Below are 55653 nucleotides of genomic sequence, written 5' to 3'. Positions count from 1 at the left end.
GGTGCTGGTGAAGTCGCCGATCAGGAAGATCACCCGGTGGCCCAGGTCTTGCAGCTGCCGCATCTTGTTGAGCACCACCGTGTGGCCGATGTGGATGTCGGGCGCCGTCGGGTCCAGCCCCAGCTTGATGCGCAGGGGGGTTCCGGTGGCTTCCGAGCGCTGCAGCTTGCGCACCCACTCGTCCTGGGGCAGGAGCTCGTCAGCGCCCCGGAGGGATATTTCGAGCGCGCGTCCTACACTATTTGAGAGGGTATTGGATGTAACAGATTCGGCGTTCATGGGCTTTTTTAGCTGACTTTGGGGGTGCCGAAGCTATACTCAGCCCGACTTTTCAAGCGCCGAATTCTAAGCGGCGCTTCTTCCGCACCGTCTGCTGCCGCCCTGAACGTACTGGGCCTTGCTGCACGGTTTTGCAGAACCTGAGCTGGAATTCAAAGTTTGATCAACGGCATTCTTGCCGCCGAGGAGCTCCTTGCTTCTCGCGTGGCCTATACCTTCCGGACGTACCCCAAGCAGATCACCGCGGTCATCGCGGCAGCCCTGCTGAGCGCCGGTACTCTTGCGGTGGCATCGCTAGGTCCGGACGCGTCCGACCTCCCGGTGAAGCAGATCCTCGAAGCCACGGCACCCGTGTCTTTCGCCGACCAGGGCGCGTCGCTGGAAAACTTCAGCTTCACGCTGTTCCGCACGGACGTCACCCGTTCGAGCGACACGGCCGAGGCCCTGCTGAAGCGCCTGGGCATCGCCGACCCCGCCGCCACCGCCTTCGTGCGCGGCAGCGCCGACGCGCGCAACGCTCTGTTCTCGCGCGCCGGCCGCACCGTCACGGCCGAGGCCACGCAGGAAAACCAGCTCAAGAAGCTCAGCGCCCGCTGGATTCCCGACGGCGACGGCGGCTTCAAGCGCTTCGTCATCGAGCGCACGCCCACCGGCTTCGCCGGCGTGACCGAGCGCGACGCGCTCACCCCCGGCACGCGCCTGGCCAGCGGCACCATCCGCACCTCGCTGTTCGCCGCCACCGACGATTCGCGCATTCCCGATGCGGTGGCGAGCCAGCTGGCCGACATCTTCGCGGGCGACGTCGACGTGCGCGCCCTGCGCAAGGGCGACCGCTTTGCCGTGGTCTACGAGACCTTCGAAGCCGACGGGCAGGCGCTGCGCAGCGGCCGCGTGCTCTCGGCCGAGTTCGAGAACAACGGCAGGATCCACCAGGCCGTCTGGTTCCAGCCTCCGGGCGCGAACCAGAAGGGCAGCTACTACCGCCCGAACGGCGACAGCCTGCGCAAGGCCTACCTGGCGACGCCGGTCGAGTTCTCGCGCGTGTCCAGCGGTTTCGCGATGCGCATGCACCCGATCCTGAACAGCTGGCGCCAGCACAACGGCATCGACTACGCGGCGCCCACGGGCACCTCGGTGCGTTCGGTCGGCGACGGCACGGTCGACTTTGCGGGCACGCAGAACGGCTACGGCAACATCATCATCATCAACCACCGCAACAACCAGCAGACGGCGTATGCGCACCTGAGCCGCATCGACGTCAAGACCGGCCAGAGCATCAGCCAGGGCCAGGCCATCGGCGCGGTGGGTTCCACGGGCTGGGCCACCGGCCCGCACCTGCACTTCGAATTCCGCGTGGGCGGCGTCTACCAGGACCCGGCTTCCATCGCGCAGGAAGGCGGCGCGCCGATCACCGCGGCGTTGCGTCCGGCCTTCGAGCGCATCGCCGTGGGTGCGCGCACCGAGCTGGCGGCGGCCTTCTCCGTCATTCAGGCCAGCGCCGACTGAGCTTTTTCAACACCGATCCACGGATGGCCGCCGAACTTTTCATCGGCCTGATGTCGGGCACCTCGCTCGACGGCGTGGACGGCGTGCTCGCCGACTTCTCCCTCGGCCGCATCGCGGTACAGGCCTACGCCACGGCCGGGTTTCCCGTCGCACTGCGCGCGGAACTGATGGCGCTGAACACGCCGGGCGACAACGAACTGCACCGCGCGGCCCTGGCCGGCAACGGGCTGGCCAGGGCCTATGCCGGCGTGGTCCAGCAGCTGCTGGCGGACAGCGGCATCGCCGCCGGGGCGATCACCGCCATCGGCGCGCACGGCCAGACCGTGCGCCACCGGCCGCTCGAGTTCGACGAGGTGGGCTACACGGTTCAGCTGAACAACCCCTCCCTGCTGGCTGAACTGACGGGCATCGACGTGGTCGGCGACTTCCGCACCCGCGACCTCGCCGCCGGCGGCCAGGGCGCGCCGCTGGTGCCGGCATTTCACCGCGCCCTGTTCGCCCGGCCGGACGAGAGCGTCGCGGTGCTGAACATCGGCGGCATCTCCAACCTGAGCCTGCTGCCGGCCGCCAACGCACCCGAGGGCGCCCTCGTGCGCGGCTTCGACTGCGGCCCGGGCAATGCGCTGATGGATCACTGGTGCCAGACCTACCAGGGCCAGCCTTTCGACCGCGGCGGCCAGTGGGCGGCCAGCGGACAGGTGCTGTCCGAGCTGCTCGCGCTGCTGCTGGCCGACGCGTACTTCGCCAAGGCACCGCCCAAGAGCACCGGGCGCGACCTGTTCAACCCGACCTGGCTGGCCGCACAGCTCGGCACCACGGCGGTGGCCCCTGCCGATGTGCAGGCGACGCTGGCCGAATTGACTGCTCACGCTTGTGCAGCGGACCTGTTGCGCTACGGAAAAGAGAGCAGGCTGCTGATCGTCTGCGGCGGCGGAGCACTGAACGACCACCTGCTTGGCCGCCTGCGCGCGCTGCTGCCCGGCGTGGACGTGGTGGCGTCGACCGACCACGGCCTGCCGCCCCAGCAGGTCGAGGCCGCAGCCTTTGCCTGGCTGGCGCGCGCCGCAATACGGCGTGAGCCGGGCAACCTCGCCAGCGTGACGGGCGCGCGCGGCGCGCGGGTGCTGGGCGCGATCTACCCCGCCTGAATCCGCGTCAGCCCTGGCCGGACACCTCCGGCTGTGCCGGGTGCGCCGCCCGCGATTCCGACGGCAGGTGCCAGAAGATCAACGCCGAGGCCACCGTGATCAGCCCCATGCTCGCGAAGGTTGCCTGGAAGGCGTCCAGCGTGTGCGCCGCAGAGTCGGAGCCGAAGATGCCGTTGTAGCCCGCCAGGGTCGCACCCGCGGCGGCCACGCCCAGGCTCATGGCCAGCATCTGCACCATCGACAGCAGGCTGTTGCCGCTGCTGGCCATGCTGCCGTCCAGGTCCTTCAGCGTGATGGTGTTCATGGCGGTGAACTGCAGCGAATTGACCGCGCCGAACGCCAGCAGCTGCAGCACGTGCAGCGCCATCGGCTGGCCCGGCGCCGTCAGGCCGAAGCTGGCCATGGTGCAGCCCACGAGGATGGTGTTGACCACCAGCACGCGGCGGTAGCCGTGGCGCGTGATCAGCGGCGTGGCGAAGCGCTTCATGGCCATGCCGGCCAGCGCGATCGGCAGCATCATCAGCCCGGCGCGCACCGGCGAGTAGCCCATCGACACCTGCAGCAGCAGCGGCACCAGGAACGGCATGCAGCTGCTGCCCAGGCGCGAGAACAGGTTGCCGATGAGCCCGATGCTGAGCGTCTGCACATGGAACAGCGACGGTGCGAACAACGGCTCGGGCGTGCGCGAGGCGCGCAGCCAATAGCCCGCGATGCTGGCGAAGCCGAAGATCAGCACCACCATCACGCCGCCCTGGCGCAGGCCCAGCTCGGAGACGCCGTCCAGCGCCAGCGAGATCGCCACCATGCCGAAGGCCAGCATGGCGTAGCCCACGCTGTCGAAGCGCTTCTGCACTGCGCCGCGCAGGTCGGGCATGTACTTGAGCGTGGCAAGGCAGCCGAGCAGCCCCACGGGCACGTTGATCAGGAAGATCCAGTGCCAGGAGGCGTACTGCACCAGCCAGCCGCCCAGCGTGGGGCCCAGCAAGGGGCCTATGAGGCCCGGAATGGCCACGAAACTCATGGCCTGGAGGAACTCCCCGCGCGGCACCGTGCGCAGCAGCGCCAGGCGCCCCACGGGCAGCAGCAGCGCGCCGCCCAGGCCCTGCACCACGCGCGCGGCCACCAGCTGTCCCAGGCCGTGCGACAACGCGCACAGCACCGAGCCGGCGGCGAACAGCACGATGGCGCAAAAGAAGATGCGCCGCGTGCCGAAGCGGTCGGCGATCCAGCCCGAGGCCGGGATCAGCATCGCCATGGTGAGCGCGTAGGCCACCACCACCGACTGCATGCGCAGCGGGCTCTCGCCCAGGCTCGCGGCCATGGCCGGCAGCGCCGTGTTGATGATGGTGGCGTCCAGCGTCTGCATGAAGAAGCCGACGGCGACGAGCCACAGCAGGCTCTTGCGCACGGGATCTACAGGCGCGGGGGCGGTTTCAGCCTCGGAGGTCATGGGCAAGCGCAGAAAAAGAAGCGGGAACGAAAAAGCCGCCCGGAGGCGGCTTTCTGGGGAGGCTGGGTCAGCAGCATCCGGGCATCAGGCCGAGAAGCTCGATCCGCAGCCGCAGGTGCTAGTGGCGTTCGGGTTCTTGATGACGAACTGGGCGCCTTGCAGGTCTTCCTTGTAGTCGATCTCGGCGCCGACGAGGTACTGGTAGCTCATGGCGTCGATCAGCAGAGACACGCCGTTCTTGGTCATGGTGGTGTCGTCTTCGTTCGTGATTTCATCGAACGTGAAACCATACTGGAAGCCGGAGCAGCCGCCGCCCTGCACGAACACGCGCAGCTTGAGGTCGGGATTGCCTTCTTCGGCGATCAGGTCGGCCACCTTGGCTGCCGCACTGTCGGTGAAGACGATGGGCTCTGGCATCTGGGTCTGGATGTTTTCGGCTACGGCGCTCATGGGGTGATAACTCCTTGGGGCCGAACAAGCGGCCAATGGAACCAATGCTACTGCAATGCCGCAATTTCGGCAGGCGGGGTGTGGCGTGCACCCCAATGCAAGTGGGGTCGGATGCGTCGCGGGCAAAGAAAAAGCCGCCCGAGGACGGCCCTCGCATTGAAAAAGCCGCCCGAGGGCGGCTTTGTGTTCGCAGTGAACAGATCAGCGCTTGCTGAACTGCTTGCGACGACGGGCGGAGTGCAGACCGACCTTCTTACGTTCGACTTCACGCGCATCGCGCGTCACGAAGCCGGCTTGGCTCAGCACGGGCTTGAGCGTTGCGTCGTAGTCGATCAGCGCACGGGTGATGCCGTGGCGCGTGGCGCCGGCTTGACCCGATTCGCCGCCGCCGTTCACGTTGACCATCACGTCGAAAGCTTCGAGGTTGTTGGTCAGCGCGAGGGGCTGCTTGGCGATCATGATCGAGGTTTCACGGCCGAAGAACTCTTGGATGTCCTTGCCGTTGACCGTGATCTTGCCGGTGCCTTTTTTCAGAAACACACGGGCGACGCTGGATTTGCGACGGCCGGTGCCATTGTTCCATTCACCAATCATTCTCAAGGCTCCTTACAGTTCCAGCACTTTGGGCTGTTGGGCGGTATGCGGGTGCTCTGCGCCACCGTAGACCTTGAGTTTCTTGATCATCGCGTAGCCAAGCGGACCCTTGGGCAGCATGCCCTTGACGGCCTTTTCCAGGGCACGGCCCGGGAACTTGGATTGCATGTCGCGGAAGTTGGTGGCACTGATGCCGCCCGGGTAGCCCGAGTGACGGTAGTACACCTTGTCGATCGACTTGGCGCCGGTGACGCGCAGTTGCGCGGCGTTGATGATGACGATGAAGTCACCGGTATCGACGTGAGGCGTGTAAATGGCCTTGTGTTTGCCGCGCAAACGGAGAGCAACTTCGCTGGCTACTCGTCCGAGGACCTTGTCGGTCGCGTCAATCACAAACCACTCGTGCGTCACGTCAGCGGGCTTGGCGCTGAACGTTTTGGTCATGAGTTTTTCTCTTGAAAAGAGGGTTTGGCGAGCCCTTTTCCACGGTCGGCGTTCCTCTGATGGGAATCTCTTAGGTGGGTGAACCCCGCACCGCAAAACGGCTCGGGAGACTTCGCCGCGGGGCTACAAAAACGCTGCGAAGCCCTCGATTATATAAAGAACGGCCTTGCGCTGGCAAATTTGCATATGCTTCCCCCAACACCGTTACCATTCCCACCCTATGTTCAGTTACCGCCACGCCTTCCATGCCGGCAACCACGCCGACGTGCTCAAGCACACGGTGTTGATTGCCACGCTCGATCACCTGCTTGAAAAAGAGGCAGCCCTGACGGTCGTCGACACCCACGCCGGCGCCGGCCTGTACCGCCTCGACGGCGACTATGCAGGCACCAGCGGCGAGGCTGCCGAAGGCATCCTGCGCCTTCTCTCAGGCAAGAAAGAGCCCACAACGCACGCGCCCGCTGCGAAGTCCGCTACCAAAAAGGTAGCGCCTGAGGCGCAAGCCCCGCTGGCCGACGCCATCGCCCGCTACCTGAGCGTGATCAGCGACTTCAACCCCAACGGCGGCGCACGCGTCTACCCCGGCTCGCCGTTCATCGTGCAGCACCTGCTGCGCGACCACGACAAGCTCAAGCTGTTCGAGCTGCACCCGACCGATTCGCGCACGCTGGACGCCAACATCGCCCAGCTCGAGGCCGGCCGGCAGATCGCCGTGATGAACGAGGACGGATTCGGCAGCGCCACCAAGTTCCTGCCGCCGCCCTCGCGCCGCGCGCTGGTACTGATGGACCCGAGCTACGAGATGAAGACCGACTACGGCCGCGTGCTCGACTTCGCCGCCGAGGCGCTCAAGCGCTTCGCCACGGGCACCTACGCGGTCTGGTACCCGATCATTCCGCGCCCCGAGGCGCACGACCTGCCGCGCCGCCTGAAGACGATGGCGACCAAGGCCGGCAAGTCGTGGCTGCACGCCACGCTGACGGTCAAGTCGAGCAAGATCACCAAGGACGCCGCTTCCGGCGAAACGCAGCGCCCGGGCCTGCCGGCCAGCGGCATGTTCCTGATCAATCCACCCTACACGCTCAAGCCGCTGCTCGCGGCGGCGCTGCCCCAGCTGGCGGAGCGCCTGGGACAGGACCGCAACGCCACCTTCTCGCTCGAGTCGGGCGGCTGAGCCCGAACCCCGCAGACTTCGTTTACCGAGTTATCTGCGCTGACGCGCCGGAACGAGCGCCTTGCGCCGCGCCGGCACCTGCACCCTGGCACGCTGCTGCGGCTCGGCCGCCGACGCCACCGGCGCCTGCGCATCCCCCGCCTCCACCGGCAAGCCACCGCAACGCATGCCGTCGTGGTCCACCACGGTCAGCGCCACCTGCTTGATGCCCAGGCCGGTCAGGCCGATGCGGTCGGCCGCGGCGCGGCTCAGGTCGATCACACGGCCCATCGCATAGGGGCCGCGGTCGTTGATGCGCACCAGCACCTCGCTGCCGTTGACGAGGCTGCGCACGCACACGCGCGTATTGAAAGGCAGGGTCTTGTGCGCCGCCGTCATGGCGGTCATGTCGAAGCGCTCGCCGCTGGCGGTCTTGCGCTGATGGAACTGGATGCCGTACCACGAGGCGCCACCGCGCTCGAAGATGTCGCGCGGTCCGGCGTCGCCGGGCACGCCGTCGTCCGGCGTCAATTCGTCAGCGCCAGAGACTGCGAGGTCGTAGCGCACCGACGGCACGTTGGAGCGTGGCGCGGCACCGGGCGGCACCGCCAGCGCGCGCGGCAGCGGTTGCAGCTTGCCGCCCTCGGCGTCCGTGGCCGGCGGCATGGCGCAGCCGGCGAGCGCACAGCTCGCCGCCACGAAGACGAGGCGAAGCGCCCCGCGCAACGAGGCGGCCGCGCCTGCCGCGCCCCCTCTCAATCGAGGCGCTCCAGCACAGCCAGCGTCGCCGCCGACTGGTTCATCGTGTAGAAATGCAGCGCCGGCGCACCGCCGTCGCGCAGGCGCGTGCACAGGTCGGTCACCACGTCGAGGCCGAAGGCCTTGATCGACGCGGTGTCGTCGCCGTAGGCCTGCAGCCGCAGGCGCACCCAGCGCGGGATCTCGGCGCCGCAGGCGTCCGAGAAGCGCATGAGCTGCGTCGAACTCGTGATCGGCATGATGCCCGGCACGATCGGCGTGTCGATGCCCAGCTTGCGGGCGTCGTCGACGAAGCGAAAGTACGCCTCGGGCGTGAAGAAGTACTGCGTGATCGCCGAATCGGCGCCGGCCTTCACCTTGGCGGCAAAGGCCTGCAGGTCGGCCTCGGGCGAGCGGGCCTGCGGATGGATCTCGGGGTAGCAGGCCACCTCGATGTGGAAATCGCGGCCGGTTTCCTCGCGGATGAAGGCCACGAGGTCGCTCGCGTACTGGAATTCGCCGCCAATGCCATAGCCGCTGGGCAGGTCGCCGCGCAGCGCCACCAGGCGCTTCACGCCCATGGCCTTGAGCTCGCCGAGCTGCTCGCGCACCGTGGCGCGCGTGGCGCCGATGCACGAGAAGTGGCTCGCGGCGTCCACGCCTTCGGACAGGATCTCCTGCACCGCACCGAAGGTGCCGTGGTGCGTGGAGCCGCCCGCGCCGTAGGTGACCGAGCAGAACTGCGGCTTGCGCACATACAGCTGCTGGCGCGCGGCGCGCAGCTTGACCGCGCCTTCGGGCGTCTTGGTCGGGAAGAATTCGAAACTCAGCGGAAGGCGCACCTGCGTCTCCTTAGGAACCGTCGCTCGCCTTGGCAGCGCGCACGGCATGAATGAAAAACTCGCGGTTGCCGTCGCCCCCGGCGATCGGGCTGTCGAACCAGCGCAGCACACGCAGATCGAGCGCCTCGCAGGCGTCGTGCAGGCGTTTCTCGACCACCGGATACATCGATTCGTCGCGCACGATGCCGCCCTTGCCGACCTGGCCGGGCTGCAGTTCGAACTGCGGCTTGACCAGCATCAGCAACTGGCCGTCGTCGGCCAGGAACTCGACCACGGCAGGCAGCACCAGCGTGAGCGAGATGAACGACAGGTCGCCGACGATCAGGTCGAAACGCGGATCGGCGGGCTGCTCGGACGCCTCGGGCTCTGCGTCCTCGTCACCGTCTTCATGCAGGTCGTCCGCCGACAGCGCACGCGCATTGACACCCTCGATGGCCACCACGCGCGCGTCCTCGCGCAACTTCGCATGCAGCTGCCCGTGGCCGACGTCGACGCCGACCACCTTCGCAGCGCCGCGCTGCAGCAGGCAATCGGTGAAGCCGCCGGTCGACTGGCCCACGTCGAGGCACAGCTTGCCGGCCGGGTCGACGCCGCTCACCGCGAGCGCGCCTTCGAGCTTGAGCCCGCCGCGCGACACGTACCGGGCCTCGGCCGCATCGGCGAGCTCGAGCTCGGCCGATTCGGGCACTTCGTCCTTGTTCTTGACGACCGGGCGCCACGCGTCGCTCGTGCCCGCGTCGCGCCAGCGCATGCCGCCGGCAATGAGCCGCACGGCCTGCGAACGCGACGCGGCCATGCCGCGCTCCACCAACAGTTGATCAGCGCGCATGAGCGAAGCGCCGGGCCGCCCCAAGCAAGCTCGCACCGCAGCGCGAAGCACGGAGGTTTTTCATTGCGCTATCAATAACGGTACGTGTCGGGCTTGTACGGGCCGTTCTTGCTCACGCCGATGTAGGCGGCCTGCGAGTCGGTCAGCTCGGTCAGCATGGCGCCGACCTTCTTCAGGTGCAGGCGCGCCACCTTTTCGTCGAGGTGCTTGGGCAGCACGTAGACCTTGCCGGCTTCATAGGCGTCGGGCTTGGTGAACAGCTCGATCTGGGCGATGGTCTGGTTGGCGAACGACGACGACATCACGAAGCTCGGGTGGCCCGTGCCGCAGCCCAGGTTCACCAGGCGGCCCTTGGCCAGCAGGATGATCTTCTTGCCGTCCGGGAAGGTGATGTGGTCGACCTGCGGCTTGATTTCTTCCCACTCGTACTTCTCGATCGACGCGACGTCGATCTCGTTGTCGAAGTGGCCGATGTTGCAGACGATGGCCTGGTCCTTCATGGCGGCCATGGTGTCATGCGTGATGACGTCCTTGTTGCCGGTGGTGGTCACGAAGATGTCGGCCTTGTCGGCGGCGTACTCCATGGTCACGACCTTGTAGCCTTCCATGGCGGCCTGCAGGGCGTTGATCGGGTCGATCTCGGTCACCCACACCTGGGCGCTCAGTGCGCGCAGTGCCTGGGCCGAGCCCTTGCCCACGTCGCCGTAGCCGGCCACGCAGGCCACCTTGCCGGCGATCATCACGTCGGTCGCGCGCTTGATGCCATCCACCAGCGATTCGCGGCAGCCGTACAGGTTGTCGAACTTGCTCTTGGTGACCGAGTCGTTCACGTTGATGGCGCGGAACTGCAGCGTGCCCTTGGCGGACATCTCGTTCAGGCGGTGCACGCCGGTGGTCGTTTCCTCGGTCACGCCGATGATCTCGGCGGCCTTGCGGGTGTACCAGGTGCCGTCCACGGCCAGCTTGGCCTTGATGGCGGCGTAGAGGATGCGTTCTTCTTCGCTGGTCGGGTTGGCGAGCACGCCCAGGTCCTTCTCGGCGCGCTGGCCCAGGTGCATCAGCAGCGTGGCGTCGCCGCCGTCGTCCAGGATCATGTTCGGGCCTTCGCCCTTCGACCCCTTGGGGCCGAAGTCGAAGATGGCGTGGGTGTAGTCCCAGTAGTCCTTAAGCGACTCGCCCTTGATGGCGAACACCGGCGTGCCGGCGGCGGCGATGGCGGCGGCGGCGTGGTCCTGCGTCGAGAAGATGTTGCACGAGGCCCAGCGCACTTCGGCGCCCAGGGCTTGCAGCGTCTCGATCAGCACGGCCGTCTGGATGGTCATGTGGATCGAACCCGTGATGCGCGCGCCCTTGAGCGGCTGCGCCTTGGAGAACTCTTCACGGATGGCCATCAGGCCGGGCATTTCGGTTTCCGCGATGCGGATTTCCTTGCGGCCCCAGGCGGCGAGGGACAGGTCGGCAATCGCCTGGTCGGCGGTGGACACGGGGGTGGGCTTGAGAACAGCGCTCATGAGAACTCCAAAACTGGTTTGAAAGATGCCACTGCGTTCGGGGGTCTGACGGAAAAAGGACTCACCGCGAGAACAGCGGATGAGCGTGGTTGCGATGTGGTCCGAGCCTCACGCCTGACGGCGCTGCAACGCTCCTCGGAACGGCGGATTGTAGACGCGGCGCCCGGGCCCGCCAATCGCTCGGGTATCCCACATCACGGAAAGCGCGTTCTGCCGCACAGGCGTACATTGGTTCGCACCCAACCACGGAAGCCCCCGCCCATGTCGCTCACGCACTCCAGAATCCCCTCGGCCCTGCTTGCCGCAGCCGCACTCGTCGCCACGGCCAGCGTCCCGGTCCTCGCCGCCGCGCAGAACGCCGACCCGGTGCGCATCCGCGGCACCATCGTGCGCGTAGACGCCAAGACCCTCGTGGTCCAGGACCGCGGCGGCGAGGTCGTCAGCCTCGCACGCCCGGCCGACATGCCGGTGTCGGAGGTCTACCGCATCAAGCTGTCCGACATCAAGCGCGGCAGTTTCATCGGCACCGCCGCCATGCCGCAGCCCGACGGCACGCAGAAGGCGATCGAAGTGGTGGTGTTCCCCGAGGCCGCGCGCGGCACGGGTGAAGGCCACAGGCCTTGGGACCTGCTGCCCGACAGCACCATGACCAACGCCACCGTCGCCGACCTGGCCGCGGCGCCGAAGTCGGTGCGCGGCGGGCAGCAGATGCGCCTGACCTACAAGGGCGGCGAGAAGACCGTCATCGTGCCGCCCGACGCTCCGGTGGTCACCTTCCGCCCCGGCACCGACGCACTGCTCGTGCCCGGCGCCAAGGTCATGGTGAATGCGCAGGAGAAGAACGGCACGCCCACGGCCCTGCGCGTCACGGCCGGGCGAGACGGCTTCGCGCCGCCGATGTAACCGGCATGCGGGGCGGTCGCCCCGCATCCGAGGGAAACCCCGCAGGATTTTTGTCCGGGCGACAGGCGCGGGCGGCCCCGTGCGGCGTATCGTGGCGTGGGACTCCGGCCGCGAGGCAGGTTCCAGCCACCCATCCGTTCACCCGACACAGGAGATTGCGCACCATGGCCACTGCCAAGAAAGCCGCCGCCAAGAAGACCCCCTCCAGCAGCGAGAGCACCGCCGGCGCGAAGCAGGCGATGCCCAACGCCGCGGACATGCTCAATCCGCTGAAGGGCATGGCCGACCGGCTGCAGAACCTCAACCTGACCGGCGGCGCCGGCAAGCTGCTTGACAGCGGCCGCAAGGACCTGCAGGCGGTCATGGAAGCCAACGAAAAGTCCTACCAGGGCCTGCAGACCGTGGTGCAGCGGCAGACCGAGATGATCAAGCACGCCATCACCGAATGGCAGAGCGCCGCCAAGGGCATGCCGGGCAAGGACCCGAAGGAAAACCTCGCCAAGCTCGACGAACTCGGCCGCCAGTCGTTCCAGCGCGCCATCGACGACATCAAGGAGCTCGCCAACCTCGCGGCCAAGTCGCAGGCCGATGCGTTCGACGTGGTGCGCCAGCGCATCCAGTCCAACGTGGACGAAGTGACCAAGCTGCTGCAGCGCAAGTAAGCCGGAACCCGCCGCCATGCCCCCAGCAGCAGCCCCGCCACCGGTCGAGCGGCGCACGCGCGTCAACGGCATCGAACTCGCCTGGGACAGCTTCGGCGACCCGGCCGCCACGCCGCTGTTGCTGGTCATGGGTCTCGGCGCCCAGATGGTCGCCTGGGACGACGCGTTTTGCGCGCGGCTCGCCGAAACCGGCCGCCATCGCGTGATCCGCTTCGACAACCGCGACATCGGCCACTCGAGCTACCTGACCGAGCTCGGCGTGCCCGACATCCAGCTGCTGATGCACCAGGCCATGGCCGGCCGGCCGCTGCAGGTGCCCTACACCCTGCGCGACATGGCCGGCGACTGCGTCGGGCTGCTCGACGCGCTGGGCATCGCGCGCGCCCACGTCGTGGGCGCCTCCATGGGCGGCGCCATCGGGCAGGAGCTGTGCATTCACCATGCGCACCGGATGCTGTCGTTCACCAGCATCATGTCGAGCACCGGCAACCCGGCCCTGCCGCCGCCCACGCCCGAGGCGATGGCGGTGCTGTTCGCGCCTTCGCCGACCACCTTCGAGGCCTACCTGCCGCACTACGCCAAGGTGTGGCGCGTGCTGCGCGGTACAGCGGACTTTCCGCTCGACGAGGCGCGCGACACCGAGCGGGCCCAGCTCGTGTTCCTGCGCGGACTCAACCCGCCCGGCGTGGCGCGCCAGTTCGCAGCCATCCTGGCCTCGGGCAACCGCAAGCCCGCGCTGCACGACGTGCAGGTGCCCACGCTGGTGATCCACGGCGAGGCCGATCCATTGGTGCCGGTGGCCTGCGGCGTCGACGTGGCCGATGCGATTCCCGGCGCCAAGCTGCTGCGCATCGCGGGCATGGGCCATGCGCTGCCGATTCCGATGTGGCCGCAGATCGTCGACGCCATTGCCGCGCACACGGCGCGGCACCTGGACGCCTGAGGCACCCGTCACTCGGTCAGGGCGCGCCTCACGTCTTCCTGCAGGCTTCGCAGGTGCTCGCGCATGGCGGTGCGGGCGCGCTCGGCGTCCCGTGCGCGCAACGCGCGAACGATCTCGCCGTGCTCGTCGTGGTTCTCCGGCTGCCTGTGCAACGGGCTGTGCAGGCGGAACAGCCGTGCATTGACACGCAACTCTTCCACCAGCCGCGGAAACACCACGTTGCCGCTGGCAGTGGCGATCAGCAGGTGGAAACGGTCGTCGAAGTGCCAGTGCTCGGTCTCGGTGTGCTCGCCGGCGTCGAGTGCCTGGATGTCGGTTTCGAGCGTGTCGATTTCGGCGTCGGTGATTTTTCCGACGGCCAGCGCGATGCCCTCGCATTCGATCACCTCGCGCGCACGCATGCAGTCGAAGTACTCCTTGGTTCCGAGCGCGCGCACGGCGTAGGAACGCGCGTCGCGCCGCACCAGCAGGCCCTCGCCCGCCAGCCGCACCAGCGCCTCGCGCATCGGCGTGCGCGAGATGCGCAGGTCTTCCGCCAGCCGCGCCTCCTGCAGCGGACTGCCGGCCGATATCTGGCGGTCGAGGATCAGCGTGCGCAGCCGCTCGTAGGCCTGCTCGGCCAGGCTGGCGGAGCGCACCTCCAGGGGAGCGATCGTGATGGTGGCGGGCTGCGTGGGGCTGGGAAGGCTGGGCATGCGAAAAAGGGCGAAGGCCGCAAGGAAGGCTGCGAGAAAAAGCCAAGGGGCCACAGGGGCGGCAGAGCTTATCAGGGCCGCCTCGCGGCGCTGCCCGGCAGGCTCAGAGCCATTTGTCCAGCGGATTGCCGTCGTTCGGCGCGCGCGGCCGAAGGCAAGGCAGGAACTGGCCCGAGCCGGGCTCGGCCAGGAATGCGCCGTCCTGCCACACCACGCGGCCGCGAGACACGGTCACGCCCGGCCACGCGCGCAGCGCCATGCCTTCGTAGGGCGTGTAGTCGACGGCATGGTGCAGCATGCTGTTGGTGAGCAGCTTTTCCTGGCCCGGGGCGAACACGTCCCAGACCACGAAGTCGGCGTCGCTGCCTACGGCGATGGTGCCCTTGCGCGGGTACAGCCCGTACAGCCGCGCCGGGTTGGTGGACGTGAGCTCGACGAAGCGGTGGATGTCGATGCGCCCCTTGAGCACGCCCTCGCTCATCAGCAGCGGCAAGCGCGTTTCCACGCCGGGAATGCCGTTCGGAATGCGGTCGAAGGACGCGTCGTCGCCGGCCACGCGCTTGCCGTCGGTGCCGCCCATGTTGAACGGCGCATGGTCGGACGAGAAGATGGTGAACAGCCCGCTCGACAGCCCGTTCCAGATGAACTGCTGGTTGGCCTTGTCGCGCGGCGGCGGGCTGCAGATGCAGCGCGCGCCGTGCATCGGATCGTCGGGGTCGATGCCCAGGTCCTCGGCGCTCAGGAACAGGTACTGCGGGCAGGTCTCCGCATGGATCGGCAGGCCGCGCCCGCGCGCCCAGTGGATCTGCTCGATCGCCTCGCGGCCCGAGACGTGGACGATCAGGATCGGCGTGTCGACCAGTTCGGCCAGCGCAATGGCCCGGTGCGTGGCCTCGCGCTCCACCGCCATCGGGCGCGAACTGCTGTGGTAGCGCGGCGCCGTGAGCCCCGCGTCGAGCAACTGCTCGGTGAGCCAGGCGATGCAGTCGCTGTTCTCGGCGTGGATCATGGTCATGGCGCCGTGCCGGCGCGCGGTGGCCAGCACCTCGATGATCTGGCGGTCGTCCAGCTTGAGATCGTCGTAGGTCATGTAGATCTTGAAGGAGGTGTAGCCCTTCTCGATCAATGCGGGCAGCTCGCGCTGCGTCACGTCGCGCGTGGCGTCGGCCACGATCAGGTGGAAGGCGTAGTCGATCACGGCCTTGCCCTCGGCGCGGCGGTGGTAGTCGTCCACCGCCTCCTGGATGCTGTGGCCCTTCTGCTGCGCGGCGAACGGCAGCACGGTGGTGGTGCCGCCGCAGGCCGCCGAACGCGTGCCGGAGAGAAAGTCGTCCGCGAAGCGCGAGCCGTCGCCCGTCGGCTGGTCGAAGTGGCAGTGGCCGTCCACGCCGCCCGGCGTGACGAGCCGGCCGGCCGCGTCGATTTCGCGGGCGGCGCTCGCGCCCAGGTCTTGCGCGATGGCGCAGATGCGCCCGTCGCGCACGCCGATGTCGGCGGTGTAGCGGTCGCCCGCGGTGGCGATGTCGGCGTTGCGCAGGATCAGGTCGTAGGTGCTCATGGGACTCTCGGGAGGGTGCGTCAGCGCTGCTCGAGCGCGGGGTCAGCAGGCACGACCGGCGCGCCCGCATTGCCGTAGGCGCGGCCGTAGTGGCGCTCGATGCGCCGCTGGATGAAGTCCCAGGCCGTGGTCATCAGCAGGTAATAGATGGCGGCGACCACGAACAGCTCGAGCACCATGAATTTTTCCTGGATCAGCACCTGGGTGCGGCGCAGCAGCTCTTCCATGGAGATCACCGAGGTGATCGACGTGGTCTTGAGCAGGCCGTTGATGCTGTTGCCCAGCGTCGGCACGATCAGGCGCATGGCTTGGGGCAGGACGACGTAGCGCATGGTCTGCGCGCTGCTGAAGCCGACGGCGCGGGCCGCGTTGGTCTGCCCGGCGGAAATCGACTGGATGCCGCCGCGCACGATCTCCGCCAGGTAGGCGGCCTCGTTGAGGATCAGGCCCAGCAGCGCCGACTCGACCACCGACAGCTTCAGGCCGAACTGGGGCAGGCCGGTGTAGATGATGATCAGCTGCACCAGCAGCGGCGTGCCGCGGAACACCCAGATGTAGAAGTGCGCGGGCCCCGCCACCCAGCTGCGGCTGGACAGCCGGGCCAGCGCCAGCGCGCAACCCACGACCAGCCCGCCCGCGATCGCCGCGAGCGTGAGCCACAGCGTGGTCACCGCGCCGCTGAGGATGTACGGATTGAACAGGTAGTCGAAGAACCCCGACCAGCTCCAGCCTTGTCCCATGAACGTTCCTTGGTGTGCTCGTTGGCTGTGCCGCCGCGGCTCAGCCCGCCGGGCCCTTGACGATGACGGCGCCGTCGACCGCCTTCACGCCGTACTGGTCGAACAGCTTCTGGAAGCTGCCGTCGGCCTTCATGTCGTTCATCGCCTTGGCCATGGCCGCGGCCAGGTCCTTGTTGCGGGCGGCCAGCGCCACCGGGGTAGGGAACAGGCCGTTCAGCACTCGTTCGAAGTCGCCGCGCTTCTGGTATTCGGCGCCGGTGGAGTCGATCGACAGGGCAACCTCGACCTGGCCGGCGCGCAGCGCCTGGAAGGCCATGGCGAAGTTCTCGAAGGTGCGGATGGTCATGCCCTTCATGCCCTTGTCGGTGAGCGCCTTGTCGAGCTCGCGCGCCTTGCGCTCCTCGAAGCCGCCGAGTTCCACGCCGATGCTCTTGCCCGACAGGTCGTCCGTCCTGGCAATCTTCAGCGGGTTGCCCTTGGCCGTGCTGATGCTGATGGCCTGGTCTTCATAGATGAGCATCTGCATCAGCTTGGCGCGCTCTTCCGTGTAGAAGATGCCGGTGTTGATGACGTCCCAGCGGCCGGCCTGCAGGCCCGGGATCATGGCGGAGAACTCGATGCGCACGTACTCCGGCGTGAGGCACAAGCGCTTGGCGATGGCCTCTCCGAGCTCCACCCGCATGCCCTTGAGCGCGCCGGTCTGGTCGACGAACTGCATCGGCGGCAGGGTCGGGTTGACCGACATGGTCAGCGTGCCCTTCTTGACGAGGGCCGAGTCGGGCACGGGCGACTTGCACGCCTGCGCGTTCGCGGCGCCCGCGCAGAAGATGAAGAGTGCCGTTGCCGACGCGAGAGCGGGGAGCAGTTTCATGGGGTGGTCCTTCAGGAAATGAACGAGGCGACGAAAGGGAAAGGCAGGAACGAGATGCGGGGACACCGGCGCTCAGGCGCGGATCGAGTCCAGCAGTTCGAGGCGGGCCAGCTCGCGGCGCAGGTCCGCGGCGTCGGCCTCGGGCAGCGGCAGGCGGGGCGCGCGCGGCTTGCCGACCGGCAGGCCCATCATCGTCAGGCCGTCCTTGGAGGCCGCAACGTAGCGGTGGCCGCCGACCTGGCGCACGATCGGCAGCATCTGCTTGTAGAGCGCCAGCGCCGCTGGCATGTCGCGCTCGTCGGCCACCAGCTCGAACAGGCGCGCCGACATCCTGGGAATGAGGTTGGAGCACACGGCCACCCAGCCCTGCGCGCCGAGCCAGAACGACTCGTAGCCGAGGATGCCGGCGAACACCGTCATGCGGTCGCCGCACAGCTCGATGATGTCGCGCACGCGCGTGACCTCCAGCGTCGACTCCTTGATGTAGTTGCAGTTGTCGATGCGCGAGAGGCGCGCCACCAGCTCGGGCTTGAGGTCGACGTTGGCCGTGGCCGGGTTGTTGTAGACCATGATCGGAATGCCGATGGCCTCGCCCACCTTGCGGTAGTGCGCGAACAGCTCGTCGTCGGTGGGCGTGCTGTAGTAGGGCGGAATGATCATGACGCCGTCGGCGCCCATGGTCTCGGCCTCGCGGCTCAGCCGCACGCACTCGTCGGTCCACTCCGCACCGGTGCCGATCAGCACGGGCACGCGTTTTGCTGCGGTGCTGATGCAGGTCTCGATCACCAGCTGGCGCTCATCGGGCGTCAGCGACAGAAATTCCCCGGTGCTCCCCAGAGGAATCAGTCCGTGGATTCCCTCTTCGATTTGCCAGTCGACCAGCTTCTTCAGAGCGGGCACGTCCACGTGCAGGCCGTCTGCGGTCATGGGGGTGATGAGCACCGTGTAGGTGCCGCGGAACGGTGTCATGGGGCAGTCCTCGGGAAAATTCGGATGACGAAGTATACGTATACATGTAGTATACGTATACATTTAATCGCGTCAACGCGGTTTTCCGTTTTCCCTCGCACCTGCCCATGAGCGCCAGACTGACCCACCCTTCCATCACCCCGGCCGGGCGCCCCGTGCGCTTCTGGTACGAAGGGCAGCCCGTGGAGGGCCTCGAAGGCGAAACCATCGCGGCGTCGCTGGCGGCCGGCGGCATCAAGGCCCTGCGCCATACCCGGGGCGGCGAGCGCCGGGGTCTCTACTGCGGCATGGGCGCATGTTTCGAGTGCCTGGTCACCGTCGACGGGCGCGCCAGCCAGCGCGCCTGCCTCACCAAGGTGGCAGAGGGGCAGCAGGTGCGCTCCGTCCAGCCGGCCGGCACGCTGGAAGACCCGCTGCAGCCGCTCGCCCCCGAGGCCGCAGCGCAACCCGCACGGCGGCAGGTCGACGTGCTGGTCGTCGGCGCGGGCCCGGCCGGGCTTTCGGCGGCGCTGGCCGCGCGCCGGGCCGGCGCCGACGTGCTGGTGCTCGACGAGCGCCTGGAGCCGGGCGGCCAGTTCTACAAGCCGCTCGCGCCGTCGCACCGGGCGGCCACGCCGGCCGACCGCCAGTTCGCGCAGGGCCTGGCGCTGGCGCACGACGTCCACGCCGCGGGCGTCACGATCGTCCAGGGCGCGCAGGTGTGGGCCGCCTTCTCGCCGACCGAGGTTGCGGCGCTCATCGACGGGCGCGCCCATGTCATCGGCTGCCGCCAGCTCGTGATCGCCTCCGGTGCCTACGAGCGCCCGGTGCCCTTTCCCGGCTGGACCCTACCGGGCGTGATGACCACCGGCGCCGGCCAGACGCTCGCTCGCGCCTACCGCGTCGCCCCGGGCCGCCGGGTCGTGATTGCAGGCAACGGGCCGCTCAACCTCCAGTTGGCGGCGGAACTGCTCGCGGGCGGCGCCGAGGTCGTCGCCGTGCTCGAATCGGCGCCCCGCCCCTCCCTGCGCCAATGGCGCCAGTTGCTCACTGCGGCGCGCACCGGCCCCGACCTGCTGTGCGACGGCTGGCGCTACCTGCGGCAGCTGCGTGCGCACGGGGTGCCGGTGCTGTGGGGCCACACGGTCGTGGAGGCCGAAGGCGAAGCCGAGGACACGGGCGCAGGCGCGAGCACAGGCGGACTGCGGTCCGTGCAGGTCGCGCGCATCGATGCCCAAGGACACGTGGAGGCGGGAACGGCGCAGCGCCTCGAGGCGGACACGCTGTGCCTGGGCTACGGCTTCATCCCCTCCACCGAACTCGCGCGCATGCTGGGCTGCGCGCACCGGCTGGCCCCGCGCCACCTGGGGCACCTTGCGACCGTCACGCAGGAAGACGGCGCCACCAGCGTGGCCGGCGTGTACGTGGTGGGCGACGGCGCCGACCTGGGCGGCTCGCGCGTCGCCCTGGCGCGCGGCACGCTGGCAGGCGAAGCCGCGGCGCGCAATCTCGGCCTGCGCGTTGCGGCATCCGCCGAGGCAACGGGCCAGTTGCACCGCGCCGAGTGCTTCCAGCAGGCCCTGTGGTCGCTCTACGCGCCCCCACCGGTCACGCTGGCCGCGGTGCCCGACGACACGCTGCTGTGTCGCTGCGAGGAGATCAGCTTCGGCTCGGTCCGTGCGCAGATCCGCGCCGGCAGCGACACCCTGGCCGCGCTCAAGCGCAACACCCGCCTGGGCATGGGCCGCTGCCAGGCTCGCTACTGCGCCGCCACCGCGGGCCGGCTGGTGGCCGAACTCACGGGCAGGCCGCCGGAGGTCGAGCAGTACTTCGCCCCGCGCCCGCCGGCCAGGCCTGTGCCGGCCGGCGCACTCGGTTTCGAGAAACCCGAGTGGGGCGGCCACAAGCCGGCCATCACGCCCAATCTCGCGCGGCCCGTGGAGCACGCGCCTTTCGCGCCGGTGCGCACCGACGTGCTGGTGATCGGTGCCGGCGTGCTCGGCGCCTGCCTGGGCTACTACCTGTCGAAGGCTGGGCAGGACGTGACCGTGGTCGACCGCGACGACATCAACCTGCAGGCCTCCGGCGCCAATGCAGGCAGCCTGCACGTGCAGTTGCTGTCGTTCGACTTCGGCGCCAAGGCGCAGGAAGGCGGCGGCCCGGCGGCGGCCACATTGCCGCTCGGGCCGATGTCGGTGCGCCTGTGGCAGGAGATAGAAGCCGACTGCGGCGAAGACCTCGAGATCAAGATCACCGGCGGCCTCATGGTCGCCGACAGCGAGGCAGGCATGCGCTTCCTGGAGGCCAAGGCCGCGCTGGAGCGCCGCCACGGCATCGACGCGCAGGTGATCGACGGCGCCGACCTGCGGCGCCTGTCGCCAGCGCTGTCCGACGCGCTGCGGGGTGCCGAGCTCTGCCCCATGGAAGGAAAGATCAACCCGCTGCGCGCCACCTACGCGGTGGCACGGCGCGCGCAGCAGCAAGGCGCGCGAATGCTGCGCGGCTGCGACGTGCAGGCCATCGAGGCCCTGCCCGGCAACGGCGCGGGCTTCGTGGTGCGCACCTCGCGCGGAACCATCCATGCCGGGCGCATCGTCAACGCGAGCGGCGCCTGGTCGAGCGCCATCGGCCGCATGCTGGGCGTGACCATTCCCGTCAAGGGGGCGCCGCTGCAGATGATCGTGACGGAGCCCGCGCCGCCGCTGGTCGACCACCTGGTCGCCCATGCCGACCGGCACCTGAGCCTGAAGCAGGCAGCCAGTGGCGGCCTGATCGTCGGCGGCGGCTGGACGGCCGCCTTCCACGAGGACATGCGGCTGAACCGCGCCGAGCGCGACAGCATCGAAGGCAACCTCTGGGTCGCGCGCCACGTGCTGCCCGCCGTGAGCGGCCTGCACATGGTGCGCTGCTGGGCCGGCATGAACGTGAACATCGACGGCGCGCCGATCCTCGGCGAGGTGCCCGGCCACCCCGGCTTCTACAACGCGGTGACCTCCAACGGCTACACCCTCGCGCCCGTCACCGCGCGGCTCGTTACCGACCTGGTCGTGCACGGGCGCACCGACATCGACATCTCCCCCTTTCTCATCGACCGTTTCCTCTGACAGCCATGACCGACACCGCCCTCCCCCGCGACACGCTGCGCCATTTCATCGACACCCACTTCGACGAGCAGGTGCGCACCCTGGCAGAGCTGGTGCGCTGCCCCTCCGACAACCCGCCCGGAGACTGCGCGCCGCATGCAGAGCTCACGGCCCGGCTGCTGGAGGCCATGGGCTTCGAGGTCGAGCGCCATGCGATACCGCCCGACTACGCGGCCGCGCACGGCATGCGCAGCGTGACCAACCTGATCGTGCGCGAGCGCTTCGGCGACGGCCCGGTGGTGGCCCTCAACGCACACGGCGACGTGGTGCCGCCGGGCGCGGGCTGGAGCGTCGACCCCTACGGCGGCGAAGTGCGCGACGGCTGGCTGTACGGCCGCGGCGCCGCGGTGTCGAAGTCGGACTTCACCACCTACGCCTTCGCGATGCGTGCGCTCAAGCACCTGGCGGCCTCGGGCACGCCGCTGGCCGGCACGGTCGAGCTGCACCTGACCTACGACGAGGAGACCGGCGGCGTCACCGGCCCCGGATGGATCCTGTCGAAGGGCCTGAGCCGGCCCGACTTCGTGCTGTCGGCCGCCTTCTCGCACCACGTCGTGGTGGCGCACAACGGCTGCCTGCACCTCGAGGTGACGGTGTGCGGCACCTCGGCGCACGCCGCCCGGCCCGACACCGGGCACGACGCGATCGAGGCCGCGGCCACGCTGCTGCCCGCGCTCTACCGCTACCGCGACGGCCTGGCCGGGCGCCCCTCGCTCACGCCGGGCATCACCCATCCCACGATGGTGGTGGGCCTGATCGGCGGCGGCATCAACACCAACGTGGTGGCCGACAAGCTGACCCTGCGCATCGACCGGCGCATCGTGCCCGAGGAGTCGCCCGAGGCCGTCGAGGCCGAGTTGCGCGAGGTGATCGAGGCGGCCTGCCGCGCGCTGCCCGGCATCTCGGTGCAGATCCGCCAGATCCTGCTGGCGCGCCCCTTCGCGCCGGCGCCGGGCGCCGACGCCCTGGCGGCGCTGGTGTGCCGCGAGGCCAGCGAGGTGATGGGCAAGCCCGTGACGCCGATCGGCGTGCCGCTGTACACCGACGCGCGCCTGTACAGCGAAGCGGGCATTCCCACGGTGATGTACGGCGCCGGCCCCGAGTCGCTGCTCGAGGCCAACGGGCACCGCGCCGACGAGCGCGTGCCGCTGGACGAGCTGCGCAAGGCCACCCGGGTGGTCGCCAACACCCTGCACCACCTGCTGACGCGCTGAACGGCCCCGGAGCCCGCCAATGATCGACATCAGCCATGTGACCAAGAGCTACGGCGCCTTCCAGGTGCTGACCGACTGCAACACCCAAATCCGCAAGGGCGAGGTGGTGGTGGTCTGCGGGCCTTCGGGCTCGGGCAAGTCCACGCTCATCAAGTGCGTGAACGCGCTGGAGCCCTTCCAGCAGGGCCGCATCACCGTGGACGGCGTGTCCGTCGGCGACCCGAAGACGGACCTGAACCGGTTGCGCGCCCGCGTCGGCATGGTGTTCCAGCACTTCGAGCTGTTTCCGCACCTGTCGATCGAGGAGAACCTGTCGATCGCGCAGCGCAAGGTGCTCAAGCGCTCGCCCGCCGAAGCCCGCGCCACCTCGATGGCGCTGCTGGAGCGCGTAGGCATGCACGCGCATGCGCACAAGTTCCCCAGCCAGCTGTCGGGCGGCCAGCAGCAGCGCGTGGCCATTGCCCGCGCGCTCGCCATGAACCCGGTGGCCATGCTGTTCGACGAACCCACCTCGGCGCTGGACCCGGAGATGGTCAACGAGGTGCTCGACGTGATGGTCGGCCTGGCGCGCGACGGCATGACGATGATGTGCGTAACCCACGAGATGGGCTTCGCGCGCAAGGTGGCGAACCGGGTGATCTTCATGGACCGGGGCTGCATCGTGGAGGACTGCCCCAAGGAGGAATTCTTCGGCAACCCCGCGGCGCGCTCGGACCGCGCGCAGCAGTTCCTGTCGAAGATCCTGCAGCACTGAACAGGGCACGGAAGCCGCCGCGGCGGGGAGGGTCGGGCGCGGCCTTCTAAAATCGCGGCATTCCCCCGCAGATTGCCCACCTTGTCTTTTCTTGCCGAAACCCGCCGCCGTCGCACCTTCGCGATCATTTCCCACCCTGACGCCGGCAAGACCACGCTGACCGAAAAGCTGCTGCTTTTCTCCGGCGCGATCCAGATCGCCGGCTCGGTGAAGGCGCGCAAGGCCTCGCGCCATGCCACCTCCGACTGGATGGAAATCGAAAAGCAGCGCGGCATCTCGGTGGCCTCCTCGGTCATGCAGATGCTGTACCGCGACCACGTCATCAACCTGCTCGACACGCCCGGCCACAAGGACTTCTCGGAAGACACCTACCGCGTGCTCACCGCCGTCGACTCGGCGCTGATGGTGATCGACGCGGCCAACGGCGTGGAAGCGCAGACGCGCCGGCTCATCGAGGTCTGCCGCCAGCGCGACACGCCCATCATCACCTTCGTCAACAAGATGGACCGCGAAGTGCGCGAGCCGCTGGACATCCTGGACGAAGTGGAGCGCGAACTCGGCATGCCCTGCGTGCCCATGACCTGGCCCGTGGGCCAGGGCAAGAGCTTCCGCGGGATCATGAACCTGCGCACGCACACCATGACGGTGTTCGAGTCGGGCAGCGAACGGCTGCCGCACGACTTCGAGACCATTCCGCTGACCGACCGCGAAACGCTGACCAAGCGCTTCGGCGCCGATTTCGAGAGCGCCATGGACAGCATGGAGCTGGCCACCGGCGCCTCGCCCAGCTGGGACCGCGAGGCCTTCCTGGCCGGCAAGCAGACGCCCGTGTTCTTCGGCTCCGGCGTGAACAACTTCGGTGTGATGGAAGTGCTGGACGCACTGGTCGACCTGGCGCCCTCGCCGCAGTCGCGCACCAGCACCACGGTGGTCAACCGCCAGCCGGTGGTGAAAGAGATTCAGCCCGAGGACAAGGACTTCGCGGGCGTGGTCTTCAAGGTGCAGGCCAACATGGACGCCAACCATCGCGACCGCATCGCCTTCGTGCGCATGGCCTCGGGCAAGTACACGCCGGGCATGAAGCTCAAGGTGCAGCGCACCTCGAAGGAGCTCCGGCCCACCAGCGTCGTGACCTTCATGAGCCAGCGCCGCGAGGCTGTGGAAGAGGCCTACGCGGGCGACATCGTGGGCTTCACCACGCACGGCGGCGTGCAGCTGGGCGACACCATCACCGACGGCGCGAGCCTGCAGTTCACCGGGCTGCCGTTCTTCGCGCCCGAACTGTTCATGACCGTGATCCTGAAGAACCCGCTGCGCACCAAGCAGCTGCAGCAGGGGCTGGCGCAGCTCGGCGAAGAAGGCGCGATCCAGGTGTTCCGTCCCGAGGTCGGCGGCCCGATGCTGCTGGGCGCCGTCGGCCAGCTGCAGTTCGAAGTGGTGCAGCACCGCCTGAAGGCCGAGTACGACGCCGACGTGCGGCTCGAGGGCTGCCAGTACACGGGCGCGCGCTGGATCACGGCCGACACGCCGGCCGAGCTGCGCGAGTTCGTCAACGCCTACCCGGTGCGCATGGCCAAGGACGCGGCCGACACGCTGGCCTTCCTGTGCACCTCGCCGTACGACGTGCGGCTGGCGCAGGAGCGGTTTCCGAAGATCCACTTCCATCCGCTGCGCGAGCATGCGGGGTTGGCGCTGCAGAACGCCGGCTGACAGAGACCGGCGGGGCTCAGCTCCCCGTCGACGCGTAGTGGCGCAACCCGAAGCGCCACGCCCCGAAAGCCGCCGCGAGAAACACGAAGCCCGCGAGCGGCGACACCCAGCCCACCCACCCCGGCGCCCCCAGCGGATCGGCCTTGCCCAGGATCGCCAGCACCGGGTAATAGGCCACGCAGGCCAGCGGCACGATGAAGGTCAGCACGCGCCGAAACCACTGCGCGTACAGCGCCAGCGGGTACTGCGCCGCCTGCACGCCGCCGTAGGTGAGCACGTTGGCGATCTCCAGGCTTTCCACGGTCCAGAAGGACAACGTGCCCTGCAGCACCAGGATGCCGAGGAACAACGCCACGCCGCCGGCCAGCGCAAACAGCGCGATGGCCACCGCGCCGGGCGACCACACCACGCCCGCCTGCACCGTGCCGAAGGCCATCACCGCAACGCCTTGCAGCAGCCGGCCCGCGCGGCTGATGCGGAAGTCGTTGCCCATCAGTTGCAGCGCCAGCGGACGCGGACGCAGCAGCAGCCGGTCGAACGCACCGGTGCGAAGAAACTCGGTGCCGAGCACGTCGAAGCCGCGTCCCAGCGCATCGGCAATGGCGAACATGCAGTTGACCAGGCCGTAGAACACGGCCACCTCGCCGAGGGTCCAGCCCTGCACTTCGCCGAAACGGTGGAACAGCGCCCACACGGCGACCACCTCGATGCCGGTCCCCAGGAACTGGCCCAAGGTCAGCATCAGCGCTGAAGCCGGGTAGCGCGCCTGGCCGCCGATGGAAGCCCGGACCAGCCTGAAGAAAAGAGGGAGCGTGCCCATCAGTTGCTCCGCAATGCGTTTCGAACCAGCACCACTTCAGCCCCCTTGAATCTGAAGACTGCGCATGGTGCGACCCATGGCGAATCGACCCGCCGCGACCAGCACGACGGTCCAGAAGCACTGCAGCCCCAGCCCGCCCAGCGCATGCCAGCCGCCCAGTTGCCCGAAATACAGCCGCGCCGGAATGTCCATCAGCCCGGCCAACGGCTGGACCAGCAACACGCCCTGCCAGGCGTCCGGCAGCAGCGCGAGCGGCAGCACGTTGCCCGACAACACGATGACCACGGGCGTCGCCACCGCATTGATGCCGCGTTCGTTCAGCGCGGCCGTCATCGCCACGTTGAGCAGCATCACCATCGCCGTCGAGAGCAGCAGCGCGAGCGCGGCGGACAGCAGGAACGCGAGCCCCGCCGCCACACCCGCGGGCGGCTGCCAGGACCATTCGTTCAGGCCGATCAGCGGCAAGGCGACAGCCGCGAACGCCGCCATCAACGCCGCGCGCGGCAGCAGGCGCGCGGCGATCCAGCCGGCGCTGCGCGCGAACCACAACGCGTAGGCGTCCACCGGGCGCAGGCGGTCGTAGGCGACCGAGCCGGTGCGCACCGCCTGCGCCACTTCGGGGTCGCCCAGCCAGGGCAGCAACACGAGCAGCCCCTGGGCCAGCCATGTGTAGGTGATGGCCTGCGCGAGCGACATCGGCGAACCGGCGCCCGCGATGGCGGTGCCGCCATAGAACGCGGCGAACACCATCACCTTGATGCCGCCCCACCAGCACTGCGTGGCGAAGCCCGCGAGCGCGGCGGTGCGGTACTGCAGCATCTGCAGGAGGCGCGACGCGAAAGCCGCGAGGTAAGGGCGCGCGAGTTCGCGCAGGGTGGCCATGGTCACGCTTCGCCCGCGCCGTGCATGGCGTAGAACCGCGCGATGACCGCCTCGATCGCCAGGCCTTCCAGGCGAATGTCCTGCACCGCATGCGCGGCCGCGATGCGCGCGATCAGCGCGGGTGCCGTGGTCACTGCGGGGTCGAAGTCCAGCACCAGCGTCTGGCCGTCGCGCGAATGCACTTTGGCGCCGTCCACCTGCAGGGGCAGCTCGGCGTCCTGCGCAAAGTCGACCACCAGCCGCCGCTCGGCCATCACCTGTGCGCGCAGGGCCTCGACCGGGCTGTCGGCCAGCACGCGCCCGTGGCCGATGATGATCACGCGCCGGGCCAGCGCCTCGATGTCGTGCATGTCGTGCGTGGTCAGCAGCACCGTGGTGCCGCGCTCCCGGTTGGCGCGGCGCACGAAGTCGCGCACGGCCAGCTTGGAGGGCGCATCCAGGCCGATGGTCGGCTCGTCGAGAAACAGGATGTCGGGCTCGTGCAGCAGCGCCGCCGCAATTTCCGCGCGCATGCGCTGGCCCAGCGACAGCTGGCGCACGGGCTGGTCGAGCACGCGCTCCAGGTGCAGCAGCGCGACCAGTTCGTCGCGCGTGCGGCGGTAGCGCTGCGGGTCCACCCGGTAGATGTCGCGCAGCAGGTCGAAGCCGTCGCCCACGGGCAGGTCCCACCACAGCTGCGTGCGCTGGCCGAAGACCACGCCGATGCGCGCCACGTGGCGCTCGCGGTCGGCGAAGGGGTCGCGCCCGTCGACCTCCACGCGACCGCCGTCGGGCCGCAGGATGCCCGCGAGGATCTTGATGGTGGTCGACTTGCCCGCGCCGTTCGGCCCGATGAAGCCCAGCAGCTCGCCGCGCTCGAGCGAGAACGACACGCCCGACAGCGCCTCCACCGTCCGATGGCGGCGGTGCACGAGCCCGCGCAACGCGCCCATCACGCCGGGGTCGCGCTCGGAAATTCGGTAGGTCTTGAGGAGGTGGTCGACGAGGATGTGGGGCATGGAAGGCGCCGCGCCGGCTTCGAACGCGCGGCGGGGGCGGGATGCTACCCGAAAGCGCCGGTAGGATCGCGGCTCCCTCCGGATTCCTTGCCATGTCTTCGCCTTCTTCCCTGCCTTCCTCGCCCTCATTGCCCTCCCCGCCCCACCACCTCTTGCCCTTGACCCGGTGGGATGCGGCCGCACGCAGTGCGCTCGTCGGCGTGTTCACCGACATCGACGACACGCTGACCCACGACGGCGCGATCACGCCCGATGCGCTGCAGGCGCTCGCCGACCTGAAGGCCGCGGGCCTGTCCGTGGTGGCGATCACCGGCCGCCCCGTGGGCTGGAGCCTGCCGTTCGTGAACACCTGGCCGATCGACGCCATCGTGGCGGAGAACGGCGCGGTGGCATTGCTGCCCCAGGCCGACGGCCGCATCGAGAAGCGCTACCAGCAGGACGCGGCCACGCGCGCGGCCAACTTCGCGCGCATGCAGGCCGTGCTGGCGCGCATCGAGCGCGAGATTCCGGGCGCCGGCCGCGCCACCGACTCGCCGGGGCGCGAGACCGACATCGCCATCGACCACAGCGAGTTCGTGCAGCTGAGCGACGCCACCGTCGCGCAGGTGGTCGCGCTGATGCGCGGCGAAGGCATGCACGCCACCGTGAGCAGCATCCACATCAACGGCTGGTACGGCGACAACGACAAGCTCGAAGGCGCGCGCTGGATCACGCGCGAGCTGTGGGACCGCACGCTCGACGACGAGATGGACCGCTGGGCCTACGTGGGCGACTCCACCAACGACCAGCTGATGTTTCGCAGCTTCGCGCACAGCATCGGCGTGGCGAACGTCGCGCGCTTCGTGCCGCAGCTGGAACACCTGCCGCGCTACGTGACGCTGGGCGAGCGCGGCAAGGGGTTCGCCGAAGCGGCGCGCGCGATCCTGGCTACTCGCTGAGCGGCACTTCGCGCGCCGCGCGGCGCAGCCCCGCCCACTGGCGCCAGGTGCCGAAGGCCGCGATCAGCAACAGCACCGCCGCGTAGCCCTGTGCGGTGTTCAGCAAGCCCAGCGGCGCGACCAGGAAGCCCGCCAGCATCGCGGGCAGGCTGAACGCCAGGTAGCTCACCACGAAGATCGCCGCGAACAGTTCGCCGCGCTCGTGCGACTGCGCCAGCGGCGCCAGCGTTTGCACCAGCGCCGAGAACGCGCCGCCGAAGCCGATGCCCGCCACCGCCGTTCCGACGAAGAACAGCGCCAGCGAACGCGTGGCCAGGGACGCCAGCAGCAGCGCCAGCCCGAGCACCATGCTCGCCATGCCGAGCACGGCCGGGCGCGGCGCGGCGAAGCGCCCGAGCAACGTCGGCGCGATCGCGCCCACGCCCGACAGCACCGCCACCGTCAGCCCGTTGACCACGCCGTTGTCGACGCCGAACACATGCAGCATCAGCGAGGGCGCCAGCGACAGGAACAGCCCGCCGAGCGCCCACACCGCGATGAGCACCGGCAACCCGCGCACGAACTCGGCACGCGCCTTCACGGGAATCGACACGCGCGGCACCAGCGAGGCCAGCGCGCCGGCGCGCGGCGTCACCGTTTCGGGCATCCACAGCACCACCACCGCCCCCAGCGCGAACACCGCGGCCAGGCCGCCGAACACCCACGTCACCGGCTGCATCGAGAACTTCACCGCCATGCCCGTCAGCAGCGCGCCCACGGCCAGCCCGGCCAGCGGCGACACGCTGGTGATCAGCGCGCCCAGCCGCTTGCGCGAGGCCGGTGCGGCCTCGACCACGGCCGCGCTCAGCGCCCCGCTCGCGATGCCCGTGGCCACGCCCTGCACCACCCGCGCGACGATGAGCCCGCCGATGTCGTGCGCCAGCAGGAAAAGCCCCATCGCCACCGCCTGGAGCACCAGCGCGGCCAGCACCACGGGACGGCGTCCGATGTGGTCGGACAGCGAGCCGGCGACCAGCAGCGAAAGCAGCAGTGCAATCGCATAGATCGCAAATGCCATGGTGAGCATCGACGAAGAGAAATGCCAGGCGTGCTGGAACACCACGAACAGCGGCGACGGCGCGCTGGCGGCAAAGAAGAAGGCGAACAGCACGGCGGCCAGGAGCGCGAAGGTCACGCCGGCCGGCAAGCGCCAGGGCTTGGCGCGCGCGGAAGTGGCGGCGGCAGCGGCGACGGCGGTGGCGAGTTCTGGGCAGGTTGACGGCATGGCTGGATCCTTAATGCAACTTTTTTTGCTTTTGTGATTCTAGACTTGAGAAGCACCTAAAGCAAATATCTTTGCGTTAAAGTCCGAAACATGAACGACGTCGTCCTGCCCACCCCCTCCAACAAGCGCCCCGGCGGCCGGAGCGCGCAAGTGCAGGCGCTGGTGCGCACAGCGCTCGAAGAACTCGTGGCCGAGCAGGGGCGCGACCGCGTCACCGTGCCGGCCGTGGCCGAGCGCGCGGGCGTCAGCGCGTCCAGCATCTACCGGCGCTGGGGCGACCTGGAGAGTTTGTTGGCCGAAACGGCCACCCGCCGGCTGGACCCAAACCGGCCGCTGCCGAACACGGGTGCACTTCGCGCAGACCTGGAGGCTTGGGCGCGCGAGCTCATCGAGCATCTGGCCAAGCCGTGCAACACCTCGCTGCTGAAAGCGGCGGCCGCGCTGGCCAATGCCGACTCGGACACCGATTGCCTGCGCAATCGCAGGAAGGAAGCGCTGACGATGGTGGAACAGGCGCGCGCCCGCGGGGAGCATGCGCCTCAGCCGCAGCAGGTGATCGACCACCTGATTGCGCCGATCGTGTTTCGGCTGGTGTTCGGGGGGGAGCCCGTGAAGGCTGAGCTGGCGGGGCGGCTGGTGGAGGAGTTGTTTGCGATCCCGGCCGAGGCCAGCGCCTGAAGGTGCCGGCGACGGCGCGCACATCGCTGGGCGCCGCCGACGGTGGACATGTGTAGAAACGGCCGGTTTTTATACATGTCTCACTCAACATGTTTAAAAAATAGAATTTTTTAAACATGAAGCGTGGGCAATTGCCGAAATCAGGAGCCCTTCGCCAACCCCAGCTTCTCGATCACCGCCTTCTCCCGCACCACCGTGTCCTGCGCAAACTTGGTGTACGTCGCCGAGCTCATGTAGTTCGGCAGCATGTCGTAGCGCCCCAGCGAGGCCACGTAGCTCGGCTCTTCCATCGCCTGCTTGAACGCGTCGTGCAGCTTCTTCACGACGTCGGGCGGGGTGCCCTTGGGCGCGCCGATGCCGAAGGGCGAGTTCTGCACGATGTCGTAGCCCAGCTCCTTCAGCGTGGGTGCGTCGGGGAACTTGGCCAGGCGCTTGTCGCCCCAGGTGTTCAGCACGCGCAGCTTGCCGGCCTCGACCTGCGGGGCGAAGCCGGTGCTGTCGGCGGCGGCCATCAACTGGCCGCTGACCACGGCGAGCATCAGGTCGGCGCTGCCCTTGTAGGGCACGTGCTGCAGCTCGATGCCGGCCTTCTGCGCGACGATTTCGGTCGTCAGGTGCGGGCTGGTGAGGTTGCCGGTCGAGCCGTAGGTCAGCTTGCCGGGGTTGGCCTTGGCGTAGGCGACGAAGTCGGCCCAGGTCTTGAAGGGGCTGTTGGCCGGCACCACGATGCCGAAGGCGTAGCCCGTCACGTTCAGCACGTACGTGATGTCCTTCAGCGGGTCCCAGTTGATCTTGGTGGTGTAGCCCAGGCGGAACACGCCCAGCGGGATCTGCGCGACGGTGTAGCCGTCGGGCTGCGAGGTCTGCAGCGCCTGCGCGGGCAGCGTGCCGCCGGCGCCCGGCTTGTTGTCGATGATCACCGGCTGGCCGAGGATCTTGCTCGCGTTGTCCGCGAGCTGGCGCATGGTGATGTCGGTCGGGCCGCCGGCGGGGAAGGCGATGACCAGCTTGATGGGCTTGGCGGGAAAAGCTTGAGCGAAAGCCGCCAGCGGAGAAACGAGACCGCACGCGGCGAGCGTGGCGGCACAGAGGAAAGAAGAGCGGCGCAGCATGGCTGACTGGATCCTGACTTGAAGAAGCGCCGATTGGGCCTCGCCGGGTCGGCAAAGGCAATCGGGGAGCCCCCGATTGCCCGCCAAAAACAAGGCCATTGGCGCCCCCGGAGTCGCCTGCGCGTCAGCTACGCCTGCGCGAAGCCTTCCAGCACGTTCACCGCGTTGACGCCCACCTCGGCCACCGCGTAGCCGCCCTCGAACACGAACACGGTGGGCAGGCCCGCGCGCGCGAGGTCTTCGCCCATGCGCAGGTAGTCGTCGCTCTTCAGCTTGAAGCCCGAGATCGGGTCGCCCTCGAAGGTGTCGACGCCCAGCGAGACGACCAGCGCGCCGGCCTTCACGGCCGCAATGCGCGCGAGCGCGGCCTTCAGCGCGGCGCGCCAGGCCGCGAAGTCGGTGCCGCGCGGCAGGGGCAGGTTGTGGTTGAAGCCCTCGCCCCGGCCCGCGCCGCGTTCGTCGGCGTGGCCCAGGTAGTACGGGTAGTCGGTCAGCGGGTCGCCGTGCAGGCTGGCGAAGTGCACGTCGTCGCGCTCGTAGAAGATGGCCTGCGTGCCGTTGCCGTGGTGGTAGTCCACGTCGAGCACGGCCACCCGCTCCACGCCCGCGTCGCGCAGCGCCTGCGCCGCGACGGCCGCGTGGTTGATGAAGCAGTAGCCACCGAAGAAGTCGGCGCCCGCGTGGTGCCCCGGCGGCCGCGTGAGCGCAAAGGCCGCGCGCTCGCCGCCGGCCACGCGCTGAACCGCCGTCCACGCGCACGCCGCGCCGTGCCGCGCGGCCTGCCAGCTCCCGGCCGTCAGCGGCGTGCCCGCGTCGAAAGAGAACAGCCCCATGCGCGCCGGAAAGCTCCTGGGCAGCACGTCGGTGCGCATGCCGCGCGTGGGCCAATAGGAAGGCAGCGCATCGCGCGACACGTTGGCCGGGTCCAGCGCCACCCACTCCTCCCACGCATGCGCGATGAAGTCCAGGTACCGCGGCGCATGCACCTTGGCCAGCAGCGCCGCGTCGAAGGCATCGGGCAGCTGCAGCGGGCCGAGGCCCCGGCGCTCCAACTCATGCTTCACATGGTCGACGCGGGCAGGCACCTCGAAGCACGGCACGAGCTCGCCGCGGAACATCTCGACTTTGCCCTGGTGAAGAACGTGCTGGTCGTTGTAGATGGTGAGCATGAAGAAGTACGGCGGCGGTGATGAAGCCGGCCATCATGCCGCACGCCGCAGCACCGCCCGGCGCCTGCCCGAGGCCGTGAGGCCGAACAGGTCCTTCGGGTCGTCGAGCTCCGGCACCAGCGCAATCTGCTGGCCGATGCCGCGCTCGGTCGCCATGCGCTGGATGTAGCGCAGCGCGGTGTAGTCCTCCAGCGCGAAGCCGACCGAGTCGAACAGCGTGACCTGCCGCGGGCTCTCGCGGCCCGGCACTTCGCCCAGCAGCACGCGCCACAGTTCGTGCACCGGAAAGTCGGCCGCCACCTGCTGGATCTCGCCCTCCACGCGGGTCTGCGGCTCGTACTCGACGAACACGCGCGCCAGGGCCAGCACGTCGGGGTGCAGCTCGGTCTTGCCGGGCGAGTCGCCGCCCACCGCGTTGATGTGCATGCCGGGCTCGATCATCCCGGGCGTGAGCACGCTTGCATGGCCCTGGTAGGCGGTGACGGTGGTGACGATGTCGGCGCCGCGCACCGCATCGGCCACGGAAGCGGCACGCACGATCTCCAGCGGCGTGCAGGCCGACAGGTGGCGCACCAGCTTGTCGGTGGCGTGCGGGTCGGTGTCGAACACGCGCACCTGCTCGATGCCCAGCAGCGCATGGAAAGCCAGCGCCTGGAACTCGCTCTGCGAGCCGTTGCCGATGAGCGCGAGGCTGCGCGAATCGGGCCGCGCCAGTGCCTTGGCGGCCATGGCCGACGTGGCGGCGGTGCGCAAGGCGGTGGTGAGCGTGAGCTCCGACAGCAGCACGGGGTAGCCCGTGTCCACCTCGGCCAGCACGCCGAATGCCATGACGGTGGGCAGCCCGACCGCGGTGTTGTGCGGGTGGCCGTTGACGTACTTGAAGGCGTAGGCGCCGTCGTCTGCCACGGGCATCAGCTCGATCACGCCCAGGTGCGAGTGGCTGGCCACGCGCGCCTTCTTGTCGAACTCGCGCCATCGCAGGAAATCGTCGCGCAGTGCGTCGGCCAGCGCCTCGAGGAATTGGGGAACGCCGGTCTCGTCCACCAGGCGGACCAGGCTGTGAACATCGATGAAGCGGGTCATGACATGGCTCCTTGCGTAACCCTGCCGCGGCGCTTCATCCCCTCGCATGTTCACTCCACCATGGCTGATTCAGGATGCGCCTGCGCCAAGGGTCGAGCCCATTGTGCGCCTGCTTGCACCCTCGTGGAAACCCTTCGCGACACACCGCGGAACCGGTTTTTGCCGGGCCGCAGGTGTTGCCCCCGGCAGGGGGAAGGAGAAGCGACACGAAGTGCGCGCAGCCTGGGGGCGAGCCCTATCGCGCCAGTACGGGCTTGAGCGCCACGCCCGTGTGCGTCCCCAGGCGCACCACCTCCTCCGGCGGCGCCGCCGCGACGATGCGCCCGCCGGCGTTGCCGCCGTCGGGCCCCAGGTCGATGACCCAGTCGGCCTCGGCGATCACGTCGAGGTCGTGCTCGATCACCACCACGCTGTGGCCGCCGTTCACCAGCCGGTGCAGCACGTGGATCAGCTTCTCGACGTCGGCCATGTGCAGGCCCACGGTCGGCTCGTCGAGCACGTACAGCGTGTGCGGCGCCTTCTGGCCGCGGCGCGTGATGTCGTCGCGCACCTTGCTGAGTTCGGTCACCAGCTTGATGCGCTGCGCCTCGCCGCCCGACAGCGTGGGCGAGGGCTGCCCCAGCGTGAGGTAGCCCAGCCCCACGTCCTTCAGCAGCTGCAGCGGGTGCGCGATGTTGGGCATGCTCGCGAAGAACTCGACGGCCTCGTCGACCTCCATCTTCAGCACGTCGCCGATGCTCTTGCCGCGCCAGCTCACGGCCAGCGTCTCGGGGTTGAAGCGCGCGCCATGGCACACCTCGCAGGGCACCTTCACGTCGGGCAGGAAGCTCATCTCGATGGTGCGCACGCCCGCGCCTTCGCAGCCCGGGCAGCGGCCTTCGCCGGTGTTGAAGCTGAAGCGCGCCGGGCCGTAGCCGCGCGCCTTGGCCTCGAGGGTGTCGGCGAAGAGCTTGCGGATGGTGTCCCAGAAGCCGATGTACGTGGCCGGGCAGCTGCGCGGCGTCTTGCCGATGGGCGTCTGGTCGACCTCGAGCACGCGGTCGATGACCTCGTACCCGTCGACGCTGCTGCAGCCGGCCCACGCCGGGCGCTTGCCGGCGGCGTCCGCGTCGCGGCCCGCCTTGGTCATGCGCTGGACGACCACGGCCTGCACGTTGGCCAGCAGCACGTCGCGCGCGAGCGTCGACTTGCCCGAGCCGCTGACGCCGGTGACCACCACCAGGCGGTGCAGCGGCAGCGTGGCGGTCACGTCCTGCAGGTTGTGCAGGTCGGCGCCGTGCACGGTGAGCCACTCGCCGTTGTGCTCGGCCTGGGGGTCGGGCGCAGGCACCAGGCGGCGCGCCTGCAGCGGATGCCGGATGGCATCGCGCAGGTAGCGCCCGGTCTGCGAATCGGCGGCGTTCTGGATGTCCGCCACCGAGCCTTCGGCCACCAGCCGGCCGCCGCGCTTGCCCGCGCTCGGGCCGATGTCGATGATGTGGTCGGCGCGGCGGATGGTGTCTTCGTCGTGCTCCACGACCACCAGCGTGTTGCCCTTTTCGCCGAGCTTGTGCAGCGCGTTCAGCAGGATCTGGTTGTCGCGCGCATGCAGCCCGATGGTCGGCTCGTCGAGCACGTAGCACACGCCCTGCAGGTTGCTGCCGAGCTGCGCCGCCAGGCGGATGCGCTGCGCCTCGCCGCCGCTGAGCGTGGGCGCGCCACGGTCGAGCGTCAGATAGCCCAGGCCCACTTCCTCGAGGAATTCGAGGCGGCTCTTGATCTCGGGCACCAGGTCGCGCGCGATCTCGGCCTCGCGGCCCGAGAGCGACAGCCCTTCGAACCACTGGCGCACCTCGGTCACGCTCATGCGCGCGAGCTGGGTGATGCCGATGCCACTCAGGCCGTCGGCCGGCGATGCGCCGAAGCTCACGGCGCGTGCCGTGGCGTTGAGGCGCGTGCCCTGGCAGGTCGGGCAGGCGGTGTCGGCCAGGTCCTCGATCTCGGGTTCGGCGAAGGTCTGCTCGCGGCCCTTGTTGTCGTCGTCGCGCACGGAGTCGTCGAACACCTTGCGCTGGTCCTTGCTGAGCTTCACACCCGTGCCCACGCAGTCGGGGCACCAGCCGTGCTTGCTGTTGTAGCTGAACAGGCGCGGGTCGAGCTCGGCGTAGCTGGTGCTGCACACCGGGCAGGCGCGCAGCGTGGAGAACACCTGGACGCGGCCGATGCCCACCGCGGACACGCCGGCCATCATGGCGGCGCGCAGGCCGTCCAGGTCGCTCAGCACGTGCACCACGCCCTTGCCGTGTTCGAGCGCCTTGGTCAGCGCCTCGCGCAGCTCGGTTTCCTTCGAGGGCAGCACGTCGAGGCTGGCCACCGGCAGCTCGATGCTGTGCTCCTTGAAGCGGTCGATGCGCGGGAAGCCGGTGGTCGGCAGAAAGTCGCCGTCCACGCGCAGGTGGGTGAAGCCGCGCGGGCGCGCCCAGTCGGCCAGCTCGGTGTACACGCCCTTGCGGTTGCTCACCAGCGGGGCGAGCAGGCCGATGTGCTGGCCCTTGAAGTTGCGCATCAGCTGCGCGGCGATGCTGTCGGGGTTTTGCGGCTGCACGGCCGCGCCGTCGTGGATGCAATGCTGGATGCCCAGCTTCACGTACAGCAGGCGCAGGAAGTGCCACACCTCGGTGGTGGTGCCCACCGTGCTCTTGCGGCCGCCGCGCGACAGGCGCTGCTCGATGGCCACGGTCGGCGGAATGCCGTACACCGCGTCCACCTCGGGCCGGCCGGCCGGCTGCACGATGCTGCGCGCATAGGCGTTGAGCGATTCGAGGTAGCGGCGCTGCCCTTCGTTGAACAGGATGTCGAAGGCCAGCGTCGACTTGCCCGAGCCGCTCACGCCCGTCACCACGCTGAACTTGCCGCGCGGAATGTCCACGCTGAGGTTCTTCAGGTTGTGCTCGCGCGCGTTGACGATCTCGATGGCGTTGGCGCCCGGCGCCGTCTTGGCGTTGGCGATGTAGCGGCGCGCGGCGCGTTCGGCCACCTTGTAGGCGTCGGGGCCGATGGCCAGCTCGTAGTCGGCCAGCGCGGCACCGGTGAGCGAGGCGCGGTTCTCGCGCATCTGCTCGGGCGTGCCTTCGGCCACCACTTGCCCGCCGCCCTCGCCGCCTTCGGGGCCCAGGTCGATCAGCCAGTCGCTGGCACGGATCACATCGAGGTTGTGCTCGATGACGATCAGCGAATGCCCCGCGTCCAGCAGCTTGCGCAGCGCGCGCATGAGGCGCGCGATGTCGTCGAAGTGCAGGCCGGTGGTCGGTTCGTCGAACAGGAAGAGCGTGCCCTTGCGCGCCAGCAGCTGCTTGCTCGACGTGGCGTTCTTGGCCGCTTCGGCCAGGAAGCCGGCGAGCTTCAGGCGCTGCGCCTCGCCGCCCGACAGCGTGGGCACGGGCTGGCCCAGCTTCACGTAGTCCAGGCCCACGTCGGAGATGGGCTGCAGCACGCGCAGCACGTCGCGGTCGGCGTCGAACACCGTGGCGGCTTCGGCCACGGTGAGGTCGAGCACGTCGGCCACGTTGTAGGTCTTGCCCTTGCGCTCCACGCGCACTTCGAGGATCTCGGGGCGGTAGCGCTTGCCGTCGCAGTCGGGGCAGCGCAGGTACACGTCCGACAAAAACTGCATCTCCACGTGCTCGAAGCCCGAGCCGCCGCAGGTCGGGCAGCGCCCGTCGCCGGAGTTGAAGCTGAACTTGCTCGCGGTGTAGCCGCGCTGGCGCGACAAGGCCGCGGTGGCGAAGATTTCGCGGATCGCGTCCCACGCGCCCACGTAGCTCGCGGGGTTGGAGCGCGCGGTCTTGCCGATGGGCGACTGGTCGACGAACACCACGTCGCCGAGGTGGTCGGCGCCCAGCAGGCGGTCGTGCGCGCCGGGCGTTTCGGTGGCCTTGCCGAAGTGGCGCATCAGCGCGGGCGCCAGCACGTCCTGAATGAGCGTGGACTTGCCCGAGCCGCTGACGCCGGTGACGCACACCAGCCGCGCCAGCGGAAACTCGACCGTGACGTTCTTCAGGTTGTGCTCGCGCGCGCCTTCCAGGATGAGCCGGTGCGTGTTCTCGCTCACGAGCCGCTTGAAGCCCATGCCGATCTTCTTGCGCCCGCCCAGGTACTGGCCGGTGAGCGTGTCGGCGTCGCGCAGCTGGTCGGTGGTGCCGTCGAACACGATCTGCCCGCCGCGGATGCCCGGGCCCGGGCCCATGTCGATCACGCGGTCGGCCGCGAGCATGACGGCCGGGTCGTGCTCGACCACCACCAGCGTGTTGCCCGCATCGCGCAGGCGCAGCATGGCCTCGGTGATGCGGTTCATGTCGCGCGGATGCAGGCCGATGCTGGGCTCGTCGAGCACGAAGAGCGTGTTGACCAGCGAGGTGCCGAGCGCCGTCGTGAGGTTGATGCGCTGTACCTCGCCGCCGCTCAGCGTGCGGCTCTGGCGGTCGAGCGTGAGGTAGCCGATGCCGACGTCGTGCAGGTAGCGCAGGCGGGTGGTGATTTCCTCGAACAGCAGCTTCAGGGCCTGCGCCTCCCCTTGCCTTGCCCCTTCCCCCTCTGGGGGAAGGTTGGGATGGGGGCTCTCGGCCTCCACCACCGCCACAGCCTTCGTGGAGGCCGCCTGCCCCCACCCCTGCCCTCCCCCAGCGGGGGAGGGAGCCATTCCCTGGCCCATGCGGTCGAAAAACCGCCGCAACCGCTCGATCGGCAACAGCATCAGGTCATGCAGGCACAACCCCGGCAGCGCCTCCAGCTGCGCCCGCGTCCACTTCGCGCCGGTCGGCATGAAGCGCTTCTCGGGCGGCAGCACCGCATCGGCGTCTTCCTTGCTGCCGATGCGCCAGATCAGGCTGTCGAGCTTCAGGCGCGCCCCGCTGCAGGTCGGGCACGGCGTGTAGCTGCGGTACTTCGACAGCAGCACGCGGATGTGCATCTTGTAGGCCTTGCTCTCCAGGTAGCCGAAGAAGCGCCGCACGCCGTACCACTGCTTGTTCCAGTTGCCTTCCTTGTAGTTGGGCGTGCCTTCGATCACCCAGTGCTTCTGCTCCTCGGTGAGCTTGTTCCACGGCGTGTCGCGCGGAATGCCGGCGGCCTCGGCGTGGCGCATGAGGTCGTCCTGCGCTTCTTTCCACGCGGGCGTCTGGATGGTCTTGATGGCGCCCGCGCGCAGCGTGAGCTTGTCGTTCGGAATCACCAGGCCCAGGTCGACGCCGATGACGCGGCCGAAGCCGCGGCAGGTGTCGCAGGCGCCCACGGCCGAATTGAACGAGAACATCGACGGGATCGGGTCGGCGTAGCGGATGTCGCTCTCGGGGCAGTGCAGGCCGGTCGAAAATTTCCACACGTCGGTGGGAGCGTTCTCCTCAGCGCCCGTGGCATGCACGGTGACGCGCCCGCTGCCGCGCTTGAGCGCCACCTCGATGGCCTCGACCACGCGCGCGCGCTCGGCGCTGGACACGCGAAAACGGTCGGCCACCACGTCGAGCACCTTGCGCGGCCCGGTGGGCGTGGCCACCTCGCGCTCGGCCTGCACGCGCGTGAAGCCGCTGGCCGACAGCCATTGCGTCACCTCGTCGGCCGTGGTGCTCGCAGGCAACTCGACCGGAAAGGTGACCACCAGCCGCGGGTCGCCCGCCGCCGCGGCGCGCTCGACGATCTGCGCATAGATGCTGTCGGGCGAGTCGTGGCGCACCGGCAGGGCCGTTTCACGGTCGAACAGGTTGGCCGCGCGTGCGAAGAGCAGCTTCAGGTGGTCGTTCAGCTCGGTCATCGTGCCCACCGTGGAGCGCGAGGAGCGCACCGGGTTGGTCTGGTCGATGGCGATGGCGGGCGGCACGCCCTCCACCTTGTCGACCGCCGGCTTGTCCATGCGGTCCAGGAACTGGCGCGCATAGGCGGAGAAGGTCTCCACATAGCGCCGCTGGCCTTCGGCATAGAGGGTGTCGAACACCAGGCTCGACTTGCCCGAGCCGCTGGGGCCGGTCACCACGGTCATCTCGCCGGTGCGGATGTCGAGGTCGAGGTTCTGGAGATTGTGCTGGCGCGCGCCGCGAATCCGGATGGAGCCCTGTGTCATGAATGCCTTGGGGGGTGGGGCAAACATTCTAGGGAGAGAGCCGTGACCGGCTTGTGCACTGCGTCACAAGGTTGGCAGTTTCGCAGGGGTTTCTCCGAATGGCGCGCAAGACACTTTAAGAAACAAATACGACGTTTCTTTGCATCTCTTGGCAACTGTTCGTGTATTCCTTCGAAAGCCCCTCATGACAAAGACGCGCACGCTTTGCGCCGCTGCCCTGCTGGCATTGACGGCACTGGGCGCCTCGGCCCAGATCCTGATCGGCCAGACGGCCGGCATGACCGGCTCGGTGGCCGCGAGCGTGAACGAGACCATCGGCGGCGCGCAGCTGGTCATCGACGCGGTCAACGCCCAGGGCGGCATCCACGGCGAGAAGATCGAGGTGATCCGCATGGACGACGCCTTCGACGTGAAGCGCGCCGGCGAGAACGCACGCGCGCTCATCGAGGACAAGAAGGTGCTCGCGCTCTTCATGAGCCGCGGCACGCCGCATTCGCAAGCCATCATCCCGTGGCTCGACAAGTACGACGTGGCGCTCATCGGCCCTTCCACCGGCGCCATGGTGCTGCACAAGCCGCTGCAGAGGCAGGTGTTCAACGTGCGCGCCACCTACCAGCGCGAGGCCGAGAAGGCGGTGCAGCACCTGCTGACCATCGGCCTCACGCGCATCGCGGTGGTGTACGTCACCGACTCCTTCGGCACCGACGCGCTCGAAGGCGCGATGACCGGCTTCACCAAGGGCAAGGCCAAGCCGACGGTGACCATTCCGGCCGACCGCGAGAAGCCGGACTACAAGGCCATCGTGCCGGCCATCCAGGAGGCCAATGCACAGGCGGTGGTGTGGATCGGCTCGGGCGTCGCGGTGGTCGACGGCATCAAGGCGCTGCGCGCCGCGGGCTCGGCGGCGCAGGTGGTCACGCTGTCGAACAACGCCTCGTCGGGCTTCATCAAGCAACTGGGCGAAGCGAGCAAGGGCGTCATCGTGACGCAGGTGTTCCCCAGCGAGCGCGCCGCGGGCCAGCCGATGGTGAAGGAGGCCTTGGCACTGGCGCAGGCCAAGGGCCAGGCCGAACTGTCGCCGGCCGCGCTGGAAGGTTTTGCATCGGCCAAGGTGCTGGTCGAGGCGCTGCGCCGCGCCGGCCCCAAGGCCACGCGCGCAAAGATGGTCGCCGCGCTCGAGAGCATCAGGAACTTCGACCTGGGCGGCGGGCTGGACGTGAGCTACTCGCCGCAGGACCACAGCGGCATCGACTTCGCGGACCTGTCGATCATCAGCGACGGGCGCTTCAAGCGCTGAGCCCCGGCTGTCGAGCGCTGATGCAAACGGCCCGCCGGCACACCCGGCGGGCCGTTTGCATTGAAGGGCCTTCAGGCAAGGCCCGGCTCGCCGGAGAACAAGCGCGCGTTCTCCTCGAGACCGCCTTATTTCGGCGCCGCCGCAGGCGCTGGCTCGTGCGTGGCCGCATCGCCCCCATGCTTCTCGCCCGACATGTCGACCTTGTCACCGGCTTTCGAGATCACGTACAGGGCAAGGGCGGCGAAGATGACGAAGCCGACGACGATTTTCCACATGGGTGTTGTCTCCTGGGGGATGGTTGACGAATTGAAAGGCTCAAGAAAAAGGCCTCATGCGCGTGGCATGAAGCCTCTTTGTGGAGCGGAGGGCCCGCGCCCTCCTCTTCAGCGCACGATCGATCAGTCGTTCGCGTAGATGTCCACGTCCTTGGTCTCGCGGATGAACAGCGTGCCGATCACCAGCGTGATGCCCGCGATGATGATCGGGTACCACAGGCCGTTGTACATGTTGCCGGTGGAGGCCACGATGGCGAAGGCCGTGGTCGGCAGCAGGCCGCCGAACCAGCCGTTGCCGATGTGGTACGGCAGGCTCATCGAGGTGTAGCGGATGCGGGTGGGGAACATCTCCACCAGCATCGCCGCGATCGGGCCGTAGACCATCGTCACCAGCAGCACCAGCCAGAACAGCAGCACGATCGTCAGCACCTTGTTGATCTTGGCGGGGTCGGCCTTCGCCGGGTAGCCAGCAATCTTCAGGTCTTCGGCCACGCCCTTCTTGAAGGCGGCGATTTCCTTGGCGGAGTTCTCGTCGAACTTGAGGTTCACGACGTTGCCGACGGGCGCCTCGACCGTCTTGTCGCCGATCTTCACGACCGCCTTCGAACCCGGCGCGCCGGCCACGTTCTCATAGCTCACCGAGTTCTGCACCAGGTAGCGCTTGGCGATGTCGCAGGAACTGCGGAAGTCGATCTCGCGGGCCACCGGGTTGCCCTGGAACGAGCACGACGCCGGGTCTGCCGTCACCGTGACGCCGGCCGTGGCCTGTGCACGGGCCAGGTCGGGGTTGGCGGCTTCGGTCAGCATCTTGAAGACCGGGAAGTAGGTGACCACGGCCAGCAGGCAGCCGGCCATGATGATCGGCTTGCGGCCGATCTTGTCGGACAGCGTCCCGAAGATCACGAAGAACGGCGTGCCCAGCAGCAGCGCCGCGGCAATCATCAGGTTGGCCGTGGTCGCATCGACCTTCAGTTGGGCCGTCAGGAAGAACAGCGCGTAGAACTGCCCCGAGTACCACACCACCGCCTGGCCGGCCGTGAGACCGACCAGCGCAAGGATGACGATCTTCAGGTTCTTCCACTCGCCGAAGGACTCGGCCAGGGGCGCCTTCGAGGTCTTGCCCTCGGCCTTCATCTTCTGGAAGGCGGGCGATTCGCTCAGCGTCAGGCGGATCCACACCGAGATGCCCAGCAGCAGGATCGACACCAGGAACGGAATGCGCCAGCCCCAGTCGTTGAACACCGCTTCGCCCAGGCCTTCGCGAACGCCCAGGATGACCAGCAGGCTCAGGAACAGGCCGAGCGTGGCCGTGGTCTGGATCCACGAGGTGTAGGCACCGCGCTTGCCGTGCGGCGAGTGCTCGGCCACGTAGGTGGCGGCACCGCCGTACTCGCCGCCGAGCGCCAGGCCCTGCAGCATGCGCAGCGCGATCAGGATCACCGGCGCCGCGACGCCGATGGTCGCGTAGCTGGGCAGCAGGCCGACGATGAAGGTCGACAGGCCCATGATCAGGATCGTCACCAGGAAGGTGTACTTGCGCCCGATCATGTCGCCCAGGCGGCCGAACACGATGGCGCCGAACGGACGCACCAGGAAGCCCGCGGCGAACGCCAGCAGCGCGAAGATGAAGGCCGCGCCCGCATCCAGGCCGCTGAAGAACTGCTTGGCGATGATCGCGGCCAGCGAACCGTAGAGGTAGAAGTCGTACCACTCGAACACGGTGCCGAGCGAGGAGGCGAAGATGACTTTCTTCTCCTCCGCGGACATGGGCCGGGGTGCCGGATGCGGCACTCCCCGGGAATCTAGTGTGGCTGCCATGGGTCGTCTCCTGTATGTATGCGTTCATGCGGCGCCCGGTACCTGGGGCCGTGAGGCATTCTTGGAGGCGCGACTGACCCGAGCCTTTCGCGAAACTGAACCGACGCTTACGAATTAAGGTGAAACCCGCGCCGCGCGTTTCAGCCTGTAAGAAATCGAAACCCTTCGCGGGTTTGTACTCAGCCCTTGCTGCTGCGCAGCAAGGAGGGGCGCTGGTCGGCGTCGGTCCACGCCGGTCCGTCGAACCACGCATCGCCCGAGAGGTAGGCGCGCAGCATTGCCAGCCCGTCGAAACCCCAGAACAGCTTGCCGTCGACCACACAGGCCGGCGTACCGAACACACCGAGCTGCAGCGCCTCGTCGGTGTTGCGCTTGAGCAGGGCCTTGCTCTCGTCGCTGCCGGCTTCGCGCTTGGGTTTCAGTTGCGCGGTCAGTGCGGCCAGCCGCGTGGCATCGCCCGCTTCTTCGCCGCCGCGCCACACGTGGCGAAAGACGGTCTCGGCCACCAGGCGGCTCACAGTGCCGTCGTCGCTGGTCGACAGCGCCAGCCGCAGGTGCGCCAGCGGGTTGTAGGGGTGCGAGGCCGGCATCTCGATCGCGATGCCGTGCGTGTGGCCCAGCCAGAGCACGTGGCGGTAGGTCCAGCTGCGCTTGGACGGAATCTCCGCCGGGCCCAGTTGCCCGTGCTGCTTGAGCAGCGCGCCCAGCAGCACCGGCTTGTAGGCCACGCTGTAGCTCAGGCCCTGCAGCGCCTCGGGCAGGTGCTCGAACGCGAGGTGCGCGTAGGGCGAGATGAAGTCGAGATAGAAGTCGATGTGCTTCATGCGTGGGTGTCTCCTGTGTCGCCTGGGTGGGCCGCATCGGCCGTCGAACGCCAGATGCCGGCCCTGGCCCGCAACTCGATGGCGCGCCACACATGGCGCCGCGTTTCGTCTTCCATCTTGCTCCAGCCCGCGATCTCGGGAATGGTGCGCAGGCAGCCTTCGCACAAGCCGCTGAGCTTGTCCATGCGGCACACCGACGTGCAGGGCGAAGGCACCGCATCGGCCGCGCCACGCACGGCCACGGCACGTTCGGCCAGCGTCTCGGCGTCGCCGAAATTCACACCACGTCCGCCACCGGCGCGCCGGTGAGGGTCTCGAGGTCTTGCGGGCGCAGCTGGAACACCGCGTGCGGATGGCCCGCGGCGGCCCATATGTCCTCGAAGCGGAACAGCTCGCGGTCGATCAGCACCACGGGCTGGGTCACATGCCCCACGGGCGACACGCCGCCGATGGTGAAGCCCGTGCGCGCCTTCACGAACTCGGCATCGGCGCGGCCGGTCTTGCCGACCAGCGCACCGACCTTCTTCTCGTCCACGCGCTTGTCGCCCGAGGTGATGACCAGCACGGCCGCCTCGTCGCTCTTGCGGCGGAAGATGATGCTCTTGGCGATCTGCCCGACGGCAATGCCGAGCGCGTCGGCGGCCTGCTGCGCGGTGCGGCAGGCGTCGTCGAGCATGCGCGGTGAATGGGGGTGCCCGGCGTCCTGCAGCACGCGGGCCACGCGCTGGACGCCTTCAGGGAGGGAATGGAGTTCGGAGCCGCACATCGCATCGAATCTATCAGGCGCTGCGCTTGAACAGGAACAGGAACGCGCCCATCGCCATCAGCACGCCGCCGAAGACGCGGTTCTGCGCGCGCCGGGCGCGCACGCTGCGCAGCACGCCTTGCAGCCGCGCGGCCAGCCAGGCATAGCCGTGCATCACGGTCACGTCGACCGTCACCGTCGTGGCCAGCAGCACCAGCAGCTGCAGCCACAACGGCCGCGTCGGCTGGATGAACTGGGGCAGCACGGCGGCCATGAACACGATGCCCTTGGGGTTGGTCACGTTGGTCAGGAAGCCGCGCAGCACACGCTGCGCCGCCGTGAGGTCGGGCTCGCGCACGGACGCCGATGCGCCGCCGTCCGCTTGCGCAGCGGCCGCGACGGGCGCTCGCCATTGCCGCCAGCCCAGCCACAGCAGGTAGCAGGCGCCGACCACCTTGATGACGGTGAACGCGGTGGCCGAGGCGGTGAGCACCGCGCCCACGCCCAGGCCGGCCACCAGCAGCACCACGGCCAGCCCCAGCTGCAGGCCGACGATGGTCGCCGTGGTGCGCCGCACGCCGTAGCTGAGCCCGTGGCTCATGCTGAGCACCGCGCCCGAACCGGGCGATACCGCAATGACGCAACTGGCCACCAGGAACGCAAGCCAGACATTCAGGTCCATGCTTCAACCGGCCCGCTTGGTGCGGATCGCCTTCGACGCGCGCGAGTTCGGTTCGCGGCCCAGCGCCTCGCTGATGTACACGCCCGCGTCGATCAGCTTGTCCAGGTCGATGCCGGTCTCGATGCCCATGCCCTGCAGCATGTAGACCACGTCTTCGGTTGCCACGTTGCCCGTCGCGCCCTTGGCGTAGGGGCAGCCGCCCAGGCCGGCCGAGGACGACTGGAAGTTCCACACGCCCAGTTCGAGCGCCGCCAGCGTGTTGACCAGCGCCTGCCCGTAGGTGTCGTGAAAGTGGCCGGAAATGGCGTCGACCTCGAAGTGCGCCAGCGTGGCCTCCATTGCCCCGCGCACCTTGTGCGGCGTGCCCACGCCGATGGTGTCGGCCACGTCCACGCGCTGCACGCCGATGCCTTTCATCAACTGCGCGAGGTAGCCGACCTTCGCCGGCGCGATCTCGCCTTCATAGGGACAACCCACGGTGCACGACATGGCACCGCGCACACGAATGCCCTTCTCGCGCGCCGCGGCCACCACGGGCGCGAAGCGCTCGATGCTCTCGGCAATCGAGCAGTTGATGTTCTTCTGGCTGAAGGCTTCGCTCGCGGCGCCGAACACCACGATCTCGTCGGGCCACTCCTCGCGCGGCGCGGCGATGGCGGCCTCGAAGCCCTTCATGTTGGGCGTGAGCACCGAGTAGAAAACGCCGGCCTTGCGCTGGATGCCGTGCATCACCTGGGCGTTGTCCGCCATCTGCGGCACCCACTTGGGCGACACGAAGCTGGTGACCTCGATTTCCTTGAGCCCGGCGTCCTGCAGGCGGTGCACGAGGCCGATCTTGACTTCGGCGGAGACGGGTTGCTTTTCGTTCTGCAGGCCGTCGCGCGGGCCGACGTCGACGAGTCTGACTTGGGTGGGGAGCTTCATGGCTGTTGTCTCTTGGCTGGTGGAAACGGCAGGAGCACGATTGTCCCCTCCCCGCAGGCCCCATGCGCTGGCCGGGGCTTCGGCCATGGCGGTGTCCGGGCCAACTGGGTCAGTACGACCTGGGCAGCCCCAGCGCCTTCTCGGCGATGAAGTTCAGGATCATCTGCGGGCTCACCGGCGCAATGCGCGGTATGTAGCTCTCGCGCAGCAGCCGCTCCACGTGGTATTCCTTCGCATAGCCCATGCCGCCCAGCGTGAGCACGGCGTTCTGGCAGGCGTCGTGCGCCGCCTCGGCCGCCAGGTACTTGGCGGCGTTGGCCTCGATGCCGCAGGGCTCGCCCGCGTCGTACAGCGTGGCGGCCTTGAAGACCATCAGGTCGGCCGCCTCCAGGTTGGCCCAGGCGCGCGCCAGCGGGTGCGCCACACCCTGGTTCTGGCCGATGGGCCGGCCGAACACCACGCGCTCCTGCGCGTACTGCGAGGCGATGCGCAGCGCCGCGCGGCCGATGCCGATGGCCTCCGCCGCGATCAATATGCGCTCGGGGTTCAGCCCGTGCAGGATGTATTCGAAGCCGCGCCCTTCCTCGCCGATGCGGTCTTCCTCAGGCACTTCGAGCCCGTCGATGAACAGCATGTTGGAGTCGACCGCCGCGCGGCCGAGCTTGTGGATCTCGCGCACCTCGACCTTGCTGCGGTCCAGCGGCGTGTAGAACAGCGTGAGCCCCTGCGTGGGCTTGTTCACCTGGTCCAGCGGCGTGGTGCGCGTGAGGATCAGCATGCGGTCGGCCACCTGCGCGGTCGAGATCCAGATCTTGCGGCCGTGCAGCCGATAGCCGCCGTCGGGCTGGCGCACCGCCTGCGTCTTCAGGCTGGTGGTGTCCAGGCCCGCGTCGGGCTCGGTCACGGCGAAGCAGGCCTTCTCGGTGCCCGCGATGAGCGGCGGCAGGAAGCGCTGGCGCTGCGCCTCGCTGCCGAAGACCACCACCGGGTTGAGCCCGAAGATGTTCATGTGCACCGCCGATGCACCCGACATGCCGGCGCCCGACGCGCTGATGGCGCGCATCATCAGCGCCGCCTCGGTGATGCCGAGCCCCGCGCCGCCCTGCGCCTCGGGCATGGCGATGCCGAGCCAGCCGCTCTGGGCCACGGCGCGGTGGAATTCGTGCGGGAACACGGCTCGGTCGTCGTGGTCGCGCCAGTAGTCGGCGGGGAAGTCTTCGCACAGCCGTTCGATGGCCGCGACCAGCGAGCGCTGGTCTTCGTTCAGGGAGAAATTCATTCGCTGTCTTTCATTGGATCTGGCTGCAGCGTGACGCCGCGCGCGAGCATGCGTTCGATGGCCGCGTCGTCGTAGCCGGCTTCGCGCAGCAGCTCCACGCTCTGTTCGCCGATGCGCGGCGTGGGGCGGCGGATGGCCGTGGGCGTGGCGCTGTAGCGCCCGACCGGCGCGAGGGTGCGGATGCGGCCTTCGGTCGGGTGGTCGAACTCGGGAAAGAAATCGACCGCGCGCAGGTGCGGGTCGTCGAGCAGGCTCTCGGTGCTGTGCAGGCGCGCGACCGGAATGTCGGCCGCCGCCAGCGCGGCGAACCATGCGTCGCTGGTGCGCGTGGCCATCACCTCGGCGACGAAGGCGTACACCGCGCCGATGTTCGCCGCGCGCGCAGTGTGGGTGCCGAACATCGGCGAGGCGCGCAGGTCGGGGCGGCCGATGACGTCGAAGAAGGACTGCCAGTGCTTGTCGTTGTAGATGAGCACGCTCAGGTAGCCGTCCGACGTGGCGTAGGGCTTGCGGTGCGGCGCGAGCAGGCGCGCGTAGCCGGTGGGGCCGAGCGGCGGCTCGAAGCTGTGGCCGCCGAGGTGGTCGCCCATGACGAACTGCGACAGCGCCTCGAACATCGGCACCTCCACCGCCTGCCCCTGGCCGGTGCGCTGCGCATGCAGCACGGCGGCAAGGAGGGCAATGGCGGCCTGCAGGCCCACGGCGCGGTCGGCCAGCGTGACGGGCGCGTAGCGCGGCGCGCCGCCGCTTTGCTGCGCGAACAGCGAGGCGATGCCTGCCGCCCCCTGGATCAGGTCGTCGTACGCGGGCTTGCCCGCATAGGGTCCTTCTTCGCCGTAGCCGAAGGCGCCGAGGTAGACGATCCTGGGGTTCACCGCGGCCACCGCGTCGTAGCCCAGGCCCAGCCGTGCCATCGCCTGCGGTCGTGTGTTATAGATCAGCGCGTCGCACCCCGCCGCCAGCCGCAGGCAGGCCTCGCGGCCCTCGGGCTGCTTGAGGTCGAGCACGACGGATCGCTTGTTGCGGTTGAGGTGCATCGCCATCGCGCCCATGCCGGCATGGCGCATCGGCCCGACCGCGCGCAGGTTGTCGCCGGCGGGCGGCTCGACCTTGACGATGTCGGCGCCGAGGTCGCCCAGCGTTTGCGTGGCGTAGGGGCCCATCACCACGGCCGTGAGGTCGAGGATGCGGATGCCTTGAAGAGGTCCGGCGGTGTTCATGTCTTGGTCTTCGCTCCTTCCCCCTCTGGGGGAAGGTTGGGATGGGGGCGAGCGGCGCCGGTGGAGGCCGTGCTTTTGCAACGGCCGCGTGCCCCCACCCCAGCCCTCCCCCGGAAGGGGAGGGAGAAATTCAAATTCGAGAGCCGATTCATGCGCGTCGGGTGCTCTGCGTATTGGCTCCTTCCCCCTCTGGGGGAAGGCTGGGATGGGGGTGAGCGGCGCCGGTGGAGGCCGTGCTTTTGCAACGGCCGCGTGCCCCCACCCCAGCCCTCCCCCGGAAGGGGAGGGAGAAATTCAACGCGCTCATTCGGGTTGAATGCCCGCAGCCTGGATCAGCTTCTTCCACTTCGCCAATTCAGACACCGTGAACGCCCCCAGCGCCTCCGGCGTGCTGCCGAACGCATCGAAGCCCAGCTTGGCCACCCGCTCGCGAAACGCCGTGCCGTTGGCCATGTCCGACAGCGCCTTGTTGAGCTGGCGCACGATGTCCTTCGGCGTGCCGGCCGGCGCGAACACGCCGTTCCACGACGTGATGTCGAAGCCCTTCAGTTCGGGCGTGTCGGCCAGCGGCGGCAGTTCGGGGAACAGCTTGGTGCGCTCCTGGGTGGTCACCGCGATCGCGCGCATCTTGCCGGCCTTCACCGTGGCCAGCCCCGCCGCCAGGTCGACCACCATCATCGACACCTGGCCGCCGATCAGGTCGGCGATGGCCGGCGGCGTGCTCTTGTACGGCACATGCAGCATCGGGATGCCGCTCATGCGCGACAGCGTGGCACCGCTCACGATGCCGGTGCTGTTGCCGCTCGCATAGGTCAGCTTGCCCGGGTTCGCGCGGCCCCAGGCCAGCAGCTCGGCGACGCTCTTCACCGGCAGGTCGTTGTTCACCACCAGCATGAACGGCAGGTTGCCCATGCGGCTCACGGGTGCGAAGTCTTTCACCGGGTCGTAGGGCAGCGACTTCATCAGGCTCGGGTTGGCCGAATGCGTGGTGTTGGTCGTCATGAACAGCGTGTAGCCGTCGGGCGGCGCCTTGGCCACCAGTTCGGCCGCGATCACGCCGTTGGCGCCCGCGCGGTTGTCCACGATGACCGAGCCCTTGAGCGCCTCGCCGAGCATCTGCCCGGTGATGCGCGCCACCGCGTCGGTGCCGCTGCCGGCCGCGAAGGGCACGACGAGCTTGATCGGCAGCCTGGGGTAGCCGTCCTGCGCGAAGGCCCATGGCGCGGCGCCGGCAAGGCCTGCGGCCGCGCCGATGGAAATGAAACGGCGGCGGTTCGCCACCACGACCGTTTGCTCGGTCGCGTTCTTCGTCGTCTTCATGGGTGCTTGTCTCCGGGGTTGTTGTCGGTGCAAAGCCGCGCCTGCGAACCGGGTTCGAGGCGCTTCGGTTCAGGGCCGGATCACGCGTTCCGGCAGTTCCTCGTACGGCGGGCTGTAGATCACCAGCACGCGCACCGGCTCGTCGCTCACCACCGTGAAGGTGTGCATGGCGTCGGCCGGAAAGAAGCAGCTGTCGCCCGGGCCCAGCTCCTGCCGCTGGCCGCCCACCTCGGCGACCGCGCGGCCTTCGAGCATGTAGCAGACCTGCTCGATGCCCGGGTGCGCATGCGGCAGCGCGCCCTTGCCCTTCTGGATGTGGCCCACCAGCACCTCGAGCTGCTTCGCGCCCACGGTCTCGGGGCCGATCAGCCGCTTGTTCAGCGTGCCGGTGTGGTTGGCGGGGTGGTAGCCGGCGATCTCGTCCTCGCGGACGAAGTAGCGGGGCGCGGCAGCGGCAGTCGGGGTCGGGGTCGGGGTCATCGGGGGCTTTCTGTCTTGGGTTCGATGGCGAGGCAGGCCGAGCGCAGCATCGCGGCGATCTCCTCGATGCGCGGCTCCACGCGGTAGCGCGGGCCGGCGACCGAAATGGCGTACGCCTCGCCGCCGATGCGCAGCGGCCAGGCCAGGCCGATCAGGTCGGGAATGCTTTCGCCGAGGTTGCCGTACCAGCCGCGCGCGGCGGCGCTTTGCAGCTCGGCCTCGATGGCCTCGGCGGTGGTGAGCGTGGCATCGGTCAAGGGCGCGAGCGTCATGCCGTCGAGCAGCTTGCGGCGGGCCTCGGGGGCGAGCGTGGACAGCAGCGCGCGGCCCAGCGAATTGGCGTAGGCCGGGCGCGTCTCGCCCGATTCGGCGGAATAGCGGATGGCCTGCGGCGCGCTCAGCACCTCCAGGTACACCACCTGGCCCGCGTCGCGGAACTTGCCGAACACCACGGTCTCGCGGGCGGCATCGCGCAGCTCTTCGAGCGTGGCCTTGACCCGGTCGAGCACCGGGTCGTGGGCGGCGATGACCTGCGCCATCGCCAGCAGCCGGCCCGTCGGGTAGTAGCCCTGGCGGCGGCCGGTCTCGTACATGTAGCCCTGCTCCTCGAGCGTGCGGATCAGGCCCAGGCAGCTGGACACCGGCATGTCGAGCAGGCGTGCCATCTCGGACAGCGCCAGCGGCTGTTTCTCGCGAGCGAAGAGCTCGACGATCTCGATCACGCGGAACGCGGTTTTCACAGTCATGAAAAGATTTTCATAGATGTGAAAAACTGGCGCCTCGGGGTTTCCCCTTCCCTTGGCGGTCTGCGCCGCGTTCCAGCTGCAAGCGCCGTGGGTTGGCGCCTGGCTGCGGTCGTCCTCAGTAGCCGCGCGTCGGATCGACCACGCCGTTCACCGGCAGGCCCTGTTCCATCGCGCGGATCTTCCCGGCGATCTGGCTGATCGATTCCTCGCGCAGCGTGCGCGCCGAGCCGTGCGGCGTCACGGTGATCTTGGGGTGGCGCCAGAAGGCGTGGTCGGCCGGCAGCGGCTCGACCTGGAACACGTCCAGCGTCGCGCCCGCGAGCTGGCCGGCGTCGAGCATCGGGATCAGGTCGTCCTCGACCAGGTGGCCGCCGCGCGCGATGCTGATCAGGTAGCCCTCGGGCCGCAGCTTGCCCAGCGTGGTGCGGTTGAGGATGCCGCGCGTGGCCTCGGTCAGCGGCAGCAGGTTGATGAGCACGCGCGTCGACGACAGGAACTCGTCGAACTGCGCCTCGCCGCTGAACACCTGCACGCCGTCGATGTCCTTCGGCGAGCGGCTCCAGCCCAGCACCGGAAACTCGAACTGCGCCACAGCCTTGGCCACGCGCTCGCCGAGCACGCCCAGGCCCATGATGCCGACCGGAAAGTCGCTGCGCAGCCGCGGCTTGCGGTAGCTCCACTTGCCTTCGCGCGCATCGGCCTCGTACACGTCGAACTCTCGGAAGTGGCGAATGAGCGTGTGACACACGTACTCGGCCATCTGCACCGACATGCCGGCGTCGTCGAGCCGCACGATGCGCGTGTGCGCCGGCACCTTGAGCTTGAGCAACGCATCGACGCCCGCGCCGATGTTGAAGAGGCCGCGCAGCTTGGGCTGCTCGTCGAGAAACTGTTGCGGCGGCGCCCACACCACGGCATGGTCGGCCTGCGGTGCGCCGGGCTTCCAGGCTTCGATGACGGCGTCGGGGAGTTCGGCCTGAAGGCCTTGGATCCAGGGGTCTGGGCGGTTGTCGGTGAGGTAGACGGTGATTCGCATGGGGACGGATCTTAGTGAGGGCGCTGACGCGGCGCCCCTGGATGGCTATGCTCGAACGCCCGTCAACCGTCCGATCCCATCAGGAGACACCCATGATCAAAGTCAGCGTGATGTACCCCTACGCGGCCGATGCCCGCTTCGACCACGCCTACTACCGCGACAAGCACATGCCGCTGCTCAAGGCCCGCATGGGCGACGCCTGCCTCTCGTACACCATCGACAAGGGCCTGGGCGGCGGCGCCCCGGGCACCCCGCCCACCTACGTCGGCATGTGCCACGTGTTCAGCGAATCGGTCGAGGCCTTCCAGGCGGCGTTCGGGCCGCACATGAAGGAGATCATGGGCGACGTGAAGAACTACACCGACATCGCGCCGGTGATGCAGATCAGCGAAGTGGTGGTGGGCTGACCACACGCAGGGCGCAGCCCGCTGCGCCCTGCTTCACCGACAGGCAGCTCAGGCCGCCCTGGCCTTGCGACGGCGCCACAACACCCGCACCAGCCACCCCAGCGGCAGCACCACCAGCACCAGCCACGGCAGCACCGCCGCCACGAAGGTGATCAGCGCGCCCACGCTTTCCGCCAGCACCGAGCCGGCATTGCGCAGCGCCTGGCCCATCGGGCTGTAGCCGTCGCCGCTGCCCACCAGCGCGCGCCTGGGCGTGAACTGGATCTGGATGTGCTGCTTGCTGGTCTGCTGCGCCAGCACCTTGCGCTGCGTGGCGATGGCGTCCAGCTCGGCCTGGGTGTCCGACAGCGTGCGCTGGATGGCCAGCAGGTCGGCCATGGTGCGCTTGGTGACGGTGTCGCGCAGCATGGTGCGCAGGCTGTCGCGGAACTCGGTGCGGTTCCTGATGCGGGCTTCGACGTCGATCACCTCGGCGGTCTTGTCCTCGCTGGTGGTGGTGTGCGAGACCACGTTCGCCACGCCCGCCAGGCCGCCGAGCAGCTTGTCGACGTCGGCCGGCTCCACGCGCACCTCGAGCATGGCGTTGCCGGGCTGCTGCGGCGTCTCGCGCAGCAGCGAGGACGACAGCAGCTCGCACTTCAGCGTGCCGCACAGGTCGCGCACCTTGCCCCAGGCGTCGGCGAGTTGCTCCGAAGGCACCTCCACGTTCAGCTCCTGCCGCACCGCCAGGAAGCGCTGCAGCGGGGTGTCTTGCGACGCATCGGCCTCAGCGGACGCCGTGTCCGCCACGCGCGCGCGGCGCTGGTCCTTCATGGCCATGCCGCCGGCGATGCCGGGCGCGGCCTGCATGGGCGCGGCCGGCACGGGTGCGGCCAGCGCGGCCTCGTTGCTCTTGCGTTCGCAGCCCGCCAGCGACAACGCCGCCGCCAAGGCCACGAGGACGATGCCCGACCGCTGGCGGACAGACAGGAAAAGCGGCGAACCGGAAAGCGTGCGAGAGGTCATTGGAGATCCTTGAGTGATGACTACCGCAGCTGATACGGGCGGCCGCCCGGAACGGGGTCAACTTTTTTCAGGCCGCCGCCGCACTCATCCGCAGCAATTCGTCGCCCTCGGCCACCTGCTCGCCCGGGGAGAACATCAGCTCCTCCACCGTGCCGTCGGCCGGCGCGGCGATCGTGTGCTCCATTTTCATGGCTTCCATCACCGCCAGCGCCTGGCCGCGCGTGACCTTTTCGCCGGCCTTCACGGCGAACGACACGACCTTGCCGGGCATCGGCGCGGTGAGCCGGCCGCCTTCGGCCTGGGTCTCGCCGGCATGCGCGAGGCGGTCGATGGTGGTGATCTTCGTCGCGCCCTTCGAAGCGAAGATATGCGACGTGGGGCCGTCGACGTGCACGGCCAGCGTCTGGCGCGTGCCGGCGAATTCCACCTCGAACTCGCCGGTCGGGAACCGGCCGACCACCAGCGGGCCTTCGGCGCCGCCGGCTTCCAGCCACAGGCTGCCGTCGCGCTTGTAGGTCAGCAAGGCAATCTGCTCGGCGCCGCGAAACTCGAAGTCGAAGCGGCGCAGGTACTCGCCGTGCGAGCGCCAGCCGTCGCGGCGCGCGAACGGGTCGGGCAACTTGCCGGGCCATTCGGTGACGAGCGTTCGCGTGATGGCCGCCGCGGCGGCCAGCGGCAGGCCCAGGGCCTCCCGGTCGAACAGCACGGCGCGTTCGCGCTCGATCAGCGCGGTGTCGAGGTTGGCCTTGGCAAACGATTCGGTGGCCAGGATGCCGCGCAGGAACTGCACGTTGGTCTGCACGCCCACGATCTGCACCTGCGCCAGCGCGGCGTCGAGCCGGGCCAGCGCCTCGTCGCGCGTGGCGCCGTGCACGATGAGCTTGGCGATCATCGAGTCGTAGAAGGGCGAGATCTCGCCGCCCTCGCGCACGCCATCGTCGATGCGTACGCGGCTGCGCTGGAATGCGGTGGCTTGCGGCTTGCGGTACACGCGCAAGGTGCCGGTGGCGGGCAGGAAGTTGTTGTCGGGGTTCTCGGCGCAGATGCGCGCCTCGATGGCGTGGCCGTGAATCTTCAGGTCCGCCTGTTTCGCGGGCAGCGGCTCGCCCGATGCCACGCGCAGTTGCCACTCGACGAGGTCCAGCCCGGTGATGGCTTCGGTGACAGGGTGCTCCACCTGCAGGCGGGTGTTCATCTCCATGAAGAAGAAGTTCATCTCTCCGCCGTCGCGTTGCTCGACGATGAACTCCACCGTGCCCGCGCCCACGTAGTTCACCGCGCGTGCTGCCGACACGGCGGCGTCGCCCATCTGCTTGCGCATGGCCTCGGTCATGCCGGGCGCGGGCGCTTCTTCCAGCACCTTCTGGTGGCGCCGCTGCACAGAGCAGTCGCGCTCGAACAGGTAGACGTAGTTGCCCTGCGTGTCGCCGAACACCTGGATCTCGATGTGGCGCGGGCGCTGCACGTACTTCTCG

General features: G+C 68.8%; 51 protein-coding genes and 1 riboswitch (2 of these 52 running past the window's edge). Of the genes, 14 read left to right on the top strand and 37 right to left on the bottom strand.

Annotated features, from left to right (window positions below):
• Window positions 1-279, bottom strand: the 5' end (the start) of a protein-coding gene (gene tyrS / locus AC1DJH_RS18140; RefSeq protein WP_478186623.1) for a tyrosine--tRNA ligase. It extends 954 nt beyond the left edge of the window; only the first 279 of its 1233 coding nucleotides appear in the window; the start codon lies at window positions 277-279; its stop codon lies beyond the left edge, outside the window.
• 159 nt (window positions 280-438) lie between these two features.
• Between tyrS and AC1DJH_RS18135 the strand changes: the two genes are divergently transcribed.
• Together AC1DJH_RS18135 and AC1DJH_RS18130 are read left to right on the top strand one after the other, a co-directional pair.
• On the top strand, window positions 439-1785 hold the full coding sequence (locus AC1DJH_RS18135) for a peptidoglycan DD-metalloendopeptidase family protein (protein WP_472121924.1): 1347 nt from the start codon (window positions 439-441) through the stop codon (window positions 1783-1785).
• A gap of 23 nt (window positions 1786-1808) precedes the next feature.
• On the top strand, window positions 1809-2933 hold the full coding sequence (locus AC1DJH_RS18130; protein ID WP_478186622.1) for an anhydro-N-acetylmuramic acid kinase: 1125 nt from the start codon (window positions 1809-1811) through the stop codon (window positions 2931-2933).
• Between the two features lie 7 nt (window positions 2934-2940).
• Here AC1DJH_RS18130 and mdtD read toward each other — a convergent pair whose 3' ends face one another.
• The 4 genes from mdtD to rplM all read right to left on the bottom strand — a co-directional run bounded on the left by mdtD (window position 2941) and on the right by rplM (window position 5871).
• A complete protein-coding gene (mdtD, locus tag AC1DJH_RS18125) occupies window positions 2941-4395 on the bottom strand; it encodes a multidrug transporter subunit MdtD (RefSeq protein WP_472122042.1) in 1455 nt (484 codons plus the stop codon).
• A 72-nt stretch (window positions 4396-4467) separates the two neighbouring features.
• Window positions 4468-4833 (bottom strand): iron-sulfur cluster insertion protein ErpA, encoded by a 366-nt coding sequence (erpA, locus tag AC1DJH_RS18120; protein ID WP_007827949.1) that lies wholly within the window; start codon window positions 4831-4833, stop codon window positions 4468-4470.
• Window positions 4834-5034: 201 nt separating this feature from the next.
• Complete coding sequence (gene rpsI / locus AC1DJH_RS18115) at window positions 5035-5427, bottom strand: 30S ribosomal protein S9 (RefSeq protein WP_007827948.1); 393 nt, start codon at window positions 5425-5427, stop codon at window positions 5035-5037.
• 12 nt (window positions 5428-5439) lie between these two features.
• Window positions 5440-5871: a 50S ribosomal protein L13 gene (rplM, locus tag AC1DJH_RS18110; RefSeq protein WP_013543664.1), complete on the bottom strand. Its 432-nt coding sequence runs from the start codon at window positions 5869-5871 to the stop codon at window positions 5440-5442.
• A gap of 220 nt (window positions 5872-6091) precedes the next feature.
• Here rplM and AC1DJH_RS18105 point away from each other — a divergent pair, with 220 nt between their 5' ends.
• Entirely contained in the window at window positions 6092-7045 is a 954-nt protein-coding gene (locus AC1DJH_RS18105; protein WP_478186621.1) for a 23S rRNA (adenine(2030)-N(6))-methyltransferase RlmJ, read from the top strand.
• A gap of 30 nt (window positions 7046-7075) precedes the next feature.
• Here the strand turns inward: AC1DJH_RS18105 and AC1DJH_RS18100 are convergent, their stop codons facing one another.
• The 4 genes from AC1DJH_RS18100 to ahcY form a co-directional block, all read right to left on the bottom strand.
• Entirely contained in the window at window positions 7076-7690 is a 615-nt protein-coding gene (locus tag AC1DJH_RS18100; RefSeq protein ID WP_472121933.1) for a septal ring lytic transglycosylase RlpA family protein, read from the bottom strand.
• 89 nt (window positions 7691-7779) lie between these two features.
• Window positions 7780-8604, bottom strand: coding sequence for a methylenetetrahydrofolate reductase [NAD(P)H] (metF, locus tag AC1DJH_RS18095; protein ID WP_472121936.1), 825 nt, complete (start codon window positions 8602-8604; stop codon window positions 7780-7782).
• Window positions 8605-8614: 10 nt separating this feature from the next.
• A complete protein-coding gene (locus AC1DJH_RS18090) occupies window positions 8615-9433 on the bottom strand; it encodes a TlyA family RNA methyltransferase (protein ID WP_472121939.1) in 819 nt (272 codons plus the stop codon).
• A gap of 71 nt (window positions 9434-9504) precedes the next feature.
• The gene (gene ahcY, locus AC1DJH_RS18085; RefSeq protein ID WP_472121941.1) at window positions 9505-10944 is read right to left on the bottom strand and encodes an adenosylhomocysteinase; all 1440 of its coding nucleotides are present in this window, start codon (window positions 10942-10944) and stop codon (window positions 9505-9507) included.
• A gap of 74 nt (window positions 10945-11018) precedes the next feature.
• Window positions 11019-11087: riboswitch (S-adenosyl-L-homocysteine riboswitch) on the bottom strand.
• 118 nt (window positions 11088-11205) lie between these two features.
• On the opposite strand from ahcY, the gene AC1DJH_RS18080 reads away from it, so the two are divergent.
• The 3 genes from AC1DJH_RS18080 to AC1DJH_RS18070 all read left to right on the top strand — a co-directional run bounded on the left by AC1DJH_RS18080 (window position 11206) and on the right by AC1DJH_RS18070 (window position 13452).
• Window positions 11206-11847: a hypothetical protein gene (locus AC1DJH_RS18080; protein ID WP_478186620.1), complete on the top strand. Its 642-nt coding sequence runs from the start codon at window positions 11206-11208 to the stop codon at window positions 11845-11847.
• Between the two features lie 164 nt (window positions 11848-12011).
• Window positions 12012-12509, top strand: coding sequence for a TIGR01841 family phasin (gene phaP, locus AC1DJH_RS18075; protein ID WP_472121947.1), 498 nt, complete (start codon window positions 12012-12014; stop codon window positions 12507-12509).
• Window positions 12510-12525: 16 nt separating this feature from the next.
• The gene (locus AC1DJH_RS18070) at window positions 12526-13452 is read left to right on the top strand and encodes an alpha/beta fold hydrolase (RefSeq protein ID WP_478186619.1); all 927 of its coding nucleotides are present in this window, start codon (window positions 12526-12528) and stop codon (window positions 13450-13452) included.
• 8 nt (window positions 13453-13460) lie between these two features.
• Here the strand turns inward: AC1DJH_RS18070 and AC1DJH_RS18065 are convergent, their stop codons facing one another.
• From AC1DJH_RS18065 to AC1DJH_RS18045, 5 genes are all read right to left on the bottom strand, one after another.
• A complete protein-coding gene (locus tag AC1DJH_RS18065; RefSeq protein WP_472121953.1) occupies window positions 13461-14147 on the bottom strand; it encodes a GntR family transcriptional regulator in 687 nt (228 codons plus the stop codon).
• Window positions 14148-14250: 103 nt separating this feature from the next.
• On the bottom strand, window positions 14251-15705 hold the full coding sequence (gene hydA, locus AC1DJH_RS18060; protein WP_472121956.1) for a dihydropyrimidinase: 1455 nt from the start codon (window positions 15703-15705) through the stop codon (window positions 14251-14253).
• Window positions 15706-15725: 20 nt separating this feature from the next.
• Window positions 15726-16445, bottom strand: coding sequence for an amino acid ABC transporter permease (locus AC1DJH_RS18055; protein WP_472121959.1), 720 nt, complete (start codon window positions 16443-16445; stop codon window positions 15726-15728).
• A 40-nt stretch (window positions 16446-16485) separates the two neighbouring features.
• Window positions 16486-17316, bottom strand: a complete 831-nt coding sequence (locus tag AC1DJH_RS18050) for an ABC transporter substrate-binding protein (RefSeq protein ID WP_478186618.1) — start codon at window positions 17314-17316, stop codon at window positions 16486-16488.
• A gap of 72 nt (window positions 17317-17388) precedes the next feature.
• The gene (locus tag AC1DJH_RS18045; RefSeq protein ID WP_478186617.1) at window positions 17389-18285 is read right to left on the bottom strand and encodes a dihydrodipicolinate synthase family protein; all 897 of its coding nucleotides are present in this window, start codon (window positions 18283-18285) and stop codon (window positions 17389-17391) included.
• 107 nt (window positions 18286-18392) lie between these two features.
• Between AC1DJH_RS18045 and AC1DJH_RS18040 the strand changes: the two genes are divergently transcribed.
• From AC1DJH_RS18040 to AC1DJH_RS18025, 4 genes are all read left to right on the top strand, one after another.
• Window positions 18393-21368, top strand: a complete 2976-nt coding sequence (locus AC1DJH_RS18040; protein ID WP_478186616.1) for an FAD-dependent oxidoreductase — start codon at window positions 18393-18395, stop codon at window positions 21366-21368.
• Window positions 21369-21373: 5 nt separating this feature from the next.
• Window positions 21374-22621: a M20/M25/M40 family metallo-hydrolase gene (locus AC1DJH_RS18035; RefSeq protein ID WP_478186615.1), complete on the top strand. Its 1248-nt coding sequence runs from the start codon at window positions 21374-21376 to the stop codon at window positions 22619-22621.
• Between the two features lie 19 nt (window positions 22622-22640).
• The gene (locus AC1DJH_RS18030; protein WP_478186614.1) at window positions 22641-23375 is read left to right on the top strand and encodes an amino acid ABC transporter ATP-binding protein; all 735 of its coding nucleotides are present in this window, start codon (window positions 22641-22643) and stop codon (window positions 23373-23375) included.
• 81 nt (window positions 23376-23456) lie between these two features.
• Window positions 23457-25085: a peptide chain release factor 3 gene (locus AC1DJH_RS18025; protein WP_435494942.1), complete on the top strand. Its 1629-nt coding sequence runs from the start codon at window positions 23457-23459 to the stop codon at window positions 25083-25085.
• Between the two features lie 16 nt (window positions 25086-25101).
• Here AC1DJH_RS18025 and AC1DJH_RS18020 read toward each other — a convergent pair whose 3' ends face one another.
• From AC1DJH_RS18020 to AC1DJH_RS18010, 3 genes are read right to left on the bottom strand one after another with little or no spacing between them, the layout of a single operon-like run.
• Window positions 25102-25905 (bottom strand): ABC transporter permease, encoded by an 804-nt coding sequence (locus AC1DJH_RS18020; RefSeq protein WP_435436789.1) that lies wholly within the window; start codon window positions 25903-25905, stop codon window positions 25102-25104.
• Between the two features lie 36 nt (window positions 25906-25941).
• A complete protein-coding gene (locus tag AC1DJH_RS18015; RefSeq protein ID WP_478186613.1) occupies window positions 25942-26787 on the bottom strand; it encodes an ABC transporter permease in 846 nt (281 codons plus the stop codon).
• A gap of 2 nt (window positions 26788-26789) precedes the next feature.
• Window positions 26790-27785, bottom strand: coding sequence for an ABC transporter ATP-binding protein (locus AC1DJH_RS18010; protein ID WP_435436787.1), 996 nt, complete (start codon window positions 27783-27785; stop codon window positions 26790-26792).
• A 110-nt stretch (window positions 27786-27895) separates the two neighbouring features.
• Here AC1DJH_RS18010 and AC1DJH_RS18005 point away from each other — a divergent pair, with 110 nt between their 5' ends.
• Window positions 27896-28723: an HAD family hydrolase gene (locus tag AC1DJH_RS18005; RefSeq protein WP_478186804.1), complete on the top strand. Its 828-nt coding sequence runs from the start codon at window positions 27896-27898 to the stop codon at window positions 28721-28723.
• Here the strand turns inward: AC1DJH_RS18005 and AC1DJH_RS18000 are convergent.
• Window positions 28713-29987 (bottom strand): MFS transporter, encoded by a 1275-nt coding sequence (locus AC1DJH_RS18000; protein WP_478186612.1) that lies wholly within the window; start codon window positions 29985-29987, stop codon window positions 28713-28715. The genes AC1DJH_RS18005 and AC1DJH_RS18000 overlap by 11 nt on opposite strands.
• A gap of 90 nt (window positions 29988-30077) precedes the next feature.
• Here AC1DJH_RS18000 and AC1DJH_RS17995 point away from each other — a divergent pair, with 90 nt between their 5' ends.
• On the top strand, window positions 30078-30665 hold the full coding sequence (locus AC1DJH_RS17995; RefSeq protein ID WP_478186611.1) for a TetR/AcrR family transcriptional regulator: 588 nt from the start codon (window positions 30078-30080) through the stop codon (window positions 30663-30665).
• 140 nt (window positions 30666-30805) lie between these two features.
• Here AC1DJH_RS17995 and AC1DJH_RS17990 read toward each other — a convergent pair whose 3' ends face one another.
• The 4 genes from AC1DJH_RS17990 to uvrA all read right to left on the bottom strand — a co-directional run bounded on the left by AC1DJH_RS17990 (window position 30806) and on the right by uvrA (window position 40120).
• On the bottom strand, window positions 30806-31777 hold the full coding sequence (locus tag AC1DJH_RS17990; protein ID WP_478186610.1) for a Bug family tripartite tricarboxylate transporter substrate binding protein: 972 nt from the start codon (window positions 31775-31777) through the stop codon (window positions 30806-30808).
• A gap of 128 nt (window positions 31778-31905) precedes the next feature.
• On the bottom strand, window positions 31906-32946 hold the full coding sequence (locus tag AC1DJH_RS17985; RefSeq protein ID WP_478186609.1) for a histone deacetylase family protein: 1041 nt from the start codon (window positions 32944-32946) through the stop codon (window positions 31906-31908).
• A 33-nt stretch (window positions 32947-32979) separates the two neighbouring features.
• Window positions 32980-34029 carry an ornithine cyclodeaminase gene (locus tag AC1DJH_RS17980; RefSeq protein ID WP_435436782.1) on the bottom strand — a complete coding sequence of 350 codons (1050 nt, stop codon included), beginning with the start codon at window positions 34027-34029 and terminating at the stop codon, window positions 32980-32982.
• A 235-nt stretch (window positions 34030-34264) separates the two neighbouring features.
• Window positions 34265-40120 (bottom strand): excinuclease ABC subunit UvrA, encoded by a 5856-nt coding sequence (gene uvrA, locus AC1DJH_RS17975; RefSeq protein ID WP_478186608.1) that lies wholly within the window; start codon window positions 40118-40120, stop codon window positions 34265-34267.
• A gap of 184 nt (window positions 40121-40304) precedes the next feature.
• Here uvrA and AC1DJH_RS17970 point away from each other — a divergent pair, with 184 nt between their 5' ends.
• Complete coding sequence (locus tag AC1DJH_RS17970; protein WP_478186607.1) at window positions 40305-41417, top strand: ABC transporter substrate-binding protein; 1113 nt, start codon at window positions 40305-40307, stop codon at window positions 41415-41417.
• A 125-nt stretch (window positions 41418-41542) separates the two neighbouring features.
• Here AC1DJH_RS17970 and AC1DJH_RS17965 read toward each other — a convergent pair whose 3' ends face one another.
• The 13 genes from AC1DJH_RS17965 to AC1DJH_RS17905 all read right to left on the bottom strand — a co-directional run bounded on the left by AC1DJH_RS17965 (window position 41543) and on the right by AC1DJH_RS17905 (window position 52766).
• Window positions 41543-41692, bottom strand: coding sequence for a hypothetical protein (locus tag AC1DJH_RS17965; RefSeq protein WP_435436773.1), 150 nt, complete (start codon window positions 41690-41692; stop codon window positions 41543-41545).
• A gap of 123 nt (window positions 41693-41815) precedes the next feature.
• Window positions 41816-43510: an MFS transporter gene (locus AC1DJH_RS17960; protein WP_478186606.1), complete on the bottom strand. Its 1695-nt coding sequence runs from the start codon at window positions 43508-43510 to the stop codon at window positions 41816-41818.
• A gap of 179 nt (window positions 43511-43689) precedes the next feature.
• Window positions 43690-44334: a 2-hydroxychromene-2-carboxylate isomerase gene (locus tag AC1DJH_RS17955; protein ID WP_478186605.1), complete on the bottom strand. Its 645-nt coding sequence runs from the start codon at window positions 44332-44334 to the stop codon at window positions 43690-43692.
• Window positions 44331-44615, bottom strand: coding sequence for a DUF1289 domain-containing protein (locus AC1DJH_RS17950; RefSeq protein ID WP_472122011.1), 285 nt, complete (start codon window positions 44613-44615; stop codon window positions 44331-44333). The genes AC1DJH_RS17955 and AC1DJH_RS17950 overlap by 4 nt, the downstream gene beginning before the upstream one ends.
• Window positions 44612-45100: a YbaK/EbsC family protein gene (locus AC1DJH_RS17945; RefSeq protein WP_478186604.1), complete on the bottom strand. Its 489-nt coding sequence runs from the start codon at window positions 45098-45100 to the stop codon at window positions 44612-44614. The genes AC1DJH_RS17950 and AC1DJH_RS17945 overlap by 4 nt, the downstream gene beginning before the upstream one ends.
• 13 nt (window positions 45101-45113) lie before the next feature.
• Window positions 45114-45761: a homoserine/homoserine lactone efflux protein gene (gene rhtB, locus AC1DJH_RS17940; RefSeq protein ID WP_478186603.1), complete on the bottom strand. Its 648-nt coding sequence runs from the start codon at window positions 45759-45761 to the stop codon at window positions 45114-45116.
• A 3-nt stretch (window positions 45762-45764) separates the two neighbouring features.
• A complete protein-coding gene (locus AC1DJH_RS17935) occupies window positions 45765-46685 on the bottom strand; it encodes a hydroxymethylglutaryl-CoA lyase (protein ID WP_478186602.1) in 921 nt (306 codons plus the stop codon).
• A gap of 109 nt (window positions 46686-46794) precedes the next feature.
• Complete coding sequence (locus tag AC1DJH_RS17930; RefSeq protein WP_478186601.1) at window positions 46795-47964, bottom strand: acyl-CoA dehydrogenase family protein; 1170 nt, start codon at window positions 47962-47964, stop codon at window positions 46795-46797.
• A complete protein-coding gene (locus tag AC1DJH_RS17925; protein WP_478186600.1) occupies window positions 47961-49184 on the bottom strand; it encodes a CaiB/BaiF CoA transferase family protein in 1224 nt (407 codons plus the stop codon). Before AC1DJH_RS17925 ends, AC1DJH_RS17930 begins: the two co-directional genes overlap by 4 nt.
• Window positions 49185-49487: 303 nt before the next feature.
• Window positions 49488-50504 (bottom strand): Bug family tripartite tricarboxylate transporter substrate binding protein, encoded by a 1017-nt coding sequence (locus tag AC1DJH_RS17920; RefSeq protein WP_435436764.1) that lies wholly within the window; start codon window positions 50502-50504, stop codon window positions 49488-49490.
• 69 nt (window positions 50505-50573) lie between these two features.
• Window positions 50574-50984 carry a cupin domain-containing protein gene (locus tag AC1DJH_RS17915; protein ID WP_478186599.1) on the bottom strand — a complete coding sequence of 137 codons (411 nt, stop codon included), beginning with the start codon at window positions 50982-50984 and terminating at the stop codon, window positions 50574-50576.
• Window positions 50981-51730 carry an IclR family transcriptional regulator gene (locus tag AC1DJH_RS17910; protein WP_435436762.1) on the bottom strand — a complete coding sequence of 250 codons (750 nt, stop codon included), beginning with the start codon at window positions 51728-51730 and terminating at the stop codon, window positions 50981-50983. The genes AC1DJH_RS17915 and AC1DJH_RS17910 overlap by 4 nt, the downstream gene beginning before the upstream one ends.
• A 115-nt stretch (window positions 51731-51845) precedes the next feature.
• Window positions 51846-52766: a 2-hydroxyacid dehydrogenase gene (locus tag AC1DJH_RS17905; protein WP_478186598.1), complete on the bottom strand. Its 921-nt coding sequence runs from the start codon at window positions 52764-52766 to the stop codon at window positions 51846-51848.
• Window positions 52767-52858: 92 nt separating this feature from the next.
• Here AC1DJH_RS17905 and AC1DJH_RS17900 point away from each other — a divergent pair, with 92 nt between their 5' ends.
• Window positions 52859-53173 (top strand): EthD family reductase, encoded by a 315-nt coding sequence (locus tag AC1DJH_RS17900; protein ID WP_478186597.1) that lies wholly within the window; start codon window positions 52859-52861, stop codon window positions 53171-53173.
• A 48-nt stretch (window positions 53174-53221) separates the two neighbouring features.
• Here the strand turns inward: AC1DJH_RS17900 and AC1DJH_RS17895 are convergent, their stop codons facing one another.
• Window positions 53222-54178, bottom strand: a complete 957-nt coding sequence (locus tag AC1DJH_RS17895) for a DUF4349 domain-containing protein (protein ID WP_478186596.1) — start codon at window positions 54176-54178, stop codon at window positions 53222-53224.
• Window positions 54179-54245: 67 nt separating this feature from the next.
• Window positions 54246-55653, bottom strand: partial view of an acetyl/propionyl/methylcrotonyl-CoA carboxylase subunit alpha gene (locus AC1DJH_RS17890; RefSeq protein WP_478186595.1) — the 3' portion only. It continues 596 nt past the right edge of the window; the window shows 1408 of its 2004 coding nt (coding positions 597-2004); its start codon lies beyond the right edge, outside the window; it ends in the stop codon at window positions 54246-54248.

Source organism: Variovorax sp. 10N412, from assembly GCF_056394985.1.
The sequence above is the reverse complement of the archived record's forward strand: the minus strand, read 5'-3'. Positions and strand labels throughout refer to the sequence as shown.

Coding starts and splice junctions, on each gene's coding strand:
- AC1DJH_RS18130 (WP_478186622.1), top strand. CDS start 1,809: ATGGCCGCCGAACTTTTCATCGGCCTGATGTCGGGCACCTCGCTCGAC.
- erpA (WP_007827949.1), bottom strand. CDS start 4,833: ATGAGCGCCGTAGCCGAAAACATCCAGACCCAGATGCCAGAGCCCATC.
- rpsI (WP_007827948.1), bottom strand. CDS start 5,427: ATGATTGGTGAATGGAACAATGGCACCGGCCGTCGCAAATCCAGCGTC.
- rplM (WP_013543664.1), bottom strand. CDS start 5,871: ATGACCAAAACGTTCAGCGCCAAGCCCGCTGACGTGACGCACGAGTGG.
- AC1DJH_RS18105 (WP_478186621.1), top strand. CDS start 6,092: ATGTTCAGTTACCGCCACGCCTTCCATGCCGGCAACCACGCCGACGTG.
- AC1DJH_RS18100 (WP_472121933.1), bottom strand. CDS start 7,690: ATGCCGCCGGCCACGGACGCCGAGGGCGGCAAGCTGCAACCGCTGCCG.
- AC1DJH_RS18090 (WP_472121939.1), bottom strand. CDS start 9,433: ATGCGCGCTGATCAACTGTTGGTGGAGCGCGGCATGGCCGCGTCGCGT.
- ahcY (WP_472121941.1), bottom strand. CDS start 10,944: ATGAGCGCTGTTCTCAAGCCCACCCCCGTGTCCACCGCCGACCAGGCG.
- AC1DJH_RS18080 (WP_478186620.1), top strand. CDS start 11,206: ATGTCGCTCACGCACTCCAGAATCCCCTCGGCCCTGCTTGCCGCAGCC.
- phaP (WP_472121947.1), top strand. CDS start 12,012: ATGGCCACTGCCAAGAAAGCCGCCGCCAAGAAGACCCCCTCCAGCAGC.
- AC1DJH_RS18070 (WP_478186619.1), top strand. CDS start 12,526: ATGCCCCCAGCAGCAGCCCCGCCACCGGTCGAGCGGCGCACGCGCGTC.
- AC1DJH_RS18065 (WP_472121953.1), bottom strand. CDS start 14,147: ATGCCCAGCCTTCCCAGCCCCACGCAGCCCGCCACCATCACGATCGCT.
- hydA (WP_472121956.1), bottom strand. CDS start 15,705: ATGAGCACCTACGACCTGATCCTGCGCAACGCCGACATCGCCACCGCG.
- AC1DJH_RS18055 (WP_472121959.1), bottom strand. CDS start 16,445: ATGGGACAAGGCTGGAGCTGGTCGGGGTTCTTCGACTACCTGTTCAAT.
- AC1DJH_RS18050 (WP_478186618.1), bottom strand. CDS start 17,316: ATGAAACTGCTCCCCGCTCTCGCGTCGGCAACGGCACTCTTCATCTTC.
- AC1DJH_RS18045 (WP_478186617.1), bottom strand. CDS start 18,285: ATGACACCGTTCCGCGGCACCTACACGGTGCTCATCACCCCCATGACC.
- AC1DJH_RS18040 (WP_478186616.1), top strand. CDS start 18,393: ATGAGCGCCAGACTGACCCACCCTTCCATCACCCCGGCCGGGCGCCCC.
- AC1DJH_RS18035 (WP_478186615.1), top strand. CDS start 21,374: ATGACCGACACCGCCCTCCCCCGCGACACGCTGCGCCATTTCATCGAC.
- AC1DJH_RS18030 (WP_478186614.1), top strand. CDS start 22,641: ATGATCGACATCAGCCATGTGACCAAGAGCTACGGCGCCTTCCAGGTG.
- AC1DJH_RS18020 (WP_435436789.1), bottom strand. CDS start 25,905: ATGGGCACGCTCCCTCTTTTCTTCAGGCTGGTCCGGGCTTCCATCGGC.
- AC1DJH_RS18015 (WP_478186613.1), bottom strand. CDS start 26,787: ATGGCCACCCTGCGCGAACTCGCGCGCCCTTACCTCGCGGCTTTCGCG.
- AC1DJH_RS18010 (WP_435436787.1), bottom strand. CDS start 27,785: ATGCCCCACATCCTCGTCGACCACCTCCTCAAGACCTACCGAATTTCC.
- AC1DJH_RS18000 (WP_478186612.1), bottom strand. CDS start 29,987: ATGCCGTCAACCTGCCCAGAACTCGCCACCGCCGTCGCCGCTGCCGCC.
- AC1DJH_RS17995 (WP_478186611.1), top strand. CDS start 30,078: ATGAACGACGTCGTCCTGCCCACCCCCTCCAACAAGCGCCCCGGCGGC.
- AC1DJH_RS17990 (WP_478186610.1), bottom strand. CDS start 31,777: ATGCTGCGCCGCTCTTCTTTCCTCTGTGCCGCCACGCTCGCCGCGTGC.
- AC1DJH_RS17985 (WP_478186609.1), bottom strand. CDS start 32,946: ATGCTCACCATCTACAACGACCAGCACGTTCTTCACCAGGGCAAAGTC.
- AC1DJH_RS17980 (WP_435436782.1), bottom strand. CDS start 34,029: ATGACCCGCTTCATCGATGTTCACAGCCTGGTCCGCCTGGTGGACGAG.
- uvrA (WP_478186608.1), bottom strand. CDS start 40,120: ATGACACAGGGCTCCATCCGGATTCGCGGCGCGCGCCAGCACAATCTC.
- AC1DJH_RS17970 (WP_478186607.1), top strand. CDS start 40,305: ATGACAAAGACGCGCACGCTTTGCGCCGCTGCCCTGCTGGCATTGACG.
- AC1DJH_RS17965 (WP_435436773.1), bottom strand. CDS start 41,692: ATGTGGAAAATCGTCGTCGGCTTCGTCATCTTCGCCGCCCTTGCCCTG.
- AC1DJH_RS17960 (WP_478186606.1), bottom strand. CDS start 43,510: ATGGCAGCCACACTAGATTCCCGGGGAGTGCCGCATCCGGCACCCCGG.
- AC1DJH_RS17955 (WP_478186605.1), bottom strand. CDS start 44,334: ATGAAGCACATCGACTTCTATCTCGACTTCATCTCGCCCTACGCGCAC.
- AC1DJH_RS17945 (WP_478186604.1), bottom strand. CDS start 45,100: ATGTGCGGCTCCGAACTCCATTCCCTCCCTGAAGGCGTCCAGCGCGTG.
- rhtB (WP_478186603.1), bottom strand. CDS start 45,761: ATGGACCTGAATGTCTGGCTTGCGTTCCTGGTGGCCAGTTGCGTCATT.
- AC1DJH_RS17935 (WP_478186602.1), bottom strand. CDS start 46,685: ATGAAGCTCCCCACCCAAGTCAGACTCGTCGACGTCGGCCCGCGCGAC.
- AC1DJH_RS17930 (WP_478186601.1), bottom strand. CDS start 47,964: ATGAATTTCTCCCTGAACGAAGACCAGCGCTCGCTGGTCGCGGCCATC.
- AC1DJH_RS17925 (WP_478186600.1), bottom strand. CDS start 49,184: ATGAACACCGCCGGACCTCTTCAAGGCATCCGCATCCTCGACCTCACG.
- AC1DJH_RS17920 (WP_435436764.1), bottom strand. CDS start 50,504: ATGAAGACGACGAAGAACGCGACCGAGCAAACGGTCGTGGTGGCGAAC.
- AC1DJH_RS17915 (WP_478186599.1), bottom strand. CDS start 50,984: ATGACCCCGACCCCGACCCCGACTGCCGCTGCCGCGCCCCGCTACTTC.
- AC1DJH_RS17910 (WP_435436762.1), bottom strand. CDS start 51,730: ATGACTGTGAAAACCGCGTTCCGCGTGATCGAGATCGTCGAGCTCTTC.
- AC1DJH_RS17905 (WP_478186598.1), bottom strand. CDS start 52,766: ATGCGAATCACCGTCTACCTCACCGACAACCGCCCAGACCCCTGGATC.
- AC1DJH_RS17900 (WP_478186597.1), top strand. CDS start 52,859: ATGATCAAAGTCAGCGTGATGTACCCCTACGCGGCCGATGCCCGCTTC.
- AC1DJH_RS17895 (WP_478186596.1), bottom strand. CDS start 54,178: ATGACCTCTCGCACGCTTTCCGGTTCGCCGCTTTTCCTGTCTGTCCGC.